This window comes from Thioclava sp. F28-4 (assembly GCF_002020045.1).
Lineage (GTDB): Bacteria > Pseudomonadota > Alphaproteobacteria > Rhodobacterales > Rhodobacteraceae > Thioclava > Thioclava sediminum.
Genome location: NZ_MPZQ01000001.1, coordinates 618,430 through 673,698, shown reverse-complemented (window position 1 = coordinate 673,698; position 55,269 = coordinate 618,430). Strand labels below are relative to the sequence as shown.

General features: G+C 65.3%; 54 protein-coding genes and 2 tRNA genes (2 of these 56 cut by a window edge). 21 read left to right on the top strand and 35 right to left on the bottom strand.

Annotated features, from left to right (window positions below; all coding sequences use genetic code 11):
• Positions 1 to 1,911, top strand: partial view of an aminomethyl-transferring glycine dehydrogenase gene (gene gcvP, locus BMI87_RS03005; RefSeq protein WP_078519668.1) — the 3' portion only. 930 nt of this gene lie to the left of the window's left edge; the window shows 1,911 of its 2,841 coding nt (coding positions 931–2,841); the start codon falls outside the window, past its left edge; it ends in the stop codon at positions 1,909 to 1,911.
• Between the two features lie 82 nt (positions 1,912 to 1,993).
• On the opposite strand, the gene glpX is transcribed toward gcvP, so the two are convergent.
• The 4 genes from glpX to BMI87_RS02985 all read right to left on the bottom strand — a co-directional run bounded on the left by glpX (position 1,994) and on the right by BMI87_RS02985 (position 5,072).
• Positions 1,994 to 2,959 carry a class II fructose-bisphosphatase gene (gene glpX, locus BMI87_RS03000; protein ID WP_078519667.1) on the bottom strand — a complete coding sequence of 322 codons (966 nt, stop codon included), beginning with the start codon at positions 2,957 to 2,959 and terminating at the stop codon, positions 1,994 to 1,996.
• Positions 2,960 to 3,060: 101 nt separating this feature from the next.
• On the bottom strand, positions 3,061 to 3,462 hold the full coding sequence (locus BMI87_RS02995; protein ID WP_210402448.1) for a VOC family protein: 402 nt from the start codon (positions 3,460 to 3,462) through the stop codon (positions 3,061 to 3,063).
• Between the two features lie 4 nt (positions 3,463 to 3,466).
• Positions 3,467 to 4,768 (bottom strand): homoserine dehydrogenase, encoded by a 1,302-nt coding sequence (locus BMI87_RS02990; protein WP_078519666.1) that lies wholly within the window; start codon positions 4,766 to 4,768, stop codon positions 3,467 to 3,469.
• Between the two features lie 100 nt (positions 4,769 to 4,868).
• Entirely contained in the window at positions 4,869 to 5,072 is a 204-nt protein-coding gene (locus BMI87_RS02985; RefSeq protein WP_078519665.1) for a hypothetical protein, read from the bottom strand.
• A gap of 114 nt (positions 5,073 to 5,186) precedes the next feature.
• Here BMI87_RS02985 and BMI87_RS02980 point away from each other — a divergent pair, with 114 nt between their 5' ends.
• Positions 5,187 to 5,774, top strand: a complete 588-nt coding sequence (locus BMI87_RS02980; protein ID WP_078519664.1) for a TetR/AcrR family transcriptional regulator — start codon at positions 5,187 to 5,189, stop codon at positions 5,772 to 5,774.
• 60 nt (positions 5,775 to 5,834) lie between these two features.
• Here BMI87_RS02980 and BMI87_RS02975 read toward each other — a convergent pair whose 3' ends face one another.
• Entirely contained in the window at positions 5,835 to 6,302 is a 468-nt protein-coding gene (locus BMI87_RS02975) for a hypothetical protein (protein WP_078519663.1), read from the bottom strand.
• Between the two features lie 102 nt (positions 6,303 to 6,404).
• Positions 6,405 to 7,124, bottom strand: coding sequence for a 1-(5-phosphoribosyl)-5-[(5-phosphoribosylamino)methylideneamino]imidazole-4-carboxamide isomerase (hisA, locus tag BMI87_RS02970; protein WP_075776131.1), 720 nt, complete (start codon positions 7,122 to 7,124; stop codon positions 6,405 to 6,407).
• A gap of 145 nt (positions 7,125 to 7,269) precedes the next feature.
• Here hisA and BMI87_RS02965 point away from each other — a divergent pair, with 145 nt between their 5' ends.
• A complete protein-coding gene (locus tag BMI87_RS02965; RefSeq protein ID WP_078519662.1) occupies positions 7,270 to 7,656 on the top strand; it encodes a DUF2147 domain-containing protein in 387 nt (128 codons plus the stop codon).
• 52 nt (positions 7,657 to 7,708) lie between these two features.
• On the opposite strand, the gene BMI87_RS02960 is transcribed toward BMI87_RS02965, so the two are convergent.
• The 6 genes from BMI87_RS02960 to purD all read right to left on the bottom strand — a co-directional run bounded on the left by BMI87_RS02960 (position 7,709) and on the right by purD (position 11,594).
• Positions 7,709 to 8,374: an ATP-binding protein gene (locus tag BMI87_RS02960; RefSeq protein WP_078519661.1), complete on the bottom strand. Its 666-nt coding sequence runs from the start codon at positions 8,372 to 8,374 to the stop codon at positions 7,709 to 7,711.
• Positions 8,374 to 9,012, bottom strand: a complete 639-nt coding sequence (gene hisH, locus BMI87_RS02955; protein WP_078519660.1) for an imidazole glycerol phosphate synthase subunit HisH — start codon at positions 9,010 to 9,012, stop codon at positions 8,374 to 8,376. The genes BMI87_RS02960 and hisH overlap by 1 nt, the downstream gene beginning before the upstream one ends.
• Entirely contained in the window at positions 9,012 to 9,599 is a 588-nt protein-coding gene (hisB, locus tag BMI87_RS02950) for an imidazoleglycerol-phosphate dehydratase HisB (protein ID WP_078519659.1), read from the bottom strand. The genes hisH and hisB overlap by 1 nt, the downstream gene beginning before the upstream one ends.
• 127 nt (positions 9,600 to 9,726) lie before the next feature.
• Positions 9,727 to 9,801, bottom strand: a tRNA-Gly gene (locus BMI87_RS02945).
• Positions 9,802 to 9,823: 22 nt separating this feature from the next.
• A tRNA-Gly gene (locus BMI87_RS02940) sits at positions 9,824 to 9,898 on the bottom strand.
• A gap of 430 nt (positions 9,899 to 10,328) precedes the next feature.
• Positions 10,329 to 11,594, bottom strand: a complete 1,266-nt coding sequence (purD, locus tag BMI87_RS02935) for a phosphoribosylamine--glycine ligase (RefSeq protein ID WP_078519658.1) — start codon at positions 11,592 to 11,594, stop codon at positions 10,329 to 10,331.
• Between the two features lie 93 nt (positions 11,595 to 11,687).
• Here purD and xseA point away from each other — a divergent pair, with 93 nt between their 5' ends.
• Positions 11,688 to 13,268 (top strand): exodeoxyribonuclease VII large subunit, encoded by a 1,581-nt coding sequence (gene xseA, locus BMI87_RS02930; protein ID WP_078519657.1) that lies wholly within the window; start codon positions 11,688 to 11,690, stop codon positions 13,266 to 13,268.
• Positions 13,269 to 13,271: 3 nt separating this feature from the next.
• On the opposite strand, the gene BMI87_RS02925 is transcribed toward xseA, so the two are convergent.
• Positions 13,272 to 13,694, bottom strand: coding sequence for a hypothetical protein (locus BMI87_RS02925; RefSeq protein ID WP_078519656.1), 423 nt, complete (start codon positions 13,692 to 13,694; stop codon positions 13,272 to 13,274).
• A gap of 55 nt (positions 13,695 to 13,749) precedes the next feature.
• Positions 13,750 to 14,943, bottom strand: a complete 1,194-nt coding sequence (locus BMI87_RS02920; RefSeq protein ID WP_246832630.1) for an alkane 1-monooxygenase — start codon at positions 14,941 to 14,943, stop codon at positions 13,750 to 13,752.
• Positions 14,944 to 15,065: 122 nt separating this feature from the next.
• Between BMI87_RS02920 and BMI87_RS02915 the strand changes: the two genes are divergently transcribed.
• From BMI87_RS02915 to BMI87_RS02885, 7 genes are all read left to right on the top strand, one after another.
• A complete protein-coding gene (locus tag BMI87_RS02915) occupies positions 15,066 to 15,704 on the top strand; it encodes a lysoplasmalogenase family protein (protein WP_078519655.1) in 639 nt (212 codons plus the stop codon).
• Between the two features lie 55 nt (positions 15,705 to 15,759).
• A complete protein-coding gene (gene ftsY, locus BMI87_RS02910; RefSeq protein WP_078519654.1) occupies positions 15,760 to 17,052 on the top strand; it encodes a signal recognition particle-docking protein FtsY in 1,293 nt (430 codons plus the stop codon).
• Between the two features lie 179 nt (positions 17,053 to 17,231).
• Entirely contained in the window at positions 17,232 to 18,134 is a 903-nt protein-coding gene (locus BMI87_RS02905; protein ID WP_078519653.1) for an EamA family transporter, read from the top strand.
• Positions 18,135 to 18,140: 6 nt separating this feature from the next.
• Complete coding sequence (locus BMI87_RS02900) at positions 18,141 to 18,752, top strand: inner membrane-spanning protein YciB (protein ID WP_078519652.1); 612 nt, start codon at positions 18,141 to 18,143, stop codon at positions 18,750 to 18,752.
• A 66-nt stretch (positions 18,753 to 18,818) separates the two neighbouring features.
• Positions 18,819 to 19,628, top strand: coding sequence for an exodeoxyribonuclease III (xth, locus tag BMI87_RS02895; RefSeq protein WP_078519651.1), 810 nt, complete (start codon positions 18,819 to 18,821; stop codon positions 19,626 to 19,628).
• Positions 19,629 to 19,704: 76 nt separating this feature from the next.
• Positions 19,705 to 20,271, top strand: coding sequence for a peroxidase-related enzyme (locus BMI87_RS02890; RefSeq protein WP_078519650.1), 567 nt, complete (start codon positions 19,705 to 19,707; stop codon positions 20,269 to 20,271).
• Positions 20,272 to 20,337: 66 nt separating this feature from the next.
• Positions 20,338 to 21,675, top strand: coding sequence for an 8-oxoguanine deaminase (locus BMI87_RS02885; protein WP_078519649.1), 1,338 nt, complete (start codon positions 20,338 to 20,340; stop codon positions 21,673 to 21,675).
• Here BMI87_RS02885 and BMI87_RS02880 read toward each other — a convergent pair.
• Both BMI87_RS02880 and guaD read right to left on the bottom strand, forming a co-directional pair.
• Complete coding sequence (locus tag BMI87_RS02880; RefSeq protein WP_146681487.1) at positions 21,665 to 22,396, bottom strand: hypothetical protein; 732 nt, start codon at positions 22,394 to 22,396, stop codon at positions 21,665 to 21,667. The two genes, BMI87_RS02885 and BMI87_RS02880, sit on opposite strands and share 11 nt — an antisense overlap.
• Positions 22,393 to 23,676, bottom strand: a complete 1,284-nt coding sequence (gene guaD / locus BMI87_RS02875; protein WP_078519647.1) for a guanine deaminase — start codon at positions 23,674 to 23,676, stop codon at positions 22,393 to 22,395. The genes BMI87_RS02880 and guaD overlap by 4 nt, the downstream gene beginning before the upstream one ends.
• Before the next feature lie 146 nt (positions 23,677 to 23,822).
• Between guaD and mgtE the strand changes: the two genes are divergently transcribed.
• Together mgtE and BMI87_RS02865 are read left to right on the top strand one after the other, a co-directional pair.
• Entirely contained in the window at positions 23,823 to 25,208 is a 1,386-nt protein-coding gene (gene mgtE, locus BMI87_RS02870; RefSeq protein WP_078519646.1) for a magnesium transporter, read from the top strand.
• Entirely contained in the window at positions 25,205 to 25,741 is a 537-nt protein-coding gene (locus BMI87_RS02865) for a 5-formyltetrahydrofolate cyclo-ligase (protein ID WP_078519645.1), read from the top strand. The genes mgtE and BMI87_RS02865 overlap by 4 nt, the downstream gene beginning before the upstream one ends.
• Here the strand turns inward: BMI87_RS02865 and purU are convergent, their stop codons facing one another.
• The 4 genes from purU to BMI87_RS02845 form a co-directional block, all read right to left on the bottom strand.
• Positions 25,742 to 26,638, bottom strand: a complete 897-nt coding sequence (gene purU / locus BMI87_RS02860; protein ID WP_078519644.1) for a formyltetrahydrofolate deformylase — start codon at positions 26,636 to 26,638, stop codon at positions 25,742 to 25,744. It abuts the gene before it with no gap.
• A gap of 144 nt (positions 26,639 to 26,782) precedes the next feature.
• Positions 26,783 to 27,733 carry a cation diffusion facilitator family transporter gene (locus tag BMI87_RS02855; protein WP_078519643.1) on the bottom strand — a complete coding sequence of 317 codons (951 nt, stop codon included), beginning with the start codon at positions 27,731 to 27,733 and terminating at the stop codon, positions 26,783 to 26,785.
• 115 nt (positions 27,734 to 27,848) lie between these two features.
• Positions 27,849 to 28,610, bottom strand: a complete 762-nt coding sequence (locus BMI87_RS02850; RefSeq protein WP_078519642.1) for a VCBS repeat-containing protein — start codon at positions 28,608 to 28,610, stop codon at positions 27,849 to 27,851.
• Positions 28,610 to 28,933, bottom strand: a complete 324-nt coding sequence (locus tag BMI87_RS02845; protein WP_075776110.1) for a 2Fe-2S iron-sulfur cluster-binding protein — start codon at positions 28,931 to 28,933, stop codon at positions 28,610 to 28,612. The genes BMI87_RS02850 and BMI87_RS02845 overlap by 1 nt, the downstream gene beginning before the upstream one ends.
• A 166-nt stretch (positions 28,934 to 29,099) precedes the next feature.
• Between BMI87_RS02845 and BMI87_RS02840 the strand changes: the two genes are divergently transcribed.
• Both BMI87_RS02840 and BMI87_RS02835 read left to right on the top strand, forming a co-directional pair.
• A complete protein-coding gene (locus tag BMI87_RS02840) occupies positions 29,100 to 29,663 on the top strand; it encodes a peptidoglycan-binding protein (protein WP_078519641.1) in 564 nt (187 codons plus the stop codon).
• A gap of 110 nt (positions 29,664 to 29,773) precedes the next feature.
• Positions 29,774 to 31,012 carry an MFS transporter gene (locus BMI87_RS02835; protein WP_078519640.1) on the top strand — a complete coding sequence of 413 codons (1,239 nt, stop codon included), beginning with the start codon at positions 29,774 to 29,776 and terminating at the stop codon, positions 31,010 to 31,012.
• Positions 31,013 to 31,188: 176 nt separating this feature from the next.
• On the opposite strand, the gene BMI87_RS02830 is transcribed toward BMI87_RS02835, so the two are convergent.
• From BMI87_RS02830 to BMI87_RS02800, 8 genes are all read right to left on the bottom strand, one after another.
• Positions 31,189 to 31,665: an SRPBCC domain-containing protein gene (locus BMI87_RS02830; protein WP_078519639.1), complete on the bottom strand. Its 477-nt coding sequence runs from the start codon at positions 31,663 to 31,665 to the stop codon at positions 31,189 to 31,191.
• 153 nt (positions 31,666 to 31,818) lie between these two features.
• On the bottom strand, positions 31,819 to 33,291 hold the full coding sequence (locus BMI87_RS02825) for a DegQ family serine endoprotease (RefSeq protein ID WP_078519638.1): 1,473 nt from the start codon (positions 33,289 to 33,291) through the stop codon (positions 31,819 to 31,821).
• Positions 33,292 to 33,466: 175 nt separating this feature from the next.
• Complete coding sequence (locus BMI87_RS21945) at positions 33,467 to 33,658, bottom strand: DUF2065 family protein (protein ID WP_083079137.1); 192 nt, start codon at positions 33,656 to 33,658, stop codon at positions 33,467 to 33,469.
• Entirely contained in the window at positions 33,658 to 34,593 is a 936-nt protein-coding gene (hflC, locus tag BMI87_RS02820) for a protease modulator HflC (RefSeq protein WP_166741438.1), read from the bottom strand. Before hflC ends, BMI87_RS21945 begins: the two co-directional genes overlap by 1 nt.
• A complete protein-coding gene (gene hflK, locus BMI87_RS02815) occupies positions 34,590 to 35,771 on the bottom strand; it encodes an FtsH protease activity modulator HflK (RefSeq protein WP_078519637.1) in 1,182 nt (393 codons plus the stop codon). Before hflK ends, hflC begins: the two co-directional genes overlap by 4 nt.
• A 55-nt stretch (positions 35,772 to 35,826) precedes the next feature.
• A complete protein-coding gene (gene gor, locus BMI87_RS02810) occupies positions 35,827 to 37,179 on the bottom strand; it encodes a glutathione-disulfide reductase (RefSeq protein ID WP_078519636.1) in 1,353 nt (450 codons plus the stop codon).
• 141 nt (positions 37,180 to 37,320) lie between these two features.
• A complete protein-coding gene (gene rpiA / locus BMI87_RS02805; RefSeq protein WP_078519635.1) occupies positions 37,321 to 38,106 on the bottom strand; it encodes a ribose-5-phosphate isomerase RpiA in 786 nt (261 codons plus the stop codon).
• Positions 38,107 to 38,191: 85 nt separating this feature from the next.
• The gene (locus BMI87_RS02800; protein ID WP_146681486.1) at positions 38,192 to 39,208 is read right to left on the bottom strand and encodes a Hint domain-containing protein; all 1,017 of its coding nucleotides are present in this window, start codon (positions 39,206 to 39,208) and stop codon (positions 38,192 to 38,194) included.
• Between the two features lie 153 nt (positions 39,209 to 39,361).
• Here BMI87_RS02800 and BMI87_RS02795 point away from each other — a divergent pair, with 153 nt between their 5' ends.
• Together BMI87_RS02795 and BMI87_RS02790 are read left to right on the top strand one after the other, a co-directional pair.
• Entirely contained in the window at positions 39,362 to 40,741 is a 1,380-nt protein-coding gene (locus tag BMI87_RS02795; protein ID WP_078519633.1) for an L-serine ammonia-lyase, read from the top strand.
• A gap of 507 nt (positions 40,742 to 41,248) precedes the next feature.
• On the top strand, positions 41,249 to 42,628 hold the full coding sequence (locus BMI87_RS02790; protein WP_078519632.1) for a DEAD/DEAH box helicase: 1,380 nt from the start codon (positions 41,249 to 41,251) through the stop codon (positions 42,626 to 42,628).
• Between the two features lie 247 nt (positions 42,629 to 42,875).
• On the opposite strand, the gene BMI87_RS02785 is transcribed toward BMI87_RS02790, so the two are convergent.
• Both BMI87_RS02785 and BMI87_RS02780 read right to left on the bottom strand, forming a co-directional pair.
• Complete coding sequence (locus BMI87_RS02785; protein WP_078519631.1) at positions 42,876 to 43,229, bottom strand: hypothetical protein; 354 nt, start codon at positions 43,227 to 43,229, stop codon at positions 42,876 to 42,878.
• Positions 43,230 to 43,364: 135 nt separating this feature from the next.
• Positions 43,365 to 44,723, bottom strand: coding sequence for an aminotransferase (locus tag BMI87_RS02780; RefSeq protein ID WP_078519630.1), 1,359 nt, complete (start codon positions 44,721 to 44,723; stop codon positions 43,365 to 43,367).
• A 166-nt stretch (positions 44,724 to 44,889) separates the two neighbouring features.
• Between BMI87_RS02780 and BMI87_RS02775 the strand changes: the two genes are divergently transcribed.
• A complete protein-coding gene (locus tag BMI87_RS02775; protein ID WP_078519629.1) occupies positions 44,890 to 45,840 on the top strand; it encodes a LysR family transcriptional regulator in 951 nt (316 codons plus the stop codon).
• 4 nt (positions 45,841 to 45,844) lie between these two features.
• Here BMI87_RS02775 and BMI87_RS02770 read toward each other — a convergent pair whose 3' ends face one another.
• Complete coding sequence (locus BMI87_RS02770) at positions 45,845 to 46,498, bottom strand: thiamine diphosphokinase (RefSeq protein WP_078520020.1); 654 nt, start codon at positions 46,496 to 46,498, stop codon at positions 45,845 to 45,847.
• Between the two features lie 141 nt (positions 46,499 to 46,639).
• On the opposite strand from BMI87_RS02770, the gene BMI87_RS02765 reads away from it, so the two are divergent.
• A complete protein-coding gene (locus tag BMI87_RS02765; protein ID WP_078519628.1) occupies positions 46,640 to 49,486 on the top strand; it encodes a hypothetical protein in 2,847 nt (948 codons plus the stop codon).
• Positions 49,487 to 49,540: 54 nt separating this feature from the next.
• Here the strand turns inward: BMI87_RS02765 and BMI87_RS02760 are convergent, their stop codons facing one another.
• Genes BMI87_RS02760 through BMI87_RS02750 form a run of 3 tightly spaced genes read right to left on the bottom strand, consistent with a single transcriptional unit; the run spans position 49,541 to position 52,301 of the window.
• Entirely contained in the window at positions 49,541 to 50,719 is a 1,179-nt protein-coding gene (locus BMI87_RS02760; RefSeq protein ID WP_078519627.1) for an amidohydrolase, read from the bottom strand.
• A gap of 42 nt (positions 50,720 to 50,761) precedes the next feature.
• Entirely contained in the window at positions 50,762 to 51,001 is a 240-nt protein-coding gene (locus tag BMI87_RS02755; protein WP_078519626.1) for a DUF2842 domain-containing protein, read from the bottom strand.
• Between the two features lie 4 nt (positions 51,002 to 51,005).
• Positions 51,006 to 52,301, bottom strand: coding sequence for an adenylosuccinate synthase (locus BMI87_RS02750; RefSeq protein WP_078519625.1), 1,296 nt, complete (start codon positions 52,299 to 52,301; stop codon positions 51,006 to 51,008).
• A 290-nt stretch (positions 52,302 to 52,591) separates the two neighbouring features.
• On the opposite strand from BMI87_RS02750, the gene secG reads away from it, so the two are divergent.
• Entirely contained in the window at positions 52,592 to 53,044 is a 453-nt protein-coding gene (gene secG / locus BMI87_RS02745) for a preprotein translocase subunit SecG (protein WP_078519624.1), read from the top strand.
• A gap of 183 nt (positions 53,045 to 53,227) precedes the next feature.
• Complete coding sequence (locus BMI87_RS02740) at positions 53,228 to 54,871, top strand: CTP synthase (protein ID WP_078519623.1); 1,644 nt, start codon at positions 53,228 to 53,230, stop codon at positions 54,869 to 54,871.
• A gap of 34 nt (positions 54,872 to 54,905) precedes the next feature.
• Here the strand turns inward: BMI87_RS02740 and BMI87_RS02735 are convergent, their stop codons facing one another.
• On the bottom strand, positions 54,906 to 55,269 hold the 3' portion of the coding sequence (locus BMI87_RS02735; RefSeq protein ID WP_078519622.1) for a GbsR/MarR family transcriptional regulator. It continues 167 nt past the right edge of the window; only the last 364 of its 531 coding nucleotides appear in the window; its start codon lies off the right edge, out of view; it ends in the stop codon at positions 54,906 to 54,908.

Below are 55,269 nucleotides of genomic sequence, written 5' to 3'. Positions count from 1 at the left end.
TATCGCCTGAGCCTGCAAACCCGTGAGCAGCATATCCGCCGCGAGAAGGCGACCTCGAACGTCTGCACCGCGCAGGCGCTTCTGGCCGTCATGGCGAGCTTCTACGCCGTCTTCCACGGCCCCGTCGGACTGCGCGCAATCTCCGAACGCGTGCATCTGCTGGCCGTGCAACTGGCCGATGCGTTGAAAGCGGCAGGCGCCTTGGTCGAGCCTGCGAATTTCTACGACACGATCACCGTCGAGGTGGGCGTGGGCCAGCAGGGCATCCTCGCTGCTGCGCGCCATCGCGGGATCAACCTGCGCAAAGTGGGCCGCGACCGGGTCGGGATTTCGCTCGACGAGACCAGCGATCCGGGCGTGGTGGCGAAGGTGCTCGACGCCTTCGGGATCACCGAAGCGGCGCCCGAGGCCACGCAACCGGCGGTGCCGGATGCGCTGCTGCGCGAGAGCGATTACCTCACCCATCCGGTCTTCCACATGAACCGCGCCGAATCCGAGATGATGCGCTACATGCGTCGCCTCTCGGATCGTGATCTGGCGCTCGACCGCGCGATGATTCCGCTCGGGTCCTGCACGATGAAGCTCAACGCAGCCGCCGAGATGATGCCGCTGACCTGGCCGGAATTCGGCTCGCTGCACCCGTTCGTGCCGCTCGATCAGGCGCAGGGCTATGCGGAGATGATCGACGATCTGACCGCGAAGCTTTGCGAGATCACCGGCTATGACGCGTTCTCGATGCAGCCCAATTCAGGCGCGCAGGGGGAATATGCGGGGCTTCTGACAATCGCCGCTTATCACCGCGCCAATGGCGACGATCAGCGCGATGTCTGCCTGATCCCGATGTCGGCGCATGGCACGAACCCGGCCTCGGCGCATATGGCGGGGATGAAGGTCGTGGTCGTGAATTCCGCGCCCAATGGCGATGTGGATCTGGAGGATTTCGAGGCCAAGGCGGCAGAAGCGGGCGACAAGCTCGCGGCCTGCATGATCACCTATCCCTCGACCCATGGCGTGTTCGAGGAGACGGTGAAGCGCATCTGCGACATCACCCACGAATATGGCGGTCAGGTCTATCTCGATGGTGCCAACCTCAACGCGCTGGTGGGACTCGTGAAACCGGGCGAGATCGGCTCGGATGTGAGTCATCTCAACCTGCACAAGACTTTCGCGATCCCGCATGGCGGCGGCGGTCCCGGCATGGGGCCGATCGGGGTGAAGTCGCACCTTGCGCCCTTCCTTCCGGGCCACCCGGAGACGGGCGGAGACGAGGGGCCGGTGAGTGCCGCGCCCTATGGCTCGGCCTCGATCCTGCTGATCTCCTGGGCCTATATCCTGATGATGGGCGGGCCGGGCCTGACGCAGGCGACCCGCGTCGCGATCCTCGCTGCGAACTACATCGCCGCGAAGCTGAAAGAGGGCTACCCGATCCTCTTCATGGGCAATCGTGGACGTGTCGCGCATGAATGCATCATCGACACGCGGCCCTTCGCGGAGGTGGGCGTGACGGTGGACGACATTGCCAAGCGCCTGATGGATAACGGTTTCCACGCGCCCACGATGAGCTGGCCGGTCGCCGGCACGCTGATGGTGGAGCCCACCGAATCCGAGACTAAGGCCGAGATCGATCGCTTCATCACCGCGATGCTTTCGATCCGTGATGAAATCCGCGATATCGAGGCGGGCGAGATTACCCCCGAGGACAGCCCGCTGCGCCATGCGCCGCATACGGTGGAAGACCTCGTGGCCGATTGGGACCGGAAATATACCCGCGAACAGGGCTGTTTCCCGGCAGGCGCCTTCCGCGTCGACAAATACTGGCCGCCCGTGGGCCGGGTCGACAACGTCTTCGGCGACCGCAACCTGATCTGCACCTGTCCGCCGGTCGAGAGCTACGCCGACGCGGCAGAGTAACCGCCAGCCAGAATCAAGAAAGGCCGGAGCATCGCGCTCCGGCCTTTCTCTTCTTCTCGATAAAAATATCCAGACGCGCCGGTTACTTCACCGGGTTGCGGTAGATCACGCGGCGCAGCGAGCCGGTTTTCGAGCGCATCAGCATCGTCTCGGATTCGATATAGGTCGGCTCGCGCTTCACGCCCTTCACGATGGACCCGTTGGTCACACCGGTCGCGGCGAAGATCACGTCCGAACGCACCATCTCGTCGCGGGTATAGACCTTGTCGAGATCGGTGATCCCGGCCTTCTTCGCACGGCCACGCTCGTCGTCGTTGCGGAACAGCAGCTTGCCCCACATCTGACCGCCCATGCATTTCAGCGCCGAGGCCGCCAGCACACCCTCAGGCGCGCCGCCCGAGCCCATATACATGTCGATGCCGGTGAAATCCGGCTCGGCGCAGTGAATGACGCCCGCCACGTCGCCATCGGTGATCAGACGGATTTTCGCACCGGTCTCGCGGACCTCGGCGATCATGTCCTCATGGCGCGGACGGTCGAGGATGCAGACCGCGATGTCCTTGGTCTCGACGCCTTGCGCCTTGGCCAGCGCCTGAACGCGCTCGGTCGGGGTCATGTCGAGCGAGACCACGTCTTTCTCGTAGCCCGGGCCGATGGCCAGCTTGTCCATGTAGACGTCGGGCGCGTGCAGCATCGTGCCGCGCGGCGCCATCGCGATCACGGTCAGTGCGTTGGGCATGTCCTTCGCAGTCAGCGTGGTGCCTTCCAGCGGGTCGAGCGCGATGTCCACCTCGGGGCCGACGCCCTGGCCGACTTCCTCGCCGATATACAGCATCGGCGCCTCGTCGCGCTCGCCTTCCCCGATGACCACGGTGCCGCGGATTTCCAGCTTGTTGAGCTGATCGCGCATCGCGTTCACCGCGGCCTGGTCGGCAGCTTTCTCGTCACCGCGACCGATCAGGTCGGCGGAGGCATGAGCAGCCGCTTCCGACACGCGGGCGAGGCCCAGCGAAAGCATGCGGTCGTTGAAATCACTCGGAGGGGTCATTTGGGTCTTCCTGTCTGCCTAGGCGTTGTGGGCCGGGCATAGGTAAAGCCTGTGGGGCCGCGAAGGGCAACCCCGTGAACGCTAACAGGAGGGGCCAGCCGCTATTGCGGTGAAAAATGGCACGCAATGCAGAGCTTGTTGCCATCCGGGTCGCGAAAATAGGCGCCGTAATAATCCGCGTGATAGTGCGGGCGCAGCCCCGGCGGACCCTCATCGGTGCCGCCCAGTTCCAGCGCGAGGGCGTGCACCGCATCGACCGTCGCACGGTCGGGCGCATCGAACCCGACCATCGGACCGTTGCCGGGGGCGGGGGCGTCGCCGTTGAAGGGGCGGGTGATAAAGAAGATCGGGCGGCTGCTATCCTCGGCGGTCCAGCCTGCCCACTGTTTTGCGGGCTCGGAAAAGCGCAGCGCCAGACCGAGCCGCTCCATCAGCGGGGCGTAGAATGTCAGCGCCCGGTCGAGATCGGAGATGCCCAGCGAGACATGGCTCAGCATCCCCATCCGCTCAGACCTCTTCGATGCGGATCGCGATCGGCTCGCCCTCGACTACGCGGGTCGCGGGCAGGGCGTCGATCGCGGCGTCGATCGCGTCGCGGGTCGTCTTGTGAGTGACGATCAGCACCGGGGCCGAGGTGTCGGCATGGCCGTATTGGCGCATCCGGCTGATCGAGACGCCCGCCTCGCCCAGAACGGTCGCGACCTTCGCCAGCGCGCCGGGTTTGTCCGACAGTTGCAGGCGCAGGTAATAGGGCGCAGGGATCGCGGTGACGGCCGGGGTAGGGGCCTCGAGCTTGTCGGCGGGCTGGCCGAAGACCGGCAGCCGCAACCCGCGTGCGAGGTCCATCACGTCGCCCATCACGGCGCTCGCGGTCGGGCCTTCGCCCGCGCCTGCGCCACGCAGCACGATCTGGCCGACCGAGTCGCCTTCCAGCACGGTCATGTTGGTTCCGCCGGTCAGCTGACCCAGCGGCGAGGTGGCGGGCACGAGACAGGGCGTCATCCGCTGCTCCAGCCCGCGGCCGGTCATCTGCGCGACGCCCAGAAGCTTGATCTTGTAGCCCATATCGCCCGCGCGGCGGATATCGTCGATCGAGATGCGCCCGATCCCTTCTAGCGTCACATCTTCGAAAGCGACCTGCGTGCCGAAGGCGATGGAGGCAAGGATGGCGAGTTTGTGGCCCGCGTCGATCCCGCCCACGTCGAGGTTCGGATCGGCCTCGAGATAGCCAAGTGCGCGCGCCTCTTCGAAGACCGTGTCATAGGGCAGGCCCGCATCTTCCATCCGCGTCAGGATGTAGTTGCAGGTGCCGTTCATCACGCCCATCACGCGGCGGATGCCGTTGCCCGCAAGCCCTTCGGTCAGCGTCTTGATGACCGGGATGCCGCCCGCGACGGCGGCCTCATAGCGGATCGTGCGGCCGAGGCTTTCAGCGAGTTCCGCCAGCGCCTGACCGTGATGTGCAAGCAACGCCTTGTTCGCGGTCACCACGTCCTTGCCCGCTTTCAGCGCGGCTTCGGTCGCGTCCTTCGCGGGGCCTTCATGGCCGCCCATCAGTTCGACGAAGACGTCGATGTCGTCGCGCTGGGCGAGCGTCACCGCATCGTCTTCCCACGCATAGCTCGACAGGTCCGCATCGCGGTTCTTGGTGCGGTCGCGGGCCGAGACGGCGGTGATTTCGACCGGGCGACCCGCGCGGGCCGCCAGCAGATCGGCATGGCGTTGCACGATCTTCACCACACCGATGCCCACGGTGCCGAGACCCGCGATGCCAAGACGCAAGGGTGCGGTATCTGAGACGGCGGACATAGGGACCTCATGAGCGAAACTTGGTGGTTTGCGCCCTGTTAGCGGGAAAGCGCAGGCAGGGCAACGCGGCGTGCGGCTTCAACCGCTCTATGGCGAGATTTTATTGGCTGCGCATCGCGTCTGCGCGGGTGCGCAACGCATCGGCGCGCGCCTCCAGTTCGGGGGCCGGATCGGGCGTGAGCGGCTGATCGGTCAGGATCTCGTCCATCGGCAGCAGCGTCGGATAGCCCTCCGTCGACTGCTTCGAGCAGGCGGCGAGCGAAGCCAGCAAGGCAAACAGGGCGATCAGGGCAGGGGCGCGCATGGTCTCTCCTCTCGGGACAGGGGCAAACTATTGCGCGCGCGGCCCCATTGCCAGTGCCGATTGCGCCGCAAATCGGGTTTGATAATGAACGCCCGTTCAGTTAGCGTCGGTATCATGGCACGCAAGACTGGCTCCCATTCCGAGATTACCGGCCCGAAGATCCGCGCCGAGGCGCAAAGGCTCTTTGCGCGGCACGGCTTTGCCGCTGTCTCGATGCGCCAGATCGCAGGCGCGGTGGGGGTGCAGGCGGGGGCGCTCTACCTCTATACGCCCGACAAAGAGGCGCTGCTGTTCGACCTGCTCAAGACCCACATGGACGAGCTGATCGCCGCGTGGCACGCCGAGCCCGGCGGCGGCGATGCCCATGCACGGCTGGAGCGTTTCGTGCGCTTCCACATCCGCTTCAACCTCGAGCGGGCGGAGGCGGTGTTCCTCAGCTATATGGAGCTGCGCAACCTGAGCGCGGAGAATTTCGCGGTGATCGAGGGGCTGCGCAAGACCTACGAGACCGAGCTGGAAGCGATCCTGAAAGCTGGGCAGGACGAAGGCGTCTTCCTGATCCCCGACACCAAGCTCGCGACGATGGCGATCATCGCGATGCTGACCGGCGTGAATACATGGTTCCGCGAAGGCGGGCGTCTGAGCCGCGCCACCGTCGCCGATATCTATTGGGACATGGTGCGCAAATCGGTGGGTGCCTGAGCCAAGGAAAAGGGCGGCTTGAGCCGCCCCTTCGATATGTAATATTTCGCCCGAAGTGCCTCAGTTCGCTGTATTATCATTCTGACCGTCTGTCGGCGCCGCTGCTGGCGCGTCCGGTCGGTCGAATTGCAGGCTGTGAATGCCGCCGAAGCCTTCCCAGCCGCCTTGGAAGAAGAGATCGCCGCCGACGGTCCAATGCTCGCCCATCAGCCCGCCCGTGCCGAACCAGCCGCGGCTGCCGTAGCCCATGCCCAGTTCCGCCATGGCATTGTCCTGTCCGGCGACGCCGGTCAGCTTGATTTTGCCTTGCACCGGCCCCGGACCGATACCGAGATGCAATGACAGCTTCGCCCCGTTGATGTCGCCATCCGGATCGAGGTCGTAATTCATCGCGCCGAACACCCCTTCAAGGCCGCTCGCGCCCGGGCCGAAGGTCCAGTTCAGACCCACAAAGCCTTTGGTATCATTCGCCATGGCCGCGCTTGCGAGGCAAGCGGTCACCGCGGCAATCGTCATCATGCGTTTCATGGCACCCTCCACACTTGGTGTTAACGCTGGGTTAACCCTCACGCGGAAATCCACATGACGCAATGATTTGTGTCACTTTCGGTGGATTTCCTCAGCGCTGTGTCAGGCGCGCAGAGCTGCCAGCGCCTCGGTCAGATCGAGCGCGCCGTCATAGATCGCCCGCCCCGAGATCGCGCCCGCGATCACGCCCGTGTCGCGCAGGGCGATCAGGTCGGGCAGGGACGACACGCCACCGCTCGCGATGACCGGGATTTCGACCGCGCGGGCCAGTGCCTCGGTAGCAGCAATATTCGGCCCGCCCATCGCGCCGTCGCGCATGATATCGGTGTAGATGATCGCGGCGACGCCCGCGTCCTCGAAGGACTTCGCCAGATCGGTGACCATCACATCGGTCTCTTCCGCCCAGCCCTTGGTCGCGACTTTGCCGTTGCGCGCGTCGATCCCGACGGCCACTTGACCGGGGAAGGCTTTCGCCGCCTCGCGCACAAGATCGGGGTTCTCGACCGCGACGGTGCCGAGGATCACCCGCGCCAGCCCTTTATCCAGCCAACGCTCGATCGTCGCCATGTCGCGGATGCCGCCGCCCAGTTGCGCGGGCACCTTGATGCGCGACAGGATCGCCTCGACGGCGGCGGCGTTCACCGGCTCCCCCGCGAAGGCACCATTGAGGTCCACCAGATGCACCCATTCGCAACCCGCCGCCTCGAATTTGGCCGCCTGCGCCGCCGGGTCGTCGCCGAAGACCGTGGCCTTGTCCATCTCGCCATGCAGCAGACGCACGCATTGGCCATCCTTGAGGTCGATTGCGGGGTAGAGGATCATCTGTGGGCACTCCTGAACTGTCGCGATGCCTCTTGCCACGGGTTCGCGGATTTTCCAAGCCTGACGCGGACGTCACGTCAGTCTTGCCGGGAATCGCTTCTGCATGGCCTGATGCGGCCAGCAGGCAAAAGGGAGGAGATTTGCCATGAAGACTTTGATGATCGCCGCAGCGACCCTGGCACTGGGCGCAGGCGCGGCGCTTGCCGACCCGATCGAGGGCACCTGGAAGACGCAGCCCGATGACGGCGCCTATGCCTATGTGGACATCGCACCCTGCGGGTCGAAGTTCTGCGGCACCATTGTGCGGACCTTCAAGGGCGGCAGCGAGTACAAGTCGGAAAACCTCGGCAAGCAGCTCGTGATCGGGATGGAGCCGAAGGGCAACAACAAATACCAGGGCAAGGTCTGGCGTCCGTCCAACAACAAGATCTACCTCGGCAAGGTCACCGTGAACGGCAACGCGATGGCGCTGGCTGGTTGCGTGGCGGGCGGTCTGTTCTGCAAGTCGCAGGACTGGCAGCGCGTGAAATGATGTATTCCCCGGCCCCTGCGAGGACGCGGTGGGCCGGGATTTCTCGCCGGACTTACTCCGGGATCAGATCGGCATAGGCGAAGCCGTCGCGCATCACCGTTTCGCCCACACGCACCGGGATCGGCGCGTCGAAGATCGGGCCCGCGCTGACGGCGGTGTGAAACTCGCCATTCTCGCCGCAGGGATCGACGCCTTCGGGCAGATCGGCCAGCAGGCTTTCATCGAAACGCCGCCCCGCGAAGCTGGGGTCGAGCTTGCTCGGGTCCACCGTCACCAGATGCGTGACGAACCCCGCTTCGATCATCTCGCGCGCCAGCTGATCCGTGGGGCGCTGCCAGAGCGGGAAGATCGCCTCGACGCCCAGCGGCTTCAGCTTCTCGATCCGGTAATCGCGCACGTCTTCGAGGAAGAGATCGCCGAAGACCATCGTCTCGACGCCAAGCGCCTTCACCTGATCCATGGCAGAGGCTATCCGAGCCTCGTAATCCTCGTTCGAGCAGGGCCAGGGCAGCGGCACCTCGATCAGCGGCAGGCCCACGGCCTTCGCCTGACGGCGCAGCAGCTCATTGCGCGTCCCATGCATCGCCACCCGGTCGAAAGCCTCGTTGGTCGTGGACAGCAGCGCCACGACATCCGCGTGACCTTCCGTGCGGCAAGCATGGAGCGCCATCGCGCAATCCTTGCCCGAGGACCACGACAGAACCGCCTTGGGCGCCATCAGGGCTTCCAGCCGAGGAAGTTCGCGATCAGTCGCAGACCGGTGGCTTGAGATTTCTCGGGGTGGAACTGCGTGCCCACGATATTGTCGCGCCCCACGATCGCGGTGATCTCGGCGCCATATTCGGCATAGGCCAGACGGTGCTGCGGCTCGGCCACCTTGAAGTGGTAACTATGCACGAAATAGGCGTGATCGCCGGTCGAAATCCCGTCGAGCACGGCGTGATCGTTGTCGATCACCAGATCGTTCCAGCCCATATGCGGGACCTTCATCGACGGATCGGCAGGTTCGATCTTCACCACCTCGCCGGGGATCCAGCCGAAACCCTCGGTCTCGCGGAACTCGAGCCCGCGCGTCGCCAGCATCTGCATGCCGATGCAGATCCCGAGGAAGGGGCGGCCTTTCACGATCACCGCCTCCTCGATTGCCTGCGCCAGCCCCTCGAAGCGATAGAGCGCCGCGCTGCAGGACGGAAACGCCCCGTCGCCCGGCAGCACGATCCGGTCGGCGCGCGCGACGACGTCGGGCTCCGAAGTCACGACGATCGTGCCGTGACCGGTCTCGTTCGCCATGCGCTGAAACGCCTTCTCGGCCGAGTGCAGGTTGCCCGAATCGTAATCGACCAGTGCCGTGAGCATCAAAGCGCCCCTTTGGTCGAAGGCAGCACGCCGCCCATGCGCGGATCGGTCTCGACCGCCATGCGCAGCGCGCGGGCGACCGATTTGAACGCGGCCTCAGCAATGTGGTGGCTGTTGAAGCCATGCACGCGGTCGATATGCAGCGTGATCCCGCCATGGGTGGCGAGCGCCTGGAAGAACTCGCGCACCAGTTCGGTGTCGAACGTGCCGATCTTGTCGGTGGGCATGTCGCAATTCCACACGAAGAAGGGGCGCGCCGACAGATCGAGCGCGCATTGCACCTGCGTGTCGTCCATCGCCAGTGCGAAATGGCCATAGCGGCGGATGCCGCGCTTGTCGCCGAGCGCCTGCACCAGCGCCTGACCCAACGCGATCCCGGTATCCTCGACCGTGTGGTGATCGTCGATATGCAGATCGCCCTTCGCGCGCACGGTCATGTCGATCAGCGAATGCCGTGCGAGCTGGTCGAGCATGTGGTCGAAGAAGCCCACGCCCGTCTTGTTATCGAATTGACCGGTCCCGTCGAGATCGATCTCGACGCTGATCTCGGTCTCGGCGGTCTTGCGGCTGATCGTGGCTTTGCGCATGGGGCGCCTCCTTGAAACTCACCGCCTTATAGGCCGGGGCAGGGGGCGCGCTCAAGCGGGGGCATGTCGATTGACGGGCAGTGGGGCGGAAAAACAAAAGCCTCCCCGAAGGGAGGCTTTTTTGTATTGGAGCGGGCGAGGCGATTCGAACGCCCGACCCTAACCTTGGCAAGGTTATGCTCTACCCCTGAGCTACGCCCGCATCCTTGGGTATTTGACCGAACTGGAGCGGGCGAGGCGATTCGAACGCCCGACCCTAACCTTGGCAAGGTTATGCTCTACCCCTGAGCTACGCCCGCGCCGGTTCGGTGGAGGCGGATTTAGGGGATAGCGGCGTAGGCTGCAAGAGGAAATTTTGCGCGAAGGGGAAAATTCCTGCCTGACGTTTCGGCAGGTGTCGTAAAGCCGCGTTGCAAGCACCTGGTGACGCAAGAGGAGAGCGAGCCGACGAGCTTCGGACGCGCCGGGTGAGGGGGCTCTGCCCCCGCTGGCTGCGCCAGCCCCCCGGGATATTTGACCCAAGCCGAAAACGAAAAATGCCCGACTCGATCCGCAGAAGGGCGGGCGAGCCGGGCACGTTCGTCTTGGGCGGTCATCGGCGTCCCCGCCTGTTCCGCGAATCCTTTTTAACGCAATTGCCGTTAAAACTTCGTTGCGCCCGTTCGGCTTGGTGGAAATATCCCGGGGGGCGCGCGGAACGCGAGCGGGGGCAGCGCCCCCTGTCACGCCTCAGCTCAGCGCCCGCCAGCCGATATCGCGGCGACAGAAGCCCTCGGGCCAGTCGATCGCATCGACCATTGCGTAAGCCCGATCGCGCGCTTCCTGCAGGCTCTCGCCGCGGGCGGTGACGTTAAGCACGCGGCCGCCGCTTGCGACGACGTGTCCGTCTTTCTCGGAGGTGCCCGCGTGGAAGACCATGCGCGAGCCGTCTTCGGGCAGCGCGTCGAGCCCGCCGATCACCGAGCCTTTTTCATAGGCGCCGGGATAGCCCTGCGCGGCCATCACCACGGTCATCGCGTGATCGGGCGCCCATTGCGCCTGCACCTCGCCCAGACGCCCTTCCGCACAGGCCAGCAGCAGGTCGAGCGCCTGTGCGCCGAGCCGCAGCATCAGCACCTGACATTCGGGATCGCCGAAGCGCACGTTGTATTCCACCAGCCGCGGCTGGCCATCCTTGATCATCAGCCCGGCATAGAGCACGCCCTGGAACGGCGTGCCGCGCTTGGCCATCTCGGCCACGGTGGGGCGCACGATCTCGTCCATCGCCTTCGCCTCGATCTCGGGGCTCAGGATCGGGGCGGGGGAATAGGCGCCCATGCCGCCGGTGTTCGGGCCGGTATCGCCTTCGCCGACACGCTTGTGATCCTGCGCGCCGCCCACGGCCAGCACATTTTCGCCATCGCAGAGCACGAAGAGCGAGGCTTCCTCGCCCTCCATGAATTCCTCGATCACGACTTCCGCGCCCGCGCTTCCGAACGCGCCGCCGAAAATCTCGTCGATGCCCGTGAACGCCTCATCGAGCGTCATCGCGACGATCACGCCTTTGCCCGCGGCCAGCCCGTCGGCCTTGACCACGATCGGCGCGCCGTGTTCGCGGACATAGCCCTTCGCGCCTTCCGCGCTGGTGAAGCGGGCATAGGCTGCGGTGGGCGCGTTGCAGGCGTCGCAAATCTCTTTCGTGAAGGCTTTCGAGGCTTCCAGCTTCGCGGCCTCCGCCGAGGGGCCGAAGGTCAGGATGTTCTGCGCGCGCAGTGCATCGGCCACGCCCGCAGCCAGCGGGGCTTCCGGCCCGATCACCACGAAATCGACCGCGTTGGCCTCGCAGAGTTCCAGCACAGCCGCTGCATCGTTCGGATCGATCGCCGCGCAATCGGCGATCTGTGCGATCCCGGCATTGCCCGGGGCCACGATCAGCCGGTCGCATTTCGGATTTTGCTTGATCGCCCAAGCCAGCGCATGTTCGCGCCCGCCGCCGCCCAGAACCAGAATGTTCATCGCTCGCCCCCTTGGCCTTCGCTTTCCCGCCTTCTAAGCTGCGCGAAACCCTGAGGCAAGGCGCCCCGGACCAACGCTCAAGCAGGCAGGCATATGGACCTTCTCGACGACGAAAACGGCTCGAACGCGCATGACTACACGGTCTCCGAGATTTCGGGGGCGGTGAAGCGGGTGATCGAGGGGGAATTCGGCCGCGTCCGGGTGCGCGGCGAAGTCGGCCGTGTGTCGATGCCGCGCTCGGGTCATATGTATTTCGATCTCAAGGACGACCGCTCGGTGATCGCCGCCGTCAGCTGGAAGGGGCAGGTGGCGAAGATGCAGGTCCGCCCCGAGGAGGGGATGGAGGTCATCGCCACGGGCCGGATGACGACTTTCGCGGGCCAGTCGAAATATCAGCTGATCGTCGACAATGTCGAACCGGCGGGCGCGGGTGCGCTGATGGCGATGCTGGAGGCGCGCCGCAAGGCGCTGGCCGCCAAGGGGCTGTTCGACGCGGGCCGCAAGAAGCCCATTCCGTGGCTGCCGCAGGTGATCGGCGTGGTGACCTCGCCTTCGGGGGCGGTGATCCGTGACATCCTGCACAGGCTCGCCGATCGCTTCCCGCGCCATGTGCTGATCTGGCCGGTGGCGGTGCAGGGGCAGGCCTGTGCGCCGGAAGTTGCGCGCGCGGTGCGGGGCTTCAATGAACTCGCGCCGGGCGGGGAGATCCCGCGCCCCGATTTGATTATCGTCGCGCGCGGCGGCGGCTCGATCGAAGACCTCTGGGGCTTCAACGAAGAGGCTGTGGTCCGCGCCGTCGCCGAAAGCGATATCCCCGTGATCTCGGCGGTGGGCCACGAGACCGATACGACGCTGGTCGATCACGCCGCCGACCGGCGTGCGCCTACGCCCACGGCGGCGGCGGAAATGGCGGTGCCGGTGCGCGCCGAACTGGCCGCGTGGCTGTCGGAGGCGCAGACGCGGATGATGCGGGCGGCGCGCGGGCGGCTCGATCAGCGCGGCCAGCGGCTGCGCGATCTGGCCCGTGGTCTGGGCCGTCCCGAGGCGCTGACGCAACCGGCGCGGCAAAGCTTCGATCTCTGGGCCGAGCGGCTGGGCCCTGCACTGCGCACGCTGGTCCTGCGCAAGAATACCCGTTTCGCGCCGCTGGCGGCGCAAATCTCGCCGAACCTGCTGCGGCGCTTCATCCGGGACCGCTCGCGCGAGATCGAGGGGCTGTCGACGCGGCTCGCGCCTGCGCCTGCGGCGCGGATGCGGCGCGCGGGCCAGGATCACGCGCAGCTTGCGCGGCGGCTGGATGCGGCACGCCTACGGGTGATCGGCGATGCGCAACGGCGCAATCGCGACGGGGCGGAGCGGCTGGCGGGGCTGGAAGCCCGGCTCGAGCGCTCCTTGCCCGCACGGATCGAGGCGCAGCGCGAACGGCTCGACCGGCTCAACCGGATGCGCCAGACGCTGGGCTATCGAGAGACGCTCAAGCGAGGCTATGCGGTGGTGCGCGGCCCCGACGGCGTGGTGACCTCGCAGGGGGTGGCCGAAAAGCAGCCCGGCCTCGAGATCGAGTTCGCCGATGGCAAGCTCGCGGTGATCCCGGGCGGGGGCGGCAGTGCGACAGCGCCGAAGCCGAAGAAGAAAAAGCCCGATCCGGGCCCGTCTCAGGGCAGCCTGTTCTGAGGCTTAGACGCCCACATCCGGGCCCTGACAGATCAGCGGGTCGTGGCTTTCCGAAAGGCTCACCAGCGGCTCCTGCGAGGGATCGCCTTTGAACTGCGCGACCAGCCCCTGCGCCGTGTCGTAGAAGGTCCAGCATTGCAGCGGCGCGTATTCGCCGTAATCGAAGCAGATATACTGCCCGTCCTGATACCAGTCGCCTTCCTTGCACTCGCTTTCGGTGAAGGCCCAGATCACCTTGTGGCCGGGCTTGTATTGCTCGGAGCCGTAGGGCTGGCCGAAGACCGAATAGGTGATGGTGCGCCCGACGGTGCGCTGATCGAATTGCTCTGCATTGAGGGGCGGACCGAGCGGGTCGGCCGCAGTCGCCAGCGTCGGTATCAGGGCCAAGGCCGCAAGGGATAAAGTTAGGATCGGGTTCGGGCGCATAAGGGAGGCTCCGGCAAGGTCTTTCACCCAACCTGCCAGATCGCGACCCGCTTGCCTAGCGCGCGCTCGCCCCTTCGGTGCCGACTGGCTGCGCTTTGCCCAATGCTTTCACGCGCTTGTCCATGACCTTGCGCCAGAGCGGCGGGAACAGCGCCAGCGCCGCCATCGCGGGCAGGCTACGCGGCAGGACGGGCCGCTGCGTCTCGGTCAGATCGCCAAGACGAAGCGCCGGGTATTCCCGCGCCGGATGCGCGTGGTGATCCGAATGGCGCGGCGCGTTGAGCATCCACAGCGAGGTGATCGGCGCGGGTGCATCCCAGCTATGATGCGCATCGACCGGATCGAAACTGCCATCACCTCGACGCTTGCGTGACAACCCGTAATGCTGGACGTAATCGGCGAGCAGGATCTGCACCTGCGCATAGGCGCAGAGCATCAGGTAAGCCACCACGCCCTCGGCCCCGAAAAGCATCCCGAACAGCACCGCGAACCACAGCCCGCCCAGCAGATAGGACGGGTAGGGACCGAGCCGCGCGATCCTCGCCTTGATCCGCGCGCTCAGCGGCGCTTTCGGATCGATCGCAGGCAGACGGGCGAAGCGGTTGCGCTCCATCTCGTAGCCGCCGATGAAGCTGCCGATCCAGGCGCGCGGCGCAAAGGACCAGAACCCCTCGCCAAGCTGCGCGGAATTCGGATCGTCCGGCGTCGCGACGAAACGGTGATGGACGAGCCGATGCGCCGAGGTGTGATGCCCGAAGAGCAGCGAGATATAGACCCATTTCCCCAGCAGAAACAGCCGTTTGTCCGAGCGGTGGATCAGCTCATGCGCGTTCGAATTCGACACCTGCCCGAAGAACAGCCCGAAGGCCAGCCAGACCGCGATCCAGCTTGGCCCCTCCAGCAGCGTATGCCCCGACATCGCCGCCACGCCGAGCACGAGCAGCACGAAATGCACCACCGCCAGCGTCGTCGACAGCGCATCCGCTGCCGGGAATTCCGAGCCTTCCGGCGCATCGGGGGAGGGATGCTTCAGCGCCTCATCCAGGATGAACATGCACAGCCCGATCCAGACCAGCGCCGCCCAGGCCGCGATCCCGCCGAAGACGCCCGCCACCAGCAGAAGCGGCACCGGCAGAAGCGTCACGACCGCGAAACTGTCGACCCCGGGGATCTCGCGCGACCGCCGCAGCAGATTGGCAATTGCTCCGCTCAGGCGGCGCTTGCGTGAAGGGTCTTTGCCTTGGGTCACGTGCTGCGGGTCCGCTTCGCTCACTCTCAATAGTGCAGGGGTTTTGCGCTATTCTTTCGCCAATTTCGACCCTTTTATGACCCCGCTTGCGGCGGCCGGGCTTTTCTGCGCGAGATGTGGCCATGATGCCCGCAGCCCCGATCAGTCTCCTCATCGCCGCCGTCTTCGCGCTGATCTACCTCGCGCGCCATGCAGGCGCTGGGGAAAGCGGCGCGAAAACCCTTGTGAAGACCGCCTCCGTCGTGGCGCTGATCCCGATGGCGGCGGCCATGGGCGCGCCGCTTGCGATCCTCGCAGGTCTCGCGCTCGGGGCGGCGGGCGATTTCGCCCTGTCGCGTCCCGGCCAGCGCGCCTTCCTGATCGGCATGGCGGCCTTTGCGGCAGGGCATCTGGCCTATCTTCTGGGCTTCCTCGACATCGGTGCGCGGCCCTCCGCCTGGACCATCCCGCTCATCGCCCTGGGGCTCTCGGCGGAGTTCTGGCTTCTGCCGCGCACGGGCGGGCTGTGCTGGCCGGTGCGCAGCTATATCTGGATCATCGTGGCGATGGCGGCGGTGGCGATGGGCCTGCCTGCGGGTTATCTGATGGTGATCGTGGGCAGCCTCGCCTTCGTCCTCTCCGACCTGATCCTCGCGCTGGAGATGTTCGTGTTGCGCGACGCAGGCCGCAAACAGCTGGCGGCGCGCGCGCTCTGGGTGCTCTACTGGGGCGGTCAGGCCTTGATCGGCTGGGGCGCGGGATCGGGTTTTGCCGGGGGATAAGCCTTCCATCCGGGCCTGCGATGAACTAGGTGGAGCGTAAGGAAAGGCCTGATCCATGTCGTTTTTCAAAAAGCTCAAATCGCGTCTGACGCGTTCCTCCTCGAAGCTCGAGCAGGGCCTCGAGGATATCGTCGCCGAGAATGCGGCCAGTGAAGACGAGGTCGCGGAGACGCCGGAACCTTCCGCGCCCGCGACGCCCGCCGAGACGCCCTCCGAGACGTCCCCAGCGGCCCCGCCGCGGACCCGCGCCGAACCCGCGCCGGAGCCCGAGGCAGAGCCTGAGCCCGAACCCGAGCCGCGGCACAGCGAGACGATTAACCTCCCCGATCCGACGCCACCTGCGCCCGGTTACGTGCCCGCGCCGGTGACCGAACCGGTCGAGGAGGAACACGCGCAGATCGCCAAGGCGCCGCTCGACGTCGAGCCCGCGCCCGAGCGCCCCAGCCCCGAGCCGAAAAAGCCCGGTCTTCTGGGGCGCATCTTCGGCGGTGGCGAGGCGAAAGTGGCCGAGCCGCGCCGCGTCCTCGATGACGAGATGTTGGAGAGCCTCGAGGAATTGCTGATCGCCTCCGACATGGGCGTGGACACCGCGCTGCGCGTCTCGGCGAACCTCGCCGAGGGGCGGATGGGCCGCAAGCTCTCGGTCTCCGAGATCAAGGGGCTTCTGGCCCAAGAGGTCGCCCGGATCATGGAGCCGGTCGCGAAACCGCTGCCGCTTTACCCCAAGAAGCCGCAGGTCGTGCTGGTGGTCGGCGTCAACGGCTCGGGCAAGACCACGACGATCGGCAAGCTCGCCTCGCAATTCCGCGCCGCGGGCAAGCAGGTCGTGATCGCCGCGGGCGACACGTTCCGCGCAGCCGCCGTCGAACAGCTGCAGGTCTGGGGCGATCGCGCCGGTGTGCCGGTCCTGACCGCGCCCGAAGGCTCGGACCCGGCCTCGCTCGCCTATGATGCGATGAAGAAGGCCGAGGCCGAAGGCGCGGACCTGCTGATGATCGACACCGCAGGCCGCCTGCAGAACCGCGCCGATCTGATGGAGGAGCTGGCCAAGATCGTCCGCGTGATCCGCAAGGTCGACGAGAGCGCGCCGCATAACACGCTTCTCGTGCTCGATGCGACGACGGGACAGAACGCGCTGCAGCAGGTCGATGTCTTCCGCAAGATCTCGAACGTGTCGGGGCTGGTGATGACCAAACTCGACGGCACCGCGAAGGGCGGGGTTCTGGTGGCGCTGGCCGACAAGTTCGGCCTGCCGATCCACGCGATCGGGGTGGGCGAACAGCTCGACGATCTGGCACCTTTCGACCCGGAGGAATTCGCGCAGGCCCTCGTCGGTCTCGAAGACTGAAACCGCGAAGGGGGGCGCCGCCCCCCGCGCTTGCGCGCTCCCCCGGGGATATTTGTGCAAGAGCGAAGAGAGGGATGCGCCTTTCCTCTTCCCCTTGGTCGAAATATCCCGGGGGTGAATGGCCCTAAGGCCAGCGGGGGCAGCGCCCCCTAGCCCCCGAGATCACGAAGGACTTCCCCTTGAGCGACTGGATCATCTCCGTTTCGGGCACCGAGACCGGCAAGCACCTTGCGCTGGGCCTCGCGCTGCTCGCGGCCTTTCTTCACGCGCTGTTCGGGGCGCTGCAGAAGGGGCGTCACGATCCTTGGCTCAGCCGCGCCGCGATCGATGCGAGCTACGGGATCATCGCAGCCCCCTTCGCGCTTTTCGTCGTGCCGTGGCCCGAGCCTTTCATGTGGCCGATCTTCGTGGGCGTCTTCTTCATCCATGTCGCCTACAAGCTGCTGCAGGCGGCCTGTTACCAGCGTGGGGCCTATACGGTGGTCTATCCGGTGGTGCGCGGCACCGGGCCGCTTTTCGCGGTCATCGGGGCGGGGTTCATCTTCGGAGAGCATTTCACGATCGGCCAATGGGCCGGGGTGGCGACGCTTCTGGCGGGCATATACGGGCTAGCGCTTTACAATCTGCGCAATGTGACGGTCGATCGCGACACGATGGTGCCCGCCCTGATGCTGGCCGTGGCGACCGGCGCCTTCGTCGCGCTTTACACCACCTATGACGCCTATGGCATCCGCGCGACCGCCGATCCGTTCACCTTCCTTGCGTGGTTCTTCTTCATCGACGGCTGGTTCATGCCGATCTTTACCGCGCGGCGCTGGACGAAACTGCCGAGTTCGGAAATGGTGCCGCTCATCAAGAGGGGTGTTATCGGCGCGATTGTTGCTTATTTCTCCTTTGGCTCGATCATGTTGGCGACACGGCTCGACAAGGTGGGCGAGGCGGCGGTGCTGCGCGAGACGTCCACGGTCTTCGCTGCGCTCATCGGCTGGCTCGTGCTGGGCGAGAAAGTGGGGCCGCGGCGCACGGCTCTGATGGCGCTGATCGCGGCAGGGGCCGTGATCGTTGAGATAGCAGGCAGGTAAAGGCAGATGGCAGAGAAAAAGATTTCCCCCTGGGTGAAAGCGGCGCTCGACTGGGGGCCGCTCATCGTGTTCTTCGTCGCCTTCAACCGGCTCAAGGACGGCACCTATACGATCCTCGGCACCGACTATTCGGGCTTCGTCGTGGCCACCGCGCTGTTCATCCCGCTGATCGCGGCGACGACGCTGATCCTGTGGCTGCTGACCGGCAAGCTCTCGGCGATGCAGATCGCGACGCTCGTGTTGGTGGCGATCTTCGGCGGGCTGTCGGTCTGGCTGAACGATCCGACCTTCTTCAAGATGAAGCCCACCATCATCTACCTGCTGTTCGCGGGTATCCTCGGGGCCGGATTGCTGCGCGGCAAGGCGTGGCTGCAACTGGTGATGAACGAGGCGATGCCGATGGCGCATGAGGGCTGGATGATCCTGACCAAGCGCTTCGTCTGGCTGTTTCTGGGCCTTGCCGTGGCCAATGAGATCGTCTGGCGCACGATGTCGGACGCGCATTGGGTCGATTTCAAGACCTTCGGTCTGCCGATCATCATGATCGCCTTCATCATGTCGCAGGCCAAGTTGTTCGAGCGTCACGGGATCGATACGGAGGAAAGCGAGGAGGGCTAACTCCGCCCTGTCCGCGCCCGCCGCGATCCGTTACACCTTTCGCGACTGCCAAACCCGGAGCCGCTCATGAAAATCGCCACCTTCAACATCAACGGCATCAAGGCGCGCCATCAGGCGCTGGTCGATTGGCTGAAGGAAGCCGAGCCCGACGTGGCTTTGCTGCAGGAGATCAAGTCGGTCGACGAGGGCTTCCCTCGCGAAATCTTCGAAGAGCTGGGCTATTCCGTCGAGACCCATGGCCAGAAAAGCTTCAACGGCGTCGCGATCCTCTCGAAGCTGCCCTTGGAGGATGTGACGCGCGGCCTGCCTGGGGACGAGGGCGACGAACAGGCGCGCTGGATCGAGGCCACCGTGGTCGGCGACAAGGGCGCGGTGCGGCTCTGTGGGCTCTATCTGCCCAATGGCAATCCGGTGGAGCTGGACGATGCGGGCCAGCCCGTCGAAGGCGGCAAATACGCTTACAAGCTGTCATGGATGGAGCGGATGAAGGCGCGCGCGGAAGAGCTTCTGGCGCTGGAAGAGCCCTTCGTGATGGCGGGCGATTACAACATCATCCCGCAGGACGAGGATGCCGCGAAACCCGATGCGTGGCGCGGTGATGCGCTGGCGCTGCCGCAAAGCCGCGAAGCCTTCCGCCGTATCCTCAATCTCGGCTTTACCGAGGCGTTCCGCGCCCGCGTGCAAGGGCCGGGACATTACTCGTTCTGGGACTATCAGGCGGGCGCCTGGCAGAAGAATAACGGCATCCGGATCGACCATCTGCTGTTGTCGCCGCAGGCGGCGGATCTGTTGCGCGATGTCGGCATCGACAAGGAAATTCGCGGCCGCGACAAGCCCTCGGATCACGTGCCGGTCTGGATCACGCTCGACCTCTGAGCGCGATTGCCGCAACGTCATTTCCTCGGCCCCGTCGCTCCTGTGCATAGTGGCGGCGGAAGAGAGGAGACCCCACATGCAAGACAAGATCAGCCGGCATCCGGTGCCGAAACTCGCCGACATGCCCGAGGATATCCGCACGCGGATCGAGGCGGTTCACGAGAAGGCCGGGTTCATCCCGAACATCTTCCTCGCGCTGGCGCATCGGCCCGACGAGTGTCGCGCCTTCTTCGCCTATCATGACGCGCTGATGGAGAAGCCCGGCAACCTGACCATCGCCGAGCGCGAGATGATCGTGGTGGCGACCTCGGCGGCCAATGAGTGCCAATATTGCGTGATTGCGCACGGCGCGATCCTGCGTATCCGCGCCAAGAACCCGCTGATCGCCGATCAGGTCGCGGTGAATTACCGCAAGTCCGAGATCACGCCGCGCCAACGTGCGATGCTCGACTTTGCGATGAAGGTGAGCCTGCGCGCGCAGGAGGTCGAGGAGGCCGATTACGAAGCGCTGCGCGCCCATGGCTTCACCGATGACGATATCTGGGATATCGGCGCAATCACGGCGTTTTTCGGCCTGTCGAACCGCTTGGTGAACATGGCCGCGATCCCGCCGAACCCCGAGTTCTACGCGATGGGGCGCTGAGCGCCTCTGGTCTTCGCCCATCCGCGCGGTCTAGGCTCTGGCGAAACCAGCCAGTAGGAGCGCGCGATGGGCGAGATCTTGATCCGGGGCGCCGAGGTGATCGTCACGATGGACGGCACCCGGCGCGAGCTGAAGGGCGCGGATCTGCTGCTGCGCGACGGGCAGATCGCCGCCGTCGGGCCGAGGCTGGAAAGCACGGGCGAGGTGGTCGAGGCCAAGGGCTGCGTCGTTACGCCGGGCCTCGTGAACACCCATCACCATCTCTACCAGACGTTGACCCGCGCGGTGCCGGGCGGACAGGATGCGCTGCTTTTTGGCTGGCTGCAGACGCTTTACCCGATCTGGGCGAAGATGGGCCCCGAGGAAATCCGCGTCTCGGCGCAGGTGGGGCTCGCGGAGCTGGCGCTGACCGGCTGCACCACCAGTTCCGATCACCTGTATATGTATCCGAATGGCGCGCGGCTGGAGGACACGATCCACGCCGCCGCCGAGCTGGGCCTGCGCTTTCACCCCACGCGCGGCGCGATGAGCATCGGCGAGAGCGATGGTGGCCTGCCGCCCGATAGTCTGGTGGAGCGCGAGGACGCTATCCTGAACGACTGCATCCGGGTCGTCGATGCGTTCCACGATGCGGGCGAGGGCTCGATGTGCCGGGTGGGCATAGCGCCCTGTTCGCCGTTTTCAGTCTCGCGCGAACTGATGCGCGACGCGGCGCTGCTGGCGCGCGACAAGGGCGTGATGCTGCACACCCATCTGGCCGAGAATGACGAGGATATTTCCTACAGCTTGGAGCAATTCGGCTGCCGTCCGGGGCAATATGCTGAAGATCTCGGTTGGACCGGCGAGGATGTCTGGCACGCGCATTGCGTGAAGCTGGATGCGGGCGAGATCGACCTGTTCGCGCGCACGAAGACGGGTGTTGCGCATTGTCCGTGCTCGAATTGCCGTCTGGGCTCGGGCATCGCGCCGGTGCGGCAGATGCGCGATGCGGGGGTGAAAGTGGCGCTGGGCGTCGATGGCTCGGCCTCGAACGATGCAGGGAGCCTCATCGGTGAGGCGCGCATGGCGATGCTGTTGCAGCGGGTGCAAAACGGCGCCGATGCGATGGCCGCGCGCGAGGCGCTGGAAATCGCGACTTTGGGCGGGGCGCAGGTGCTGGGCCGGCCCGATTGCGGGGTGATCGCGCCCGGAAAACGCGCGGATGTGGCGATCTGGGATGTCTCGGGGCTGGAGGCGGCGGGGGCTTGGGATCCGGTCGCGGCGCTGGTGCTGTGCGGGCCGCCCAAGGTGAAGCATCTCTTCGTCGAGGGTCGTCAGGTGGTGCGCGATGGGCAGGTGGTGACCATCGACCTGCCGCGGGTGATCGAGACGCAGAACCGTCTCGCGGCACGGCTTATGGGCTGAACTTCTCGCGCCGCACGGCCCCGGCGGCGCTCGCGATCCGCAGCAGGCGGCGACGGTCGCCTGCAAGGGCGGCCTCCATCAGCCCCGATAGCCCACCGCGCGCCTTCAGATGCGGCCCGAGGTCGGAATGGCCAAGAGCGGGGAAGATCAGGTGGTCGACATTTGACGCGCGCGGGAAGGGCATGGCCTGATCCAGATCGTCATGCGCGCCGTGGCACAGGATCGCCCAGCAAGGCGCAGGCGGAAGCGGGGTGGTCTCGCGGGCGAATGTTCCGATCCGAGAGGTCCATTCGCTCCAGCGCGTCTCGCCGGGCACAACGCCCGGTTTGACTGAGACTTGCGGCGACAATGCGAGCACCACATTGACCGGGATCACCTCAGCCGCGACCAGCCCCGAGACCGCGCCCATCGAGAGGCCAATGGCTGCGATGCGGGTGACGGGGCGGCGGCGCGTGACCTCTGCCAAGGCGGCGCGCAGGGCGGGGGCGAAACCCGGATCGTTTGCCCAGCTGCGGCTTTCGTCGCTGATGAACAGCGCGCGGCGCGGGAAGCCGGGCGTGCCGCGCCCTGTGGCGGTGGCGACGAATTCCGGTGCGGGCGGGCGGCTTGGGTCATGGCCGATCGAGGCGAAGGAGATCACCAGATCATTGCCCCCGCCGTCGAGAAAATCGATGGTGAAGGGCGCGCGGGCGTAGATCCTCTCGAAGGCCGGATCGTTCAATGCAGCCGCTTGCCCGCGACCCATGTGCCCGCGATCGCGCGGTCGTCGCCCATCATGATCGTCGGGAAGATCGTCTCCCAGATATCCTCCGCACGGTCGGCACGCTGCGAAATAGCAAGCGTCGAGGCGAGGTCGACGGCGATGAAATCTGCCTCCATCCCCGGCGCCAGCGCACCGATCTTGTCGCCCATCCGCATCGACTTGGCCGAGCCTTGCGTGGCCAGCCACCAAAGCTGCGCGGGGTGCAGCGGCTGATGCGTCAGCTGCCCGATCTCATAGGCGGCGGCCATCGTGCGCAGCATCGAAAAGCTCGACCCGCCGCCGGTATCGGTGGCCAGCCCGATCCGCTGCCCCTCGGCCAGACGCGTCGGCCAGTCGAACAGCCCCGAGCCGATGAAGGTGTTCGAGGTCGGGCAATGGATCAGCGCCGCGCCGACCTCCTTGATCCGGTCGGCCTCGCGCGGTTCCAGATGGATCGCGTGGCCGTAAAGCGCGTTCTCGCCCAGCAGGCCATAAGTCTCGTAAGTGTCGAGATAGTCGCGTGCGGTGGGATATAGCTCGCGCACCCATGCGATCTCGTCCACCTGCTCGCTCAGATGGGTCTGCATCAGGCAATCGGGATGCTCCGCCCAGAGCGCGCCCAGAGCGCAAAGCTGATCCGCCGACGAGGTGGGCGAGAAGCGCGGCGTGATGACATAGCTCAGCCGGCCAGTCCCGTGCCACTTCTGCAAGAGGATGCGGCTGTCGTCATAGGCCGATTGCGGGGTGTCGCGCAAAGCCTCGGGGGCGTGGCGATCCATGCAGGTCTTGCCCGCCGCGGCGCGCATTCCGCGGGCCTTGGCGGCGGTGAAGAAGGCTTCGACGCTGGCGGGATGGATCGTGCAATAGCTGCACATCGATGTCGTTCCGTTCATCAGCGCCAGATCGAGATAGCGGGTCGCGATCTCCTCGGCATGGGCGGGATCGGCGAAGGAAATCTCTTCGGGGAAAGTATAGGTGTTGAGCCAGTCGATCAGCCGCTTGCCCCAGCTCGCGACGATCGCGGTCTGCGGGTAATGCACATGAGCATCGACGAAACCGGGCGACAGGAGATGATCGCCATGATCGATGATCTCGGCCTGCGGATGGGCGTCGCGCAGATCGTCGGCCTCGCCCACGGCGGCGATCATACCGCCGTCGATCAGCATACCGCCGCGGCGCCGGTGCGTGACCGCCTCCGGCCCTTCGACAAGCGCGTCGCCACGGTATTCCAGAACCTGCCCAAGGTGCAGCTCAGCCATCATTCTCTCCTGTCCGACGCGCCATGCTAGGGCGGGGCGGGGCGAAGGTAAATCTCTGCCGTGGCGGCGCTTCTTTTTCGCCGCCGACCCCCTGTCCATCTGCGAGAAAACAGCTATGTTTCACGCGCGATCGGAATGGGGGCGACATGGCCGAAGCACTTGCCGAAGAGACAGAGCGCGAGGAAGAGGATTATCGGCTGAGCGGAGAGCTGGTCGAGGAAATTCTCGATGCCGTCGAGCAGGAAGATGCAGATCGCCTGAGCGAGCTGCTCGAGCCCTTGCACGCCGCCGATATCGCCGACCTTATCGAGCAGGTCTCCGGCCATGAACGGCGCGAGATTCTGCGCCTCTGGGGCCGCCAGATCGACGGCGAGATCCTGACCGAGATCGATGAGGGTATCCGCGAGGAGGTTCTCGCGAGCCTGCCGCCCGAAGTTCTGGCCGACGCTGTCCGTGAGCTCGATTCCGATGACGTCGTCGACCTGATCGAAGACCTTGAGGAGCCGCAGCAGGAAGCGATCCTCGGCGCGCTCGACGAGACCGACCGGGCCGCAGTCGAGAAATCGCTGGGCTATCCCGAATATTCCGCCGGTCGCTTGATGCAGCGCGAGGTCGTGACCGCGCCCGAGCATTGGACGGTGGGCGAGACGATCGACTTTCTGCGGAAAGCCAAATGGCTGCCCGACCAGTTCTATCACGTGACCCTCGTCGATCCGGGCCATCATCCGGTCGGCAATGTCACTCTGGGACGGATCCTGTCCGCCCCGCGCGCCTCGAAGCTGATCGAGATTTGCGAGGAAGAGTTCCGCAAGATCTCGGCCTATCAGGACGAGGGCGACGTGGCCTATGCGTTCAACCAGTATCACCTGATCTCGGCCCCGGTTGTGGATGAAGACGACCGCCTCGTCGGCGTGATTACCATCGATGACGCCATGTCGGTCCTCGACGAGGAACACGAGGAAGACATCCTCCGCCTCGCCGGTGTGGGCGATGAATCCGCGATCTCGGATACCGTTCTGGAAACCGTGCGTCAGCGCCTGCCGTGGCTCTTCATTAACCTCCTGACGGCTATTCTCGCCTCGGCGGTGATCTCGATCTTCGAGGGTACGATCCAGCAACTTGTGGCGCTCGCCGTGCTAATGCCGATCGTGGCCTCGATGGGCGGCAATGCGGGCACCCAGACCCTGACGGTGGCGGTGCGCGCGCTGGCGACCCGCGATCTGACCGACAGCAACGTCTGGCGGGTCGTGCGACGGGAAGCCATCGTGGGGCTTCTCAACGGTCTGGCCTTCGCGGTGGTGATGGGCGCGGTGGCCGCCTTCTGGTTCTCGGGCGCGCAGCTTGGCATCGTGATCGGGCTGGCGATGGTGATCAACCTCGTGGTGGCTGCCTTGTCGGGCATCCTGATCCCGCTCGCGCTGGAGAAACTCGGCGCGGACCCGGCGCTGGCCTCGGGCACCTTCGTCACGACGATGACCGATGTGGTGGGCTTCTTCGCCTTCCTCGGCCTCGCCTCCGTCGTGCTGCTATGAGCAAGGATCTCGCGCGCAAGGACGCTTTCGCGGCGCGCAAGGCCGCCCATGCTGCCGATGACGGCGCTGCGACCCGTGCGCTGACCGCGGCGCTAGAGCCTTTCGCGGGCAAGGTGCTGGCGGGCTATTGGCCGATCCGCACCGAGCCCGATCCGCGCCCGGCGATGGTCGCCCATGGCGGGCCGCTCTGTCTGCCGGTGGTGGTCGCGGAGGCGCAGCCTCTTGTCTTTCACCGCTGGACGCCCGAGACCGAGATGATCGCGGGCGCGTTCGGGGCGCATATCCCGGCAGAAGGCGAAGAGATCACGCCCGAGGTGCTGATCGTGCCGCTACTGGCTTTCGACGCGCAGGGCTATCGGCTGGGCTATGGCGGAGGCTTTTACGACCGCACGCTGGAGGGGCTGCGCGCACGCGGTCCCGTCACCGCGATCGGTTTCGCCTTTGCGGCGCAGGAAGTGCTGGAGGTGCCCACCGAGCCGACCGATCAGCCTCTCGACATGATCGTGACCGAGGCGGGCATCCTACATCTCTGATCAGCCCATCCGCTCGGAGGCGTAGGCACCGGGCGAGGCCGGGAAGACCACCGTCTTGCTGTCGTTGAGGAACACCCTGTGTTGCACATGGGCGTGGATCGCGCGCGAAAGCACCTGCGCCTCGACATCGCGGCCCAGCGAGACGTAATCCGACGGGCTCTGCGCATGGGTGATGCGCACGGTATCCTGCTCGATGATCGGGCCTTCGTCGAGATCGGCGGTCACGTAATGCGAGGTCGCCCCGATCAGCTTCACACCACGCTCATAGGCCTGCTTGTAGGGGTTCGCACCCTTGAAGCTCGGCAGGAAGGAGTGGTGGATGTTGATGATCCGGCCCGACATCTTCTGGCACAGAGCATCCGACAGGATTTGCATGTAGCGCGCGAGCACGATCAGTTCCGCACCCGATTCATCGACCACGTCCAGAAGACGCTTCTCGGCCTCGGGCTTGTTCTCTTTCGTCACCTTGATGTGGTGGAAGGGCAGGTCATGGTTCACGACGACCTTCTGATAGGTCATGTGGTTCGACACCACGCCCACGATCTCGATCGGCAGCGCACCGATGCGCCAGCGGTAGAGAAGGTCGTTCAGGCAGTGGCCGAAATTCGACACCATCACCAGAACCTTCATCTTCTCGCGGGAGTCGCGGACCGCCCAGTCCATCTCGAAATCCTTGGCGACTGGCTCGAAGGCGGCGCGGATCGCCTCGGCATCCTTGCCCTTCTCGGAGACGAAGCTGACGCGCATGAAGAACTGGCCCGTCTTCGGGTCGTCATACTGATGCGAGTCGGTGATGTTGCAGCCCTGATCGGCCAACACGTTCGCGATCCCCGCGACGATCCCCCGCGTCGAGGGGCAGGCAACGGTGAGAACGTAAGCGTCGGCAGTCTGGGTCATGTCGCATCCCTTTTGATCTTTCGCCCGGTTTCCTAGCGCGCCGGGGGTGGGGACACAATCACCCCGAGTCCCGGGAAGGGCGCGGGAGAAAGCGACGGCGTTGCGGTGAAAAGCGGCATCGCGTCAGGAGCGCAGCGCGCGGCCTCAGGCCGCCGCGTTTTCGGGCTGTGTGCTGCGCAGGGATTCGATTTCGAGGAAAACGCTCGAAACCTCCGGGTGGGCTTCGTGGATTTTCTTCTGCACTGCCTCCACCGCGTGGAAGATCGCTTCGGGTGAGAGGCCTGTGCGCATCTTCAGCTCGATATTCACCAGCACCTGATCGGGCGCGAAATGCATCGTCAGGAGGCGTTTGACCTCTGCGACCTCGTCGAACCCGGTCGCGATTTCGCGGATCGATTTGCGCACGTCGCGGTCAGCGGCTTCGCCCATGATCAGCGCGCGGGTCTCGTAGACGAGGATGATCGCGACGACGATCAGGATGAGCCCGATGACGATGGAGGCCGCGCCGTCGAAGAACGGATTCTCGAACGTCACCGAGAGATAGACGCCAAGTGCGGCGGCGAGGATACCCAGAAGCGCCGCACTGTCTTCGGCGACGACGACGAAGATCGACGGATCCTTGGAGCGGCGGAAGGCCTTGAAATAGCCTTCGCCCGGCTTGCGCTGCTTCAGAAGCTGACGGATCGCGATGACCCAGGACGTGCCCTCGGCGAGGAAGGCCACGAGGAGGACGCCGTAATTCCAGATCGGTTTCTCGATCGGCTCGGGGTTCTGGATATGGACGATGCCCTCATAGATCGAGAGCCCGCCACCGATCGCAAACAGCAGCATCGCGACGACGAGCGACCAGAAATACAGCTCCTTGCCATAGCCGAACGGGTGTTTCTCGTCCGGTTCCTTCTTGCTGCGCTTGTGGCCCAGCAACAGCAGCCCTTCATTGCCGGTATCGACCACCGAGTGGAACGCCTCCGCCAGCATGGATGAGCTACCCGTGAAGGCCGCGGCTATGAATTTCGCGATGGCGATCAGGAGGTTCGCCGCGAGCGCCCCATAGACGGCAATCGGCTTTTCTTCGGAGGCTTGGGCTTCGGCCATGGCTGGGATCCTGCATCGGGGCGCGCGACGGGGAGGAACGACCGCGTGCCGGTGTCGTGATGCAGGAGTAACAAGGGCGAGGGTAGGGCGGTTCCCGAGGCCGGTGCGGCAGGGTTTAGCTGTTGCAGTTCAGCGCTTTCGCGAAGCCCGCAGGCGAGGTGTCGCGGCCAAGGCGCGTCCAGTTCACGGCGTTTGCGGACGTGACCGAGAGGGCAAGCAGTTCCGACCAGTCGAAACTGGCGACGATCATCTCGGGACCAGAGCCGCAATCGCGCACCCCGCCCAGGATCGTGTCAGAGCCGAAACGGTGATTGGTGAACTTGCCTCCCGCGAAGGTCGGGTGCAAAGCGCCGTTGCGATACTCGAAGAGGCGCAGCACGCCCAACCGATGCGGCGCGTCGATCAGCGCGATGTCGCGATGCCCGTTGCCATCGAAATCCGCGACGCCGATGGGCGCGAGCCAGTGGTTCGGCTCTCCCACGAAATCGGTCGCGGCGAGGAATTCCGGCTTGCCCGATTGCACCGTGAGCACCAGAAGCCGCGAGCCGAACTTCAGATGCGATTGCACCACGATCACCTCGTCGATGCCGTCACCGTCGAGATCGCTCAGGCGCGGCGCCGTGTCCTCATAGACCATGTCGGGATCGAGGCGCAGGTCATAGGTCAGCGTGCTGTGGCCTGAGAACAGCCCCTTGGGGTTGCCCGCCTTGCGGGACACGTCGATCTGAAGATTTGCGAATTCATGATCGGGGCCGAGCGCGCCGTGACCATAGCGGTCCGTCGGCTCGGTGAACCGCGCGGCGAGCGTGATCTCGGCCCGCGCGGGCAGGGCGGCAGCGGTGACCAGCGCGAAGGCGAGGGCCACCGCGCGGCGCATCAGATCTGCTTTTCGGGAAGGTTGACGATCAAGCCGTCGAGCTCGTCCGTGACCTTGATCTGGCAGGTCAGGCGCGAGGTGACGGGATCGGGCTCGTACGCGAAGTCGAGCATGTCCTCTTCCATCGGATCGCGCGGAGGCAGTTTCTCGATCCAGTCCTTGTCGACATAGACATGGCAGGTCGAACAGGCGCAGGCGCCGCCGCAATCGGCGTCGATGCCGGGCACGCCATTGTCGCGCGCACCTTCCATCACGGTCATGCCGGGCTTCACGTCGATCTCGTGACGGGTGCCGTTGAATTCGACATAGGTGATTTTCGCCATAGCTCGGGGCCTCTTGTTCGTAATCAAAACGCGCTTGCCGGCGGGGCCGGTCGCAAGTGATCTAAGCTGCTTTCGGCGATTTGGCCAGAGGTGGGCTGTCACGGGCAAGGGATTGCCGCAGCGTAGATATCGGCTAGTGTGCCGGCCAAGGCAGGCGGAGACGAGAATGCGGCAGATCGCTGAAAACTTCGGCACGGCGCGGGCGGTGCTGGTGGCGCTGGGTGTGACGATGGGGCTGGCGGGCTGTCAGCCCTCAGCGCAGGGTTCGGACGCCGCGCCAAAAGATCCGCCCGCCAAGACGCTCGCCCATGTGCTGCAAAGCCGCCCGCCCGCCGACGACGCGCAGGGATGTTTCACCCAACTCAAAGGCCCGGCCAAGGTCGAGACCGTGACCGGGCAGGTGCAGGTCCTCCCCGAACAGCGCGATCCGAAGACCGGCAAGGTCACGCAGCCCGCGATCTATCGCGAATTGAGCGGCCAGAAGCTCGTCGACAGCGGCAAGCCGCGCTATTTCGAATCCGTCTGTTCGGAGGATCTGACGCCCGCTTTCGTTGCGATGACCCAGCGCGCGCTGGCGCTGCGCGGGCTTTATTCCGGCCCCGCCGACGGCAAGCTGGACCCGGCGACGGGGCGCGCGATCGCGGCCTATCAGGCGCCGCGCGGCCTCGACAGCCCGACGCTCTCAGTCCGCGCCGCGCAGGAACTGGGCCTCTATATCTGGTCGAACTGAGGTCGTCCGCGCCCGCCATCGCATCGCCGCACACCCCTTTGCGCAGGCGGCGGGGTTGTGCCTTTGGGAGGAACGGTCTCTAACCGGGGGCCAAGGGATCAGGGGGCATCATGCAAAAGCTTTTCGGCAGCAACCTGCGCTTCATGCGCGACAATGCCCGCTGGCTCGGCGCGGGGTTTCTGCTGACGCTGTTCTCATCCTTCGGGCAGACCTTCTTCATCGGCCTGTCGGGCAATGACATCCGTGCCACTTTCGGCCTGTCGGGCGGCACCTTCGGGGCGCTCTACATGGTGGCGACGCTGGCCTCGGCCTCGACGCTGCCGTTTCTGGGGCGCACGCTCGACCTGATGCCCGGCTGGAAGGTTGTGCGCTTCACCATTCCGCTGCTCGCGCTGGCCTGTGTCGGAATCACGCTCGCGCCGAACCTGATCTTCCTGACGGTGGCGATCTACATGCTGCGGCTCTTCGGGCAGGGCATGATGACCGAGATCGCCTTCACCGAGATTGGCCGCTGGTTCGTCGCGAGCCGTGGCAAGGCGATGTCGCTGATCGTCCCGGGCCAGCCCTTCGGCTCTGCGGTGCTGCCGGTTCTGGTGGTGCTGATCGCGCAGGTGAGCGGCAACTGGCATCTCGCGTGGTGGCTCTCGGCCGGGGTGCTGGTCTTGATCGCCTGGCCGCTCCTGATGAGGCTGATGCAGGTCGAGCGGGTGCCCAATGCGACCGAGGTGCAATCGAGCGCCTCTGGCACCGCGCGCGACTGGACCCGGTCGGAGGTGATCCGCGATCCGGTCCTCTACATGCTGCTGGCGGGGCTGCTCGCGCCGCCCTTCATCGGCACGGTGATCTTTTTCCACCAAGGCTACCTGACCGAGCTGCGAGGCTACTCCCCGCTTGCCTTCGCAGCCGCCTTCCCGGTGATGTCGATCGCGACGGTGGGCTTCGGCTTCGTCTGCGGCGGGTTGATCGACCGGTTCGGGGCGCTGCGCCTGCTGCCCTTCGTGCTGGCCCCGCTGACCTTGGCCTCGCTGACGGTGGCCTTGGTCACGCCGGTCTGGGGCGTTTATGCCTTCATGGCGCTGCTTGGCATGTCGAACGGGTTTTCCGGCACGCTGATGGGCGCGCTCTGGCCCGAGGTCTACGGAGTGAAGAACCTCGGCGGAATCCGCGCGATCATCGTGGCCTCGATGGTGCTCTCGACGGCCGTGGGGCCGGGGATCACGGGCGTGCTGATCGATATGGGGGTGGAGCTGCCGACCCAGATGCTGGGCATGGCGGTCTGGTGCGTGATCGCCGCCGGGAGCCTGACGGTCGCCTCGCGCCGGGTGCTGGCGCGCGAAACGGCACAATGAAAAAGGCGCCCCGCGGGTCAGCCCCATGCAGTAAATGGTGTAGCTTGGGGCCGGATGCATTAGTAGGCGCAAAGCCATGTCGATCAGCAGCTCCCGACGGGAACTTCGAGAGCTGTCTGCGGCGGATGTCGGCTAAGCGGCCAAAGCCGACCTTGACTGCAATACCCAAAGGCTTGTCAGTCCGTAGCCTCGACTGCCCTTGCGAGGTTCTGAAGCGACGAGCTTAGACCGACTGCGTGATCCTCGGGACAGATGCCTTTTGGCACGTTCTCGCACGCGACTGACACTTTGATGTCTTGCCCAGAACTCTCAAGTGTCCAGGTCTGTTTCATCGCGCCCGCGAAACTTGGATCGGTCGCGTCGAACACAACCCGCTGCACGATTTGCCTTCCGGGCGTAAGCTCGTCGAACACAACCTGAAACCTGTCTTCGTGTTCGGTTGTCTTGCCGGGTACTGTCGGCGTTGCCTCACCGTGATAGAGGCTCATGACGTAGCCGCCGCCTTCCGAAGCATTTATCTCATGGACTTTGCCAGTCATCCCTTCTGGCGGCAGCCACTTCTCAAGCAAAGATGGCTCAAGGAAAGCATGATAGATGGCTTCGGCGGAAGACGCGATTTTTCGCTCTGCTCGGTCGATACGTTCTGAGTTCATAGTTTAGGTTAACATGACTTGCCGCGCCGCAGAAGATGACAGCATGGGCTCGAAGCGGCCATTGCGCTTCGAGCCTTCAACGTCCTCACGCGCACCATTTACTGCAAAAAGCGCCCCGCGGGGCGCCTTCTCTATCGTTTTGAAACGTGCGGATCACTCCACGGGGAGGGCCACGAAACGCGGCTCGCCAGCGCGGCGGATCAACAGCAGGATCGACTTGCGTCCCGCATCCTTCGCCGCCTGCACGCGCTCTTCAAAATCATCTACCGCGGAGACCGGCTTCTGCCCGACCTCGGTGATCAGATCGCCGACGCGCAGCCCTTTCTCATAGGCCGAGGAGGTCTCGTCGATCTGCTTGATGACGAGGCCGTTGGCCTCTTTCGTCAGGCCCATCTCGGTGCGCAGGTCATCCGTCAGCGGCGTCACGGTCAGGCCGAGCATGTCCTTCTCGACCTCCTGCGGGGCCTGCACGGCTTTCGGGGGCTGTTCGCCCTCAGCGGCTTCGCGGCGGCCCAGCGTCACCAGAAGCGTCTTGGCCTCGCCATCGCGCATCACGGTCACGCGGACCTTCTCGCCCACCGGCGCATCGGCCACGCGACGCACCAGATCGCGGGTGCTCTTGACCTCGCCGCCATCGAAGGAGGTGATCACGTCGCCCGCCTCGATCCCGGCTTCCTTGGCGGGGCCATCGGGCACCTCAGAGACAAGTGCGCCTTCGGGGGCCTCAAGCCCCATCGCCTCTGCCATGTCGGCGGTGACGTCCTGGATTTTCACACCCAGCCAGCCGCGCCGCGTCTCGCCATATTCCTTGAGCTGTTCGACTACTTTCGCGACCACGTTCGACGCCATAGAAAAGCCGATCCCGATGGAGCCGCCATTGGGCGACAGGATCGCGGTGTTCACGCCGACGACCTCGCCTTCCATGTCGAAGAGCGGACCGCCCGAGTTGCCGCGGTTGATCGCGGCGTCGGTCTGAAGGTAGTCGTCATAGCTGCCGGACAGCTCGCGGTTGCGCGCCGAGATGATCCCGGCCGAGGCGGAGAAGCCCTGACCCAGCGGGTTGCCCATCGCCATCACCCAGTCGCCGACGCGCACGGCGTCGCTGTCGCCGAAGGCGACGAAGGGCAGGGGGGAATCGCTCTCGACCTTCAAGAGCGCGATGTCGGTCTTCGGATCGGTGCCCACCAGTTTCGCGTCGAGACGCTTGCCCGAGAAGAACTCGATCTCGATCTCGTCGGCGTCTTCGATGACGTGGTTATTGGTGACGATATAGCCGTCTTCCGAGATCACGAAGCCGGAGCCGAGCGCGTTCGAGCGACGTGGCGCGCCCCGCCCGTTCGGGCCATTGGGGGCGTTCGGGTTCGGCAGGCCGAAATCGCGGAACAAATCCTCGAAGGGCGAGCCGGGCGGGAAGTTCGGCATGTCGCCGGTCGGCGCGGCCACCGTGGTCGAGGTGGTGATATTCACCACCGAATTGGATACCTGATCGACGAGTTCGGCAAAGCTTTCCGGGGCGGCGCGGGCATAGGCGGGCCCGGCCAGAGGGGCGCAGGCGAGCGCCACGGCAAGCGTGGCGGCGCTCAATCCGGCGCGCAGCATGGATCCGGGTCCGGTGAGGATTGTCATATGGCTCTCCCTTGCTTCGCCGGTGCGGGAGACCGGCGCGATGCTCTCTTTGATTTGAAATGTAGGAGCAGGGAGGGGCGAAGGGAAGTTATTCGCCAAAATTCACGACAGGAAATTGCGTCGCAGGGGGCTGAAGGCGCGCTCTCTTGCGTTTGAGGCGCGGGCGCGGGGGCGATTATCCGAACTGCCGCAGCGCCCAGAGGATCGCCACGCCCGTCGCCAGAGCCGCAAGGCCAAGGGCGCGACGTTGGCCCGCCGACATGGCACGCAGCATATCCAGCGCCTCCTCGATACGCGAAGGGGCCAGCGCAAGCGCCAGCCCCTCGATCACAAGGACCAGTCCCAGACCGGTCAAGAGCATCGCCATCACTGGCCGACCTGGCTCGCCGATGCACTGCCCCGGCCTGCACCGGTTTCCGGCCCCGGGTTCTCCCCGATCGAGCGCAGGAAGCGCCCGTAATCGAAGTAGAGGCTGTCGGGCTGCGTCACCAGCGACGAGGTCTGCGTCTTCATCGATTGCGCGTAGAATTGCAGCGCGCGCACGAAGGCGAAGAACTGGCGATCCTTGCCGTAAGCATCCGCATAGACCTTGTTGGCCTGCGCATCGGCTTCACCGCGCACGATCTCGGCCTGTTTCTTGGCCTCGGACGTGACCTCGACCGCGGTACGGTCGGCGGTTGCACGGATACGCTGTGCTGCTTCTGCGCCGCGGGCGCGCTCGTCGGCGGCCTCGCGTTCACGCTCTGCCCGCATCCGGCCATAGGTGGAGGCGAGGTTCTGCTCGGGCAGATCGGTGCGCGTCAGACGCACGTCGATCACGTCCACGCCCAGCGACAGCGCCTCGCGCCGTGCCAGATCACGGATGCGGTTCATCAGCGGCGTCCGGTCATCCGACAGCACAGCCGTCGAGGGGACCGAGCCCAGAACTTCGCGGATCGCGTTGTTCAGGATGCCGTCGATCCGGCTCTTTGCGGTCGTCTCACCGCCCGCGCCAACGGCTTCGCGGAATTTCACCGCGTCGACGATGCGCCAGCGGGCGAAGGCGTCGACCACGAGACGACGATCGTCCTCGGGCGTGACTTCGAGCGGCTGCGTGGTCAGGCTCAGGATGCGGTCATCATATTTCACGATGGTGTCCACGACCGGAATCTTGAACCCGAGACCGGGCTCGGTCTTCACCTGCTGCACCTCACCGAAGCGCAGCACGAGGGCCTTTTCACGCTCGTCCACCACGAAGACCGAATTCAGTCCGAGGAAGATGAGAACAACGAGAACGGCAATTGCGATAGGTCCGCGCATCAGTTGCTTCCTCCCGTGTTAGCGGCCGAGTTGGTGGTGTTGGACGCCGAGCTGGAGTTCTTGCGCAGCTGATCCAGCGGCAGATACGGCACGACGCCGCCAGCGCCGTCCTTGGTGTCCACGACGACCTTGTCGACGTTCTGCAGCAGCTTGCCCATGGTTTCGTAGAACATCCGGCGCTTGGTCACTTCGGGCGCTTTCTCGTATTCCGTGAGGATCGAGTTGAAGCGCGCGGCGTCACCTTCGGCTGCGTTCACGATCTGCGCGCGGTAGCCTTCGGCCTCTTCCTTGACCTGAGCGGCCTCACCGCGAGCCCCTGCCGTCACCTTGTTGGCATAGGCGTCGGCTTCCTTCTCGAGACGGTCCCGCTCCTGCTGGGCGGCTTGCACCTCGCGGAAGCTGTCGATCACCTCGCGCGGCGGGTCGGCGCGGTTGAAGTTCACACGAACGATGTTGATGCCCGCATCATAGCTGTCGAGCGTCTTCTGCACTGCGGTGCGCAGATCGGCGGCGATCTCGCCGCGTGCGGTCGACAGGATCGGCGCGAGGTTCGAACGTGCGATGATGTCGCGCATCGCGGATTCCGACACTGCGCGGATCGTGTCCTGCGGATCGCCGAGGTTGAACAGGTATTTCGCCGGATCGCTGATGTTCCAGACCACCTGGAATTCGAGATCGACGATGTTCTGGTCACCCGTCAGCATCAGGCCGGTATCGTTCGTGCCTGCGCGGCCCGAACCGATATCGACGGTCTGTTCGCGCGTCACCGGAACCTTGGAATAGGTGATGAAGGGCCACGGCGCGAGGTTCAGACCGGGGCCTTTGGTCTCATAATAGCGACCGAACATCAGTTCCACCGACCGCTCTTCCGGGTTCACCTTGTAGAGCGAGGAGCCGAGCCAGATCGCAACCACGGCCACAAGGCCGATGACCACGGCGGACTTGATCGGGAACGGGCTCTTGCCGCCTCCGCCGCCATTGGGACGGTTGGGACGATTGCCGCCCCCTTTGCCGCCCATCAGCACGCGGAGCTGCTCGGAGCCCTTGCGCATGAATTCCTCGATTTCCGGGATTTGCGCGCCCTCACCGGGACGTCGCTGACCGGGACGCTTGTCTTCGCGGTCGTCGTCGCGGTCATCGCCGCCACCGCCTCCGCCGCCCCAGGGGCCTCCGTTGCTCATATGCTCCTCACCTTTCCGTTATCTTGTCGGACAGTTGGGTATCTTTTCCGTGATTTCAATAATGTCTTACAGGGTTCCGCATGGTCACGAGCTCTTCGCCCATGGTCGGGTGGACCGCGCAAGTCGCGTCGAACTGTTCCTTGGTTGCCCCCATTTTGACGGCGATGCCGACCATTTGGATCAATTCGCCCGCTTCGGGGGCCACAATATGGCATCCCAGCACGCAGCGCGTCTCGCGGCAAACGATCAATTTCATCAGCACGCGCGCGTCGGAGCCCGCAAAGCTCGAGCGCATCGGCCGGAAGCTCGAGACGTAGACCTCGGCATTGCCGCGTTCTTCGGCTTCTTCCTCGGTGATGCCGACGGTGCCGAATTCGGGCTGGGTGAAGACGGCCGAGGCCACCAGCTCGTGATCCGAGGCGCGGGCATTGGCGCCGAAGACGGTGTCGGCGAAAGCGTGGCCCTCGCGGATCGCGACCGGGGTCAGGTTGATGCGGTCGGTGACATCGCCCACCGCGAAGATCGAGGGCACGTTGGTCTGCGACCATTCGTCGACCATGACCTCGCCGCGCTCGCCCAGCTCCACGCTCGCGGTCTCGAGGCCGAGCCCTTCGGTGTTCGGCGTGCGGCCCGTCGCGTAGAGCACCGCGTCGAACTCGTCCTCGCGCCCGTCGCCGCAGGTGACTTTCAGGCAGTTCTCGGTCTTCTCGATCTCGGTGATCACGACATGAGTGTGAATGTCGATGCCGCTCGCCTGCATCTGGTCCACGATCAGATCGCGCGCCTCGCCATCGAAGCCGCGTAGCAGAGGGGAGCGGTTGTATTGCGTGACCTCCACGCCCAATCCGTTGAGGATGCAGGCGAATTCGCAGGCGATGTAGCCGCCGCCGACGATCAGGATGCGCTTGGGCAGGGTGTCGAGCTTGAAGATGTCGTTCGAGGTCATCACCAGTTCGCAGCCCGGGAATTCGGGCACGAAGGGCCGTCCGCCGACCGCGACGAGGATATGCTTGGTGGTGATCTTCGTGCCATCGGCCAGCGTGACCTCATGCGGGCCAGACACGGTGGCGCGCTGGTCGAAGACCTTCACGCCCGCGTTTTCCTGCCCCTTGCGATAGATCGCTTCGAGCCGGTCAAGCTCCGCATCGAGCTTGCCACGGAAGCCGGGCCAGTCGAACTGACCCGCATCCGCGCTCCAGCCATAGGCGCGGGCTTCTTCGATGGCCGCCGGCGCGGTGGAGGCGAAGACCATCAGTTTCTTCGGGACGCAGCCGCGGATCACGCAGGTGCCGCCCATCCGGTATTCCTCGGCCAATGCGACGCGCGCGCCATGCCCGGCCGAAATCCGGGCCGCCCGCACCCCGCCAGAACCGCCGCCGATGACGAAAAGGTCGTAGTCGAAGCTCATGGGGCGCCTTCCTTCCTGATATTCCTTGCGTCTTGGCTTAGCGGTCCATGCGCTCAGGAGCAAGGCGGGGACGGAAAGACGCGCGCAAGGCGGGGATGCGTCACAGCGTTGCATCCCCGGGGCGCGCGTCCTGCGCCAAGATCAGTCCATATCGCGGAAGATATTCTCGTCCTCGGCGAACTCGATGGTCTCGTTGGCCACCGTGCCCTCATTGATGTCGCGGATCTCGACCTTGCCGTCGGTGCCGCCGATGATGACCTTGTCGCAGATGTCGATGAACAGGCCGTTCTCGACCACGCCGGGAATCTGGTTCAGCACCAGCGCCAGCTGACGCGGGTTGCCGATGCGGTTGAGATGCAGATCGACGATGTAATTGCCCTCATCGGTCACGAAGGGCTGCTGGCCGTTCAGGCGCAGCGAAGTCTGGCGGCCCATCACGTCCATCGAGTCGAGCAGTTCCTCGATCAGCGCGCGGGTAACCTGCCAGCCGAACGGGACGACCTCGACGGGAAGGGGGAAGGCGCCCAGATGGTTCACTTCCTTGGAGGCATCGGTGATGACGACCATCTGATCGGAGGCGGTGGCCACGATCTTTTCTTGCAGCAGCGCCCCACCGCCGCCCTTCACGAGGTTCAGGTCGGGGTCGAATTCGTCCGCCCCGTCGATCGTGATATCGAGCCATTTCGCTTCGTCGAGCGCCACGACCTTGATACCGACCTGACGGGCGAGATCGGCGGTGCGCGTCGAGGTGGGCACCCCGATCAGCTGCAGACCTTCGTCGCGGATACGCTCGCCAAGGCAGCGCACCATCCATGCAGCGGTCGAGCCGGTGCCGAGGCCCACACGCATCCCGTCTTCAACGAGGTCAACGGCACGGCGGGCGGCGGCGAATTTCGCCTTGTCGATCGGGGAGAGGTCGGCAGCCATTTGGCACTCCATTCATGGGCAGTCTGAGTTGCCGACGCTTATAGGCAATCACAACCGCTCAGGCGAGGGCTTTGTCGGCCTGTCTTCAGCGCAGGAGGAATTGTCGCATCCCGCCTGCCTGCTTGGCGTGGCGTCGCGCCTGCCCCGGCGGCAGGATCGGGCGCGCGGGCTGGGTGAGAAGCGGGTTCTCCGCCATCAGCGCACGCAGCCGCGCGGCGGCTTGCGGGTCGACCCCGCGCAGCGCCATCGGGCCGGGCAGAAGGCTTTCTACCGCCGCCCCGTCCGCAAAAACGATCTCATGCGCCTCGAACAGCAGATGCAGCCATTCGATCCGTGGACGCGGCGCGCGGGCGATCCCCGGCAGATCGAGCAACCCCTTGGCCGGGATCAGATGCTCCCGCCCGCCAAGGATTCCCGCGCGGCTGCGAACCAGCAGCCGGTGCTGCGCGGAAACCTCGAAGGCGCGGTCATTGCCAAGCGCGCCTTTCGCGACGCGGATCGGCGCGTTCCCGTCGCGGCCCGTCATCCGCCAGCGTCCCGTCCAGATCAATTCGCGATAGCCATTATCGGCGGTCTGCACCTTCATGCCGGGGCGCAGGTCTTCAACTGCGACTGGGCCGAGTTTCGTCGCGATCCGGGTGCCGCGCGCGAAACAGACCGCGAGATCGCTATAAGGAATGACCGGATCGTTGCTTTCGATTGCGACGATTTCATAGGTTTGCCCCGCGAAAAGGCGGTGAGATGACGCGATGCCATGCACGTCGCCCTCGAATTCGAGCACGAAGATCGTGATATTGTCGGCCGGATCGGAGGAGCCCGCCGGACGGATGACATAGCTGTATTCGATCTCGACATCGCCCGCCGCGCCCGCGCCCCAGGCGATGCCGTCGAATGTCATCGGGGCGGTGAGTTCCTGCGAGCCGTCGGCATCCTCGAGATTTGTGTCGTCATCGGTCAGATCGATCATCTGCACCGCAGCAGCGGCATCGATCGTGAAGCTGGTCGCACCCACCGCATCGGCATTCGCCAACGCGTTCGACCCGAACGGGTCCGGGCCTGAGACGATCAGGTCCGAAAATTGCCATGCACCGAAAATCGGCATCGTGCCCACCACAGCCTTTCGCCGCTCAGGCTGCGCGATAATCCTGAATATCGCGTCAACGATGTTGCTTTTGCGCGTGGCGGGGTCGTTTTGGGGCTGTTGATCCGGGGGCGAACACGGCAGTCTGGGCCAAAATCAGGGCAGGGAGGTCGCATGTTTCTGAGCGTCTTCGATATCTTCAAGATCGGCGTCGGGCCGTCCTCGTCGCATACGATGGGGCCGATGGTAGCGGGCGCGCGGTTTCTCGACGCGCTCCGGGCCTCCCCCTTCACCGCGTATGGGGTGCGGGTGCGCCTGCACGGCTCGCTTGCCTTCACCGGCAAGGGCCATGCGACGGATCGGGCGGCGATCCTCGGGCTCGCGGGCGTGGTGCCCGAGAGCTACGACAATGATCTGGCCGAGAAATTGCTGGCCGCCAACGCGCGCGACCACCTGTTGAAACCTGAGGGCCTGCCGCCTTTGGCTTTCGACCCCGAGGCCGATCTGATCTTCGACTACCAGACGTCTCTGCCCGGCCATGCGAACGGCATGGTGATCGAGGCGCGCGACGCGCAGGGCGACGTGTTGATGCACGAGGTCTATTACTCGATCGGCGGCGGCTTCGTGCGCACCGAGGCGGAACTGGCCGCCGTCGACGATGCCGCCCGCGACGCGCCGAGCCCGGTGCCGTTCCCCTTCAAGACCGCCGAGGAAATGCTGGCGATGGCCCATGCCTCGGGGCAGAGCATCGCGCAGATGAAGCGGCGCAACGAGGCGCGCTTCCGCGGTCCGAAGGAGATCGACGAAGGTCTCGAGAAAATCTGGATCACGATGCGCGATTGCATGGAGCGCGGGCTGACCAGCGAGGGCGAGTTGCCCGGTGGTCTGCGGGTGAAGCGTCGCGCCAAGGCGATCCATGAGAGCCTGAAGGCGGATTGGGGCCAGAACCTCGCGCCGCCGCATCAGATCAATGACTGGATCTCGGCCTATGCGATGGCGGTGAACGAGGAAAACGCGGCCGGTGGGCAGGTGGTGACCGCGCCCACGAACGGGGCGGCGGGCGTGCTGCCTTCGGTGATCCGTTACTGGCTGGATCATGTGCCCTCGGCCTCTTCCGCGAAGATCCCCGATTTCCTGCTGACGGCGGCGGCGGTTGGCGGTCTGATCAAGACCAACGCCTCGATCTCGGGGGCGGAATGCGGCTGTCAGGCCGAGGTCGGATCGGCGGCGGCGATGGCGGCGGCAGGGCTGGCCGCTGTGCTGGGCGGCACGCCTGAGCAAATCGAGAACGCGGCCGAGATCGCGCTGGAACATCACCTCGGGATGACCTGCGATCCGGTGAAGGGGCTGGTGCAGGTGCCCTGTATCGAGCGCAACGGTCTGGGCGCGATCAAGGCGGTGTCGGCGGCCTCGCTGGCGCTGCGCGGGGACGGCACGCATTTCGTGCCGCTCGATGCGGCGATCGAGACGATGCGCCAGACCGGTCGCGACATGCACGAGCATTACAAGGAGACGAGCCTCGGCGGGCTGGCGGTGAACGTGCCGAACTGCTGAGGGTGCCTCATTCGTGCTGAGGGCTGCGCCCGACCTCGGGTGGGTGCATGCTCGCCAAGTGGTTTGCGCTTTATCGTGCCACTTTTCCCGAAGACCGAGCGCGCGCAGGTTGCGCAGATGCGCCCTCCCAGGGGGAATGAGGAGGGACCGTCGCGCCAGTGGCGCGGCGTAAGTCCGACGAATGGGCGCGGCCCGGGCTGGTCGCCCGGGCGGGGCATCACTCCAAGGGAAGCCCTCAAAACACGCTCCCCCTTGACTTTTCGCGCCATCACGCGCATTTACCCCCAATCGCCGCGCTGCCGCGTGAGCAAGCCGCGCCCGAGAGAGGCGCATCGGCGATACCTCCCGAGTTCCCATTCACGCAGGGTTCTGACACGCAAGACCGGACCACGCGGGACAAGCCCGCCTGTCCCGAGGTCTGCGTCAACCTGCGCTCCGGACAATCCCGTCCGGGCTGATCGCCGTGCGCATCCCCGTGTCGGGAGCCTCGGCCATAAAGGATAGGCATTGTCCGATTTCTCTTCGCTGGGGCTCTCCCCGGCCATTCTCAAGTCGCTCGCACGCGCAAAGTTCACCCAGCCGACCCCGATTCAGGAAAAGGCGATCCCGCTGGTTCTTGCGGGCCATGACGTGCTGGGCCTCGCCCAGACCGGCACCGGCAAGACGCTGGCCTTCGGCCTGCCGCTCATCGACAAGCTGATGGCGCAGCCGGGCAAACCTTCGCCCAAGACCTGCAAGGCACTGATCCTCGCGCCGACCCGCGAGCTGGTGAACCAGATCGCCGATAACCTCGCGGGGCTCGTTCAGGGCACCAAGATGAACGTCGCGACCGTTGTCGGCGGCCAGTCGATCAACCGTCAGATCACCATGATGCATCGCGGCAACGACATTCTCGTCGCCACCCCCGGCCGTCTGATCGACCTGATGGATCGTGGCGCGGTCGACCTGCGCTACACCCGCCATCTGGTGCTCGACGAGGCCGACCAGATGCTCGACCTCGGCTTCATTCATGCGCTGCGCAAGATCGCGTCGCGCCTTGGCACGCCGCGCCAGACGCTGCTGTTCTCGGCCACGATGCCGAAGCAGATGGAGGAAATCTCGCAGGCCTACCTCACCGATCCCAAGCGCGTGCAGGTTTCGCCTCCCGGTAAAGCGGCCGACAAGATCACCCAGTCGGTGCACTTCCTCGACAGCAAGGCCGAGAAGGCCCGCAAGCTGCGCGATATTCTCTCGGCCGATATGGGCGCGCTGACGCTCGTCTTCGCCCGCACCAAGCACGGCGCGGAAAAGCTGATGAAGAGCCTGCGCGCCGATGGCTACAACGCGGAATCGATCCACGGCAACAAGAGCCAAGGCCAGCGTGACCGCGCGATCAAGGGCTTCCGCGATGGCAAGGTCAACGTGCTGGTCGCGACCGATGTGGCTGCGCGTGGCATCGACATTCCGGGTGTGTCCTATGTCGTGAACTTCGACCTGCCGGACGTGCCGGACGCTTATGTCCACCGCATTGGCCGGACCGCGCGTGCCGGTCGTGAGGGCGAAGCGATTGCTTTCTGCTCGCCGGATGAGGCGGATAACTTCCTGCAGATCGAAAAGCTGATGAAGATCGAGATCCCGACCGCAAGCGGCGAACGCCCGTCTGCGGCCGTGCGCCCCTCGGCGCGTGCAGCTCGAGGCCGCGGTCGCGGCGGTCCGCGCTCTGGCGGCAACAAGGGTCGCGGCGGCAAGTCTCAGGGCAAACCGCAGGGGCAGGGTCAGCCGCAAGGTCAAGCTCAGGCCCAGGCGCGCTCGAAACCCCGCGCTGACGCCAAGCCCAAGGTCGATGCCGGTGGCAACGCCTCGCCGAAGCGGCGTCGCCCGCGTCGGCGCAATGCAGGCGCTGCATGAAATTGACACCGGGCCGCATCGCAAGATGCGGCCCGTTTCAGTTCGGCCGTCCGGTCTATGTGAGACGCGTTCGAACGATCCAATCGAAACGCATCCACAGCCGTCATCTGCATCGCTTCAATGTCATGTCCAACGCGGCGGCGAAGCCTTTTGCGGAGAAGTCGAAGACACCCACGTTCGGAATGGAGACGTTGAAATTTGCGTTCCCGCCTGCCGCCTCAACTTGTTTTAGCGCGTTGATCGCAAGCTAGTCGGTGCGTTGATCCAGCCAGGCATATTGCCCTGTCGAACGCAGACGGAATTTGCTCTGCCCGATCGTGATGGTCAGTCCGCCGGAGCGCGGAAGCCGTCGGTCGGCATAGACGGACAGCTCCGGTTGCCTGCCCGAGTGCTTCGTCACCGCGACATAGAGAAGCGAGCCATTCAGTAAAATCCGCCGATCATTCGCGGTCGCTGTCCAGCAGGTCTTGATGGTGCCGTTTCTCTCTTCGAAGACGCTCCATTTTCCGACATTGCCGATGCTATCGGCGGCATAGGTTGGCGAGAGCGCACCGAGGGAGATCAGGGCGGCGCAGATAGTTACTCTGAGAAGTCGGCTCATGCGCGTTCCTCCGACCAACGCAATTTCCCTCGCCCACAGGGGGCGAGGTGAAAATAGCATAATTTTCGTCAGTTGGACTGAATTATGCGTCGGGGTGCCTAAGACAGAACCAAGGCGATCTCGCGGTTTGGCGGGTCACCCGACCTCCGCAAACACCTTTTTCAACGCCGTTTCCAGCTTCTCGAACATCTCGTCCATCTGCGGCTCGGTCAGGATGAAGGGCGGGCAGAGCACCACCGATTGCCCGAGCGGGCGGCAGATCAGCCCCTGATCGGTGCAGGCATTGGCGATGCGTTCCGAGACCGAGAGCGACCCGTCGAACGGGGTCTTACTCTCGCGATCCTTCACCGCTTCCAACGCCCACATGTAGCCCACGCCGCGCAGCTCGCCGATATTGGGGTTCTGCGCGATCTGAGTGAGGCCTGTTTCGAGCCGCGGGCTCAGGCGGCGGACATTCTCGGCCAGCCCCTCGTTCATCACCACGTCGATCGCCTTCAGCGCAATCGCGCAGCCGACCGGGTGGCCCGAGGCGGTGAAGCCATGGGGGAATTCCTCGATCGCCTCGGAGGCCGCTTGCAGGCGGTCCGACAATTCCGGGCCGAGGATCACCGCGCCCATCGGGAAGAACCCGGCGGTGAGGTTCTTCGACGAGATGATCGCATCGGGCTGGAAGTCATAGGTTTCGCAGCCCCAGGTGTTTCCGGTGCGCCCGAAGCCGCAGATCACCTCGTCGGAGATCAGCGGGATGTCATATTTCTTGAGGATCTTCGCGACCGCCTGGAAATAGCCCTTGGGTGGCGTGATCACCCCGCCTGCACCCATCACCGGCTCGGAGAAGAAGCCCGCTATCGTGTCCGCGCCTTCCTTGATGATCGTCGCTTCCAGCTCATTCGCGAGGCGCTGGGTGAACTGCTCTTCCGTCTCGCCGGGCTGCCCTTCGAGCCAGTAATGCGGACAGGTGAGGTGCAGGAACCCCGGCAGCGGCAGGCCAAATACCGAATTATAGGGCTTGCCGGTCATCGAGGCCGAAACCGCCGTCACCCCATGATAGGCGTTCTTGCGGGTCAGGATCTTGCGCTTCTGCGGCTTGCCCTCGGCCCCATGCAGGAACCAGAGCATCTTGACCATCGTGTCGTTCGCCTCGGAGCCGGAGTTGGTGTAGAACACCTTGCCGTCCTCGAAAGGCGAGACCTCGATCAGCTTCTCGGACAGCATCACCGTCTGATCCGACATCCGACCGAAGAAGGCGTGATAGCCGGGGAAACGCGCATATTGCGCCTGTGCGGCCTCAATCAGCCCGGGATGGTCGAACCCCGCGACCATGTTCCAGAGCCCGGAATTCGCGTCGAGATATTTCCGCCCCTCGGTGTCGAAAATGTACGGCCCCTCGCCATGGGTCACGACGACCGCGCCGCGATCGTGGATCGTGGGCAGATCGGTGAAACCGTAGAAGCTATGCGCGTCCGCGCGGGCCTGCCAGCTCTGGTCTTTCATCTCGCGACTCCTCCGGGATGGGCGATGGATGGAAGCGAGGCTATCCGCGGCGCGGTCGGCGTCAATGGTCCGCGATGTCCCAGGATGCCGCATGGCTTGCGCGCCGGGGCGGGGCAGGGCAGTCTGCGCCTCAAGCCTTACCGCCTCCCCGATCACGGAGCCTCCCATGCCCGCCCCCAATCCCCGCATCAGCCTCTGGGCGGTCGAGGTCTTCGTGGCCACGGCGGAGGAAGGCGCGACCACCGCCGCCGCGCGCCGTCTGGGCGTCTCGGCTTCGGCGGTCAGCCAGCAGCTTGCTGGCCTGGAGGGCGCTTTGGGCGCGGAGCTTGTGGACCGTTCGGCGCGGCCTTTCGCGTTGACGGCCGCCGGAAGGGCCTTCCTGCCTCATGCCGAGGCGATGCTGGACGAATTGGCCCGCGGTCGTGCCGGGGTGGGGCAGGCCGATCCGGCGGGGCTCACGAGTTTTCGGCTGGGCATGATCGAGGATTTCGAGGCCGAGGTGACGCCGCTTCTGCTGGCAGGTATGGCCGACGAGCTTAGCACCTGCCGCTTCGAGCTGGAAACCGGACCGAGCCACCGGCTGCTGTCGAAGCTCGAAGCGCGGGGCTTGGATGTCGCCGTCGCCGCCGAGCCGCAGGGCGCGGCGCTCGACGGGATTGAGCTGCACCCGCTTCTGACCGAACCGTTCCTCGCCATTCATCCCGCCGATGCACCTGCGAAAAGAGATCCGTCGCTGCCGCTGATCCACTATTCCCAGCGCACGTTGATGGGGCGCCAGATCGCCGCGCATCTCGCGCAAACGGGCAAGGCGCCGCCGCATCAACTGGAACTCGACAGCTATCCCGCGATCCTCGCGCTGGTCGCGGCGGGGCGGGGCTGGACGATCCTGACGCCCTCGGCGGTGCGTCATGCGCCGCGCGCGGGGCTGGCGCTGTCGCCGCTCGACGGGCCGCCGCTGACCCGACGCATCGTGCTGGCGGCGCGCGACGGGATGATGGCCGATTGGCCCGCGAAAGTGGCTGCCCGCCTGCGGGCGTTGCTGCAAGAACGCGTGGTCGGACCGGCGCTGGAAGAAGCGCCGTGGCTGGATGGGACATTGCGGGTCGAGGCGGGCTAGCGCCTCAGCCGATCCCCAGACCTGTCAGGGCGGCGGCCAATTCTTCGCGCGGCAGCATCATCAGGGCTGGCCCCTCCAGCATGATCCGCACGGGCCCCGTCGCCCGGTTCGACGTGCCGACCCGCTCGGCGGGCGTGAAGCCGATCCCGTCCAGCGGCCATTGCAGCCCTTCCGAGCGCGCCTTTACCTCGCCGAACGGAAACAAAGAGACCCGCGTGCCTTCCGTCACATCCAGCGAAAGGGACGGCGGGCAGCGGAAGATCACCTCTTCTTCTGCCAGCATCACGACCCGGTGCGGCGTGCGGATCAGGTCGGTCATCGCGGCCAGCGTGTGATCCAGCCGCATCCCGGTGAAGCCGAGCGCCAGGATGAACGGCGCCTTGATCCGTTGCAGGCATTTCGCGAAATCGGTGCTGTCCTGCTCGGCCACCTGATGCACGCGCGGGCCAAGTGTGGCGCGCGCCGCATCCGAAAGGGAATCGAGATCGCCGATCACCGCTTCGGGTTCGAGACCCATCGACAAGGCCCGATCTCCACCGCCGTCGGCGGCCACGAGACAGGGGGCGATTGTCAACGCTTCGTCAACATCCGCATGGTTAACTGCGCCGGCGCCGAGAAGCGAAACCCCGGCTGACGAATGGACAATACTGCTAATCATGGGCTGATTGATGACGATTGTGGCAAAGAAAGACAATCGAGACCGGTAAAAAACCTTTCAAATGCCTTCTTTCGTCCACGCGAAAGAACCAGTTGGACAGGAATGTCGACGCATTGAGGTCCAATAGAAAGCGAGTGGTCCATGGTTGGTGCGAGCAAGATCCTGACCGTATCCTACGGCACCTTTTCGTGCACTTTGGAAGGATTTGATGAGCCTTTCAACACGATGAAGGCGATTGCGGAGTATTTCCGCGATCTGGCTGCCGACGACCGGTATTTCGGTGCAGAGCCGCCCCAGCCCGATGCGGAGATGCTTCACCGTATCGCAGAGCGCGAAATTCAGCGCCGGGTCGAAGCGAAAATTCAAGAAAACGGCGTTGTTCTGCGCCAGCAAGACACGCTTCTGGGTGGCGAGGCTGCAGCCGACGAGGCGCCCGCACCCGCTCAGGAAGAGCCGCTGGTGACCTCGGACGCGCCGCAAGAAGCCGCGCCTGCCGCCGAAGCGCCCGCGCAGCCGGAGGTCGCCGAGACGCCCGAGCCGGCAGCTGCGCCCGAACCGGTCGCAGAGCAGCCCGAAGCCGAGGTTGCGGCGCAGCACGCCAAACCCGAAGCAGGCTTCGCACAGCCGGAAACCGTTGCCGCCAAGCTGCAGCGTATCCGCGAAGCCGTGGCCCGCGCCCGCGTGGTTCAGGCCGACAGCTTCTCCGAGGAAGACGAGCCCGTTTCCGTCCCCGAGGCGCTTCTGAACCGCTTTGAGGCCGAACCGTCGAGCGAAGCCGAAGATTTCGGCTATGACCTCGACATTTCCGGCCCGTTGAGCGCCGAGGAAATCGAACCCGAAGCCTCCGAACCCACGCAGCCCGAGGCCGAGATGCCCGAGGCGGAGGTGGCAGAAGAAGCCTCGGCAGACGCCGCGCTCGAACAGATTGCGGAAGAAAACGAAGAAGTAGCGGAAGTTGCTCGCGAAGACGAAGACGTCGTCACCGAGGAAGCGCCCGTCGCCGAAACGGAGGAGACTGAAGCCGAAGACATCGCAGCAGCCGAAACCGTTGCCTCGGAAGAGGACGCTGCCGACGAAGCCGAAGTCGCGTTTGGCCCGACCGACGATCACATGCAGCGCCGTCAGGCAAGCCGCCGCGCGCGCCGTTCGGCCAAGCGTGCCAAGCGCATCGCAGCGCTCAAGGCCGCAGCCGAAGAACTCGGTGCGACCGAAGAGAAAACGGTCGAACAGGCTGAGGACCAGACCGAGGAGACCTCGGCTGATACCACCGTTGAGGCCGAGGCACCCGCCGCGCCGCGAATGCGCGCGCGTGTGATCAAGGTGCGCCGCCGCGAAACGATCGAAGCCGCGACTGCGGAGGTTGCAGCGGAGGCTTCGGAAGAGCTTCCGGCGCAGACCGACGACGCGGCCACGGCAGACAGCGCAGAGGATCAGTCGATCCCGACTGACGAGCAGGTCGAGGACGACGCCGAGCAACAGGCACCTGAAGTGGCTGCCGAAGCCGAGCAAGATGTCGAAGCCGAGGCCGAGCTTGAGGCAGAGGCCGAGGATGACGACCTTGCCGCACGTCTGGCCGCCGAACTTGCCGATGCGTCGCACGACGCAAGCGTCGCTCCGGTCGCGCCGCAGGCAGAGCAGCCGCAGGATGAAGGTGATCGCGACAGCCGGATGCCGGGGCGCCTCTCGCCCGAAGCCGAAGCTGATCTCATGCGCGAACTCGCCGCGCTGCAGATGGAGAACCTCTTCACCGGCGCCGAAATCGAGACGGCTGACGAAACCCCGGAAGAGGCGGTTGCGCAGGCAGATGTCTACGAAGATCTGGCGCTGCCCGATATCGACCTGTCCGATCTGGAAGACGAGTCGGTCGATGCGCCGCTGATTTTGACGCAAGACGAGGCCGCCGCGCCCGAGGCGGAAGAGCCCGAGGCGACCATGGAAGCCGCGTCGCTCGAAGCGCAAAACGTGCTGGTTCTGGGCAACGCGATCATCGCCGAAGAGATCGAAGCCGAAGCATCGGAAGACGATACCGTCGCCGAGGATGAGGCCGAGGATATCTCCGCCGACGTGTTCGCACCCGAGTTTGAAGCCGAGGCCGCAGACGAGACCGAAGCCGAGGAAACGGAGGCAGAGGCCGAAACCGTCGAGACCGCCGACGCGGAAGACATGAAAGAGGCGGAAGCCCCGACCGAGGTTGCCGCACGCGAGGCCGCGTCGCTCTCCGAAGAAGAGACCGACCGCGAAGCCGAGGTGGATCGCCTTCTGGCCGAGGCCGACAAGCAGGCCGAAGTGGTCGAAACCCGCCGCCGCTTCTCCGCGATCGCGCATCTCAAGGCCGCCGTCGCCGCCACTGTCGCGGATCGTCTGGCCAAGGGGCAGGACACCGCGAAAGGGGGCGTCGAGGACGAGGACGGGTCCGAACCCTACCGCGCCGATCTGACCCAGGCCGTGCGCCCGCGCCGCCCGGTCAGCTCGGGCGAGACGGCATCGCGCCGTCCCGATCCGTTGCGCCCCGCGCCGCTGGTTCTGGTTTCCGAACAGCGCGTCGACGCCGAAGAAGCCTCGGATGTCGAGGAGGTCGAGCAGCCGGCTGCTCAGCCCGCCGCCGCGATCCGTCCGCGCCGTGTCTCGGCAGGTCAGTTCGCCGCTGCCCAAGGTGACGAAACCGAAGCCACGCCGATGAACCCCGAGCAGGCGACCAGCTTCGCCGAATTCGCGGAAAGCCTCGGCACGCAGGGCCTCTCCGATCTGCTGGAAGCCGCCGCCGCCTATACTTCGGCCGTGGAAGGGCGCCCGCATTTCTCGCCGCCGCAGATCATGCGCAAGCTGTCCGTGATGGACGATGCGGCTGACGTGCCGCGCGAAGAGCGGATGCGCGTCTTCGGCCGCCTGCTGCGTCAGGGCAAGATCACTAAGGTGAAGCGCGGCCAATACGCGATCACCGAAGCCTCGCGCTACTGGGACGAGGCGAAGATGGCCTCGGGGCAGTAAGCCCGGCGACAGATCAGAAGGGGCGGTCCTGCGGGGCCGCCCTTTCTCATTGGATCAGTACAGCCGCGCGCGCAGGCACTGGATCAACACGCGCGCGCCGGGGCCGATCAGCGCGTCGGGGAAATCGTAATCCGGGTTGTGCAGGGCCGGGCGGTCGCCCGCGCCCAGAAGCGCCATCGCGGCAGGGCCATGATCGGCGAAACGCCCGAAATCCTCGGAGGCGCGCATCGGCAGATCGGTTTCGGTGGTTTCGATGCCTTCGGCCTCAAGCGCCGCGCGCAGAATTTTGGTCGCTTCGGGAGTATTTTCGCAATGGCGAAAGATGTCGTGATAGGTGATCTCGCGCTCCAGACCGAGCGCTTCGGCAGCCTCATGCACCATCGCCTCGGCTTTCTCCACGAGCCCCGCCATCCCCGCATCGCGCTGGGTGCGCAGGGTCGCCCACAGCTCCGCCGCGCCGGGGGCCACGCCGAAGGCGGGCTCGCCGAGCCGCGCATGGGTGATCGTCACGCGCGCGAAATCGGGATCGCTCTGGTGCAAATCGTTGCCGAGCGCCGTCAGTTCGCTCACCAGCCGGGCCAAAGCCGGGGCGGGGGAGCGACCGCTTTCGGGTAGCGAGGCGTGGGCGGTCCACCCGGTGAGCGTGATTTTCATGCCGCGCGAGGCGCAGTTCATCACCCCGTCCTGCAGCGCCGCTGCCCCGAAGGGCACGCCGGGCATGTTGTGCAAGGCGAAGGACAGATCGGGCGCGATCTCGCCAAAGCGCGGATCGGCGATCACGGCCGCAGCCCCCGCGCCCGTCTCTTCGGCAGGTTGGAATAGCAAGATCGCGCGGCCACGCGCGGGACGATTGCGCGACAGCCAGCGCGCCACGCCTGCGAGAATCGCCATGTGCCCGTCATGGCCGCATAAGTGCCCCTTGCCGGGAAAGTTCGACCGGTAAGGCGGCGTGCCGGTCTCGTGGATCGGCAGCGCGTCCAATTCGCAGCGCAGGAGAGTCGTCGGGCCGGGCTCCGCCCCCTCGTAAATCGCGGCCACGCCATGCCCACCAAGCTCGGTCAGCGTGTGGTCCGGTGCGGTTGGCAGCAGCATTGCGACGACCCGCGCGGCGGTGTCGCGTTCCTCGCCGGAAAGCTCGGGGTCCTGATGCAGACGGTGCCGCCACGCGGTCAGTTCCGCGATGTCGGAATTGGTCAGACTGTCGGGCGGGAGGGGGGAGGGCGCGCTGGTCATCGGGCTAATTTGCCCGTTTTTCGGCGCGCCCGCCAGAGGGTGTCACGGCTTGGACGGATCGTCGGGGTCGTCCTTTCCGACGCCTTTGAAGATCGGCTTGAGCGGCGCGATCCACAGCAGGCCAAGCACGACATAGACGCCGAACTCGGCCCAGATCGGCAGCCGCCCCCAGCGCGCGCCCGCCCAGTTCACCACCGTCACCGCGATGACGATATAGGCGGGCAGCCCCACGACGAGGGCCAGCAGCGAGAGGCGGCGTCGGGCCTTGTAGCTCAGCGCCATCGGATCAATCCGCGAAGGGGTCGGTCACGAGGATCGTGTCGTCGCGCTCGGGCGAGGTCGACAGCATCGCGACCGGGCAGTCGATCAGCTCCTCGATCCGGCGGACATATTTGATCGCTGCCGCCGGAAGATCGGCCCAGCTGCGCGCGCCTTCGGTCGATTCGGCCCAGCCCTCGATCTCTTCATAGACCGGGATGCAGCGCTTCTGCTCTTCCGCGGCGGTCGGCAGATAGTCGAGCGTCTCGCCGTCGAGCTCATAGCCGGTGCAGATCTTGATCGTCTCGAACCCGTCGAGCACGTCGAGCTTGGTCAGCGCGATGCCGTTCACGCCGGAGATCGCGCAGGTCTGGCGCACCAGCGCCGCATCGAACCAACCGCAGCGACGCTTGCGGCCGGTGACGGTGCCGAATTCATGGCCGCGCGTGCCGAGACGATTGCCGTCTTCGTCGTCCAACTCGGTCGGGAAGGGGCCTTCGCCGACGCGGGTGGTGTAGGCTTTGACGATGCCGAGGACGAAATCGATCGCGCCCGGGCCCATGCCGGTGCCCGCTGCGGCCTGACCCGCGACCACGTTCGACGAGGTCACGAAGGGGTAGGTGCCGAAATCGATATCCAGCAGCGAGCCCTGCGCGCCTTCGAACAAGATGCGTTTGCCCTGCTTGCGCTTCTCGTTGAGCACTTTCCAGACGGGGGCTGCATATTTCAGAATCTCGGGCGCGACTTCCTTGAGCTTTGCGATCAGCGCGTCGCGGTCGATCGCCTCGATGCCGAGACCCTTGCGCAGGGGATCGTGGTGCTGCAGCGCGCGGTCGACGCGGGCTTCCAGCGTCGCATCGTCCGCGAGGTCTGCCACGCGGACCGAACGGCGGCCCACCTTGTCTTCATAGGCCGGACCGATGCCGCGACCGGTGGTGCCGATCTTGGTGCCTTTCGAGGCCGCTTCCTCGCGGGCGCGGTCGAGTTCACCGTGAATCGGCAGGATCAGCGGGGTGTTTTCCGCGATCATCAGCGTCTCGGGGGTGATCTCCACGCCCTGATCGCGGATCTTCTCGATCTCTGCGAGCAGGTGGAACGGGTCGAGCACGACACCGTTGCCGATCACCGAGAGCTTGCCGCCCCGCACCACGCCCGAAGGCAGCGCGTTGAGCTTGTAGACCTTGCCGTCGATCACGAGCGTGTGGCCCGCGTTATGACCGCCCTGAAACCGCGCGATCACATCCGCGCGCTCGCTGAGCCAGTCCACGATCTTGCCTTTCCCCTCGTCACCCCATTGGGCGCCGACGACGACGACATTGGCCATTGCTCTCTCCTTGGCAGGTGTAAAACCGCGCGAGGTATAGCGGCTGAGCGCGCGGTGCGAAAGCCCGCATTTGCGAGAGATGTACTCTCTAATTTTCGCGTGACGCGCGCGCGAGGAGGCAGGCGCCTCCGGCGGGATATTTGGACCAAAACGAACGGGAGGGCGGATGCAGGCTGCGCGGCTGTGCCGATTTGACCCCGCGAAAGCCGAAAATACACCTCTGCGGCCTTGCACCCTCAGTCTCATCCGCCTAGATAGGCGCGTCGCAAGAAAGAAGGCCCGACCCGTTCATGGAAAACGTCGTTCTCTCGATCCATCTGATCCTCGCACTGCTGCTGATTGGCGTGGTGCTGCTGCAACGCTCCGAAGGGGGTGGCCTCGGCATGGGGTCGTCCAACAGCTCTGGCGGCGGTGTCGGCGGGCTGATGACCGGTCGGCAGGCGGCCAATGCGCTGACTCGCGTGACCTGGGTTCTGGCCGCTGGCTTCTTCGCGACCTCGGTGACGCTGACGGTTCTGGCCGCGCAGAAAGCGGGCAGCAGCTCGGTGCTCGATAGCGCCGCGCCCGAGCAAAGCGCTCCGGCAGAGAGCGCGCCGGCGAATGACACGACCGGCTCGACGCCGTCGCTCGATGTGGTGATGCCGCCGCCGGCAAGCGGGTCGGATTCCTCGACCGGCGGAAACGCGGGCGAAACCACGACGGATACGCAAAGCGGTCCGGTTACGCCGCCCGCCGCCAACTAAGCCGTCACTTCAGCCGACAATCGGTTCGCACCCACAAAACGTTGCGGGTGCGTCCTATCCAAACTCAATAGCTTGCGGTCTGGTTGCGGGCAGGCCGCGAATCGTGTAAGCATTAAATCCCGTGATCCTGACCCTCTTTGGGGCAGGGAAACCATTCGAATTTCGCAGATCACGGGGGTCTTCATGGCACGTTATGTCTTCATTACCGGCGGCGTTGTCTCGTCGCTCGGCAAGGGTTTGGCATCAGCCGCCTTGGGGGCATTGCTGCAAGCACGCGGCTTTTCGGTTCGGCTGCGCAAGCTCGACCCGTATCTCAACGTCGATCCGGGCACGATGAGCCCGTTCGAGCATGGCGAGGTCTTCGTCACCGATGACGGGGCCGAGACCGATCTCGACCTTGGCCATTACGAACGCTTCACAGGTGTCTCGGCACGCAAGACCGACTCGATCTCTTCGGGGCGGATTTACACCAACGTGCTCGAGAAGGAGCGCCGCGGCGAATATCTGGGCAAAACGATCCAAGTGATCCCGCACGTCACCAACGAGATCAAGGACTTCCTCGATGTCGGCGATGACGAGGTCGATTTCATGCTCTGCGAGATCGGCGGCACGGTCGGCGATATCGAGGGCCTGCCCTTCTTCGAAGCGATCCGCCAGTTCAGCCAGGACCGTCCGCGCGGCCAATGTATCTTCATGCACCTCACGCTGCTGCCCTATCTGGCGGCGTCGGGCGAGCTGAAGACCAAGCCGACGCAGCACTCGGTGAAGGAGCTACGCTCGATCGGCCTGCAGCCCGACGTGCTGGTCTGTCGTTCGGAGCAGCCGATTCCGGAGAAAGAGCGCGGCAAGATCGCGCTGTTCTGTAACGTGCGCCCCGAGGCGGTGATCCCGGCCTATGACCTGAAGTCGATCTACGAGGCGCCGCTGGCCTATCACCGCATGGGGCTCGATCAGGCGGTGCTGGACGCGTTCGGCATCTCGCCCGCGCCGAAGCCGGAACTGAGCCGCTGGGAAGACGTGATGGACCGTCTCGACCATGCCGAGGGCGAAGTGCGCGTCGCGATCGTGGGCAAATATGTTCAGCTGGAGGATGCCTACAAATCGATCGCCGAGGCGCTGACCCATGGCGGCATGGCGAACCGGGTGCGCGTGAAGGCCGAATGGATCGACGCGGAGATTTTCGAGAACGAAGACCCCGCGCCCTATCTGGAAAACTACCACGCGATCCTCGTGCCCGGCGGCTTCGGCGAGCGCGGCACGGAAGGCAAGATCCGGGCGGCCCAATTCGCGCGCGAAAAGGGCGTGCCCTATCTGGGCATCTGTCTGGGGATGCAGATGGCCGTCATCGAGGCCGCGCGGAACCTCGCGGGGGTCAGCGATGCGGGCTCGGAAGAGTTCGACCACGAGGCGGGCAAGAAGCGCTTCACCCCGGTCGTCTATCACCTCAAGGAATGGGTGCAGGGCAACCACCGGGTCGAGCGCAAGGTGACCGACGACAAGGGCGGCACCATGCGTCTGGGCGCCTATTCGGCCGCGCTGAAAGAGGGCTCGAAGGTCGCCGAAGTCTACGGCTCGACCGATATCGAAGAGCGTCACCGCCACCGCTACGAGGTCGACATCAAGTATCGCGAGCCGCTGGAGAAATGCGGCATGACCTTTTCCGGCATGTCGCCCGATGGCCGCCTGCCCGAGATCGTCGAGCACAAGGACCATCCGTGGTTCATCGGCGTGCAGTTCCACCCCGAGCTGAAATCGAAGCCCTTCGCGCCGCACCCGCTGTTTGCGGGCTTCATCAAGGCCGCGCGGGATCAGAGCCGGTTGGTGTAAACCGGTTCGCCACTCGAAATTGAAAAAGCCGCGCTCAACCCTGCGCGGCTTTTTTCTTTTTCTTTTTCGAGGGTTTCGGCGCGGGTTTCTCGGCTTTGCCGCCGCCACGGGCGGGGTCGATGTGGCGGGCAAGCTCGGCCGGGTCGAGGCGGATCAGCGCCTGGATGTAGCCCGAGGCCGCGTCGAGCAGCTCGCACAGGGCCGCCGCGCGCGGATCGGCGCTGCGGGCTTCCAGTGCGGACAGGTGGTCACGCGCGGGGCCGAGGACGCGGCGCTCGCGCTCGGCCAGCATCAGGCGTGCCAGTTCCCACGGCTCGGTGGGCGCCACGAAGAAATCCTTGCGCGAGCCCGGCGAGCGCGCCGCCTGCACGAGACCGGCATCGCGCAACTCCTTCAGA

Excerpts from the sequence above, each read along its gene's own strand:
- glpX (WP_078519667.1), bottom strand. The coding sequence starts at position 2,959 with ATGACCCCTCCGAGTGATTTCAACGACCGCATGCTTTCGCTGGGCCTC.
- BMI87_RS02995 (WP_210402448.1), bottom strand. The coding sequence starts at position 3,462 with ATGGGGATGCTGAGCCATGTCTCGCTGGGCATCTCCGATCTCGACCGG.
- BMI87_RS02990 (WP_078519666.1), bottom strand. The coding sequence starts at position 4,768 with ATGTCCGCCGTCTCAGATACCGCACCCTTGCGTCTTGGCATCGCGGGT.
- BMI87_RS02985 (WP_078519665.1), bottom strand. The coding sequence starts at position 5,072 with ATGCGCGCCCCTGCCCTGATCGCCCTGTTTGCCTTGCTGGCTTCGCTC.
- BMI87_RS02980 (WP_078519664.1), top strand. The coding sequence starts at position 5,187 with ATGGCACGCAAGACTGGCTCCCATTCCGAGATTACCGGCCCGAAGATC.
- BMI87_RS02975 (WP_078519663.1), bottom strand. The coding sequence starts at position 6,302 with ATGAAACGCATGATGACGATTGCCGCGGTGACCGCTTGCCTCGCAAGC.
- hisA (WP_075776131.1), bottom strand. The coding sequence starts at position 7,124 with ATGATCCTCTACCCCGCAATCGACCTCAAGGATGGCCAATGCGTGCGT.
- BMI87_RS02965 (WP_078519662.1), top strand. The coding sequence starts at position 7,270 with ATGAAGACTTTGATGATCGCCGCAGCGACCCTGGCACTGGGCGCAGGC.
- BMI87_RS02960 (WP_078519661.1), bottom strand. The coding sequence starts at position 8,374 with ATGGCGCCCAAGGCGGTTCTGTCGTGGTCCTCGGGCAAGGATTGCGCG.
- hisH (WP_078519660.1), bottom strand. The coding sequence starts at position 9,012 with ATGCTCACGGCACTGGTCGATTACGATTCGGGCAACCTGCACTCGGCC.
- hisB (WP_078519659.1), bottom strand. The coding sequence starts at position 9,599 with ATGCGCAAAGCCACGATCAGCCGCAAGACCGCCGAGACCGAGATCAGC.
- purD (WP_078519658.1), bottom strand. The coding sequence starts at position 11,594 with ATGAACATTCTGGTTCTGGGCGGCGGCGGGCGCGAACATGCGCTGGCT.
- xseA (WP_078519657.1), top strand. The coding sequence starts at position 11,688 with ATGGACCTTCTCGACGACGAAAACGGCTCGAACGCGCATGACTACACG.
- BMI87_RS02925 (WP_078519656.1), bottom strand. The coding sequence starts at position 13,694 with ATGCGCCCGAACCCGATCCTAACTTTATCCCTTGCGGCCTTGGCCCTG.
- BMI87_RS02915 (WP_078519655.1), top strand. The coding sequence starts at position 15,066 with ATGATGCCCGCAGCCCCGATCAGTCTCCTCATCGCCGCCGTCTTCGCG.
- ftsY (WP_078519654.1), top strand. The coding sequence starts at position 15,760 with ATGTCGTTTTTCAAAAAGCTCAAATCGCGTCTGACGCGTTCCTCCTCG.
- BMI87_RS02900 (WP_078519652.1), top strand. The coding sequence starts at position 18,141 with ATGGCAGAGAAAAAGATTTCCCCCTGGGTGAAAGCGGCGCTCGACTGG.
- xth (WP_078519651.1), top strand. The coding sequence starts at position 18,819 with ATGAAAATCGCCACCTTCAACATCAACGGCATCAAGGCGCGCCATCAG.
- BMI87_RS02890 (WP_078519650.1), top strand. The coding sequence starts at position 19,705 with ATGCAAGACAAGATCAGCCGGCATCCGGTGCCGAAACTCGCCGACATG.
- BMI87_RS02885 (WP_078519649.1), top strand. The coding sequence starts at position 20,338 with ATGGGCGAGATCTTGATCCGGGGCGCCGAGGTGATCGTCACGATGGAC.
- guaD (WP_078519647.1), bottom strand. The coding sequence starts at position 23,676 with ATGGCTGAGCTGCACCTTGGGCAGGTTCTGGAATACCGTGGCGACGCG.
- mgtE (WP_078519646.1), top strand. The coding sequence starts at position 23,823 with ATGGCCGAAGCACTTGCCGAAGAGACAGAGCGCGAGGAAGAGGATTAT.
- BMI87_RS02865 (WP_078519645.1), top strand. The coding sequence starts at position 25,205 with ATGAGCAAGGATCTCGCGCGCAAGGACGCTTTCGCGGCGCGCAAGGCC.
- purU (WP_078519644.1), bottom strand. The coding sequence starts at position 26,638 with ATGACCCAGACTGCCGACGCTTACGTTCTCACCGTTGCCTGCCCCTCG.
- BMI87_RS02855 (WP_078519643.1), bottom strand. The coding sequence starts at position 27,733 with ATGGCCGAAGCCCAAGCCTCCGAAGAAAAGCCGATTGCCGTCTATGGG.
- BMI87_RS02850 (WP_078519642.1), bottom strand. The coding sequence starts at position 28,610 with ATGCGCCGCGCGGTGGCCCTCGCCTTCGCGCTGGTCACCGCTGCCGCC.
- BMI87_RS02845 (WP_075776110.1), bottom strand. The coding sequence starts at position 28,933 with ATGGCGAAAATCACCTATGTCGAATTCAACGGCACCCGTCACGAGATC.
- BMI87_RS02840 (WP_078519641.1), top strand. The coding sequence starts at position 29,100 with ATGCGGCAGATCGCTGAAAACTTCGGCACGGCGCGGGCGGTGCTGGTG.
- BMI87_RS02835 (WP_078519640.1), top strand. The coding sequence starts at position 29,774 with ATGCAAAAGCTTTTCGGCAGCAACCTGCGCTTCATGCGCGACAATGCC.
- BMI87_RS02830 (WP_078519639.1), bottom strand. The coding sequence starts at position 31,665 with ATGAACTCAGAACGTATCGACCGAGCAGAGCGAAAAATCGCGTCTTCC.
- BMI87_RS02825 (WP_078519638.1), bottom strand. The coding sequence starts at position 33,291 with ATGACAATCCTCACCGGACCCGGATCCATGCTGCGCGCCGGATTGAGC.
- BMI87_RS21945 (WP_083079137.1), bottom strand. The coding sequence starts at position 33,658 with ATGGCGATGCTCTTGACCGGTCTGGGACTGGTCCTTGTGATCGAGGGG.
- hflK (WP_078519637.1), bottom strand. The coding sequence starts at position 35,771 with ATGAGCAACGGAGGCCCCTGGGGCGGCGGAGGCGGTGGCGGCGATGAC.
- gor (WP_078519636.1), bottom strand. The coding sequence starts at position 37,179 with ATGAGCTTCGACTACGACCTTTTCGTCATCGGCGGCGGTTCTGGCGGG.
- rpiA (WP_078519635.1), bottom strand. The coding sequence starts at position 38,106 with ATGGCTGCCGACCTCTCCCCGATCGACAAGGCGAAATTCGCCGCCGCC.
- BMI87_RS02800 (WP_146681486.1), bottom strand. The coding sequence starts at position 39,208 with ATGCCGATTTTCGGTGCATGGCAATTTTCGGACCTGATCGTCTCAGGC.
- BMI87_RS02795 (WP_078519633.1), top strand. The coding sequence starts at position 39,362 with ATGTTTCTGAGCGTCTTCGATATCTTCAAGATCGGCGTCGGGCCGTCC.
- BMI87_RS02785 (WP_078519631.1), bottom strand. The coding sequence starts at position 43,229 with ATGAGCCGACTTCTCAGAGTAACTATCTGCGCCGCCCTGATCTCCCTC.
- BMI87_RS02780 (WP_078519630.1), bottom strand. The coding sequence starts at position 44,723 with ATGAAAGACCAGAGCTGGCAGGCCCGCGCGGACGCGCATAGCTTCTAC.
- BMI87_RS02775 (WP_078519629.1), top strand. The coding sequence starts at position 44,890 with ATGCCCGCCCCCAATCCCCGCATCAGCCTCTGGGCGGTCGAGGTCTTC.
- BMI87_RS02770 (WP_078520020.1), bottom strand. The coding sequence starts at position 46,498 with ATGATTAGCAGTATTGTCCATTCGTCAGCCGGGGTTTCGCTTCTCGGC.
- BMI87_RS02765 (WP_078519628.1), top strand. The coding sequence starts at position 46,640 with ATGGTTGGTGCGAGCAAGATCCTGACCGTATCCTACGGCACCTTTTCG.
- BMI87_RS02760 (WP_078519627.1), bottom strand. The coding sequence starts at position 50,719 with ATGACCAGCGCGCCCTCCCCCCTCCCGCCCGACAGTCTGACCAATTCC.
- BMI87_RS02755 (WP_078519626.1), bottom strand. The coding sequence starts at position 51,001 with ATGGCGCTGAGCTACAAGGCCCGACGCCGCCTCTCGCTGCTGGCCCTC.
- BMI87_RS02750 (WP_078519625.1), bottom strand. The coding sequence starts at position 52,301 with ATGGCCAATGTCGTCGTCGTCGGCGCCCAATGGGGTGACGAGGGGAAA.
- secG (WP_078519624.1), top strand. The coding sequence starts at position 52,592 with ATGGAAAACGTCGTTCTCTCGATCCATCTGATCCTCGCACTGCTGCTG.
- BMI87_RS02740 (WP_078519623.1), top strand. The coding sequence starts at position 53,228 with ATGGCACGTTATGTCTTCATTACCGGCGGCGTTGTCTCGTCGCTCGGC.